The sequence below is a fragment of the Nesterenkonia ebinurensis genome (genome assembly GCF_008711175.1).
GTDB lineage: Bacteria > Actinomycetota > Actinomycetes > Actinomycetales > Micrococcaceae > Nesterenkonia > Nesterenkonia ebinurensis.
Genome location: NZ_VWNF01000048.1, coordinates 114,982 through 171,584 on the forward strand (window position 1 = coordinate 114,982; position 56,603 = coordinate 171,584).

The 56,603-nt window shown below is 64.5% G+C and carries 54 protein-coding genes and 2 pseudogenes (2 of these 56 only partly in view); 35 read left to right on the forward strand and 21 right to left on the reverse strand.

The window, feature by feature from the left end; genetic code table 11:
• Together F0311_RS15945 and F0311_RS15950 are read left to right on the forward strand one after the other, a co-directional pair.
• Positions 1–195 carry the 3' portion of a DUF6504 family protein gene (locus F0311_RS15945; protein WP_150462938.1) on the forward strand. 108 nt of this gene lie to the left of the window's left edge, so only the last 195 of its 303 coding nucleotides appear in the window; its start codon lies off the left edge, out of view; it ends in the stop codon at positions 193–195.
• Between the two features lie 11 nt (positions 196–206).
• Positions 207–3,572, forward strand: a complete 3,366-nt coding sequence (locus F0311_RS15950) for a DNA polymerase III subunit alpha (protein WP_150462939.1) — start codon at positions 207–209, stop codon at positions 3,570–3,572.
• A 2-nt stretch (positions 3,573–3,574) separates the two neighbouring features.
• On the opposite strand, the gene F0311_RS15955 is transcribed toward F0311_RS15950, so the two are convergent.
• Entirely contained in the window at positions 3,575–4,129 is a 555-nt protein-coding gene (locus tag F0311_RS15955) for a hypothetical protein (RefSeq protein WP_150462940.1), read from the reverse strand.
• 623 nt (positions 4,130–4,752) lie between these two features.
• On the opposite strand from F0311_RS15955, the gene F0311_RS15960 reads away from it, so the two are divergent.
• On the forward strand, positions 4,753–5,889 hold the full coding sequence (locus tag F0311_RS15960) for an SIR2 family protein (protein WP_191089982.1): 1,137 nt from the start codon (positions 4,753–4,755) through the stop codon (positions 5,887–5,889).
• Between the two features lie 293 nt (positions 5,890–6,182).
• Here the strand turns inward: F0311_RS15960 and F0311_RS15965 are convergent, their stop codons facing one another.
• A complete protein-coding gene (locus F0311_RS15965) occupies positions 6,183–7,040 on the reverse strand; it encodes a PD-(D/E)XK nuclease domain-containing protein (RefSeq protein WP_150462942.1) in 858 nt (285 codons plus the stop codon).
• A gap of 355 nt (positions 7,041–7,395) precedes the next feature.
• Here F0311_RS15965 and F0311_RS15970 point away from each other — a divergent pair, with 355 nt between their 5' ends.
• Positions 7,396–8,502 carry a hypothetical protein gene (locus F0311_RS15970; protein ID WP_150462943.1) on the forward strand — a complete coding sequence of 369 codons (1,107 nt, stop codon included), beginning with the start codon at positions 7,396–7,398 and terminating at the stop codon, positions 8,500–8,502.
• Positions 8,503–8,676: 174 nt separating this feature from the next.
• Here F0311_RS15970 and F0311_RS15975 read toward each other — a convergent pair whose 3' ends face one another.
• The 6 genes from F0311_RS15975 to F0311_RS16000 form a co-directional block, all read right to left on the reverse strand.
• Positions 8,677–9,060 carry a sulfate permease gene (locus F0311_RS15975; RefSeq protein ID WP_150462944.1) on the reverse strand — a complete coding sequence of 128 codons (384 nt, stop codon included), beginning with the start codon at positions 9,058–9,060 and terminating at the stop codon, positions 8,677–8,679.
• Between the two features lie 171 nt (positions 9,061–9,231).
• Positions 9,232–12,768 (reverse strand): MobF family relaxase, encoded by a 3,537-nt coding sequence (gene mobF / locus F0311_RS15980; RefSeq protein WP_150463014.1) that lies wholly within the window; start codon positions 12,766–12,768, stop codon positions 9,232–9,234.
• A gap of 221 nt (positions 12,769–12,989) precedes the next feature.
• Entirely contained in the window at positions 12,990–13,895 is a 906-nt protein-coding gene (locus F0311_RS15985; protein ID WP_150462945.1) for a helix-turn-helix transcriptional regulator, read from the reverse strand.
• A gap of 131 nt (positions 13,896–14,026) precedes the next feature.
• Entirely contained in the window at positions 14,027–14,779 is a 753-nt protein-coding gene (locus F0311_RS15990) for a hypothetical protein (protein WP_150462946.1), read from the reverse strand.
• Entirely contained in the window at positions 14,776–15,504 is a 729-nt protein-coding gene (locus tag F0311_RS15995) for an ABC transporter permease (protein ID WP_150462947.1), read from the reverse strand. The genes F0311_RS15990 and F0311_RS15995 overlap by 4 nt, the downstream gene beginning before the upstream one ends.
• Entirely contained in the window at positions 15,501–16,244 is a 744-nt protein-coding gene (locus F0311_RS16000; RefSeq protein ID WP_223881426.1) for an ABC transporter ATP-binding protein, read from the reverse strand. The genes F0311_RS15995 and F0311_RS16000 overlap by 4 nt, the downstream gene beginning before the upstream one ends.
• 121 nt (positions 16,245–16,365) lie before the next feature.
• On the opposite strand from F0311_RS16000, the gene F0311_RS16005 reads away from it, so the two are divergent.
• Together F0311_RS16005 and F0311_RS16010 are read left to right on the forward strand one after the other, a co-directional pair.
• Positions 16,366–17,220 (forward strand): sensor histidine kinase, encoded by an 855-nt coding sequence (locus tag F0311_RS16005; protein ID WP_150462948.1) that lies wholly within the window; start codon positions 16,366–16,368, stop codon positions 17,218–17,220.
• Positions 17,217–17,921, forward strand: coding sequence for a response regulator (locus F0311_RS16010; RefSeq protein WP_150462949.1), 705 nt, complete (start codon positions 17,217–17,219; stop codon positions 17,919–17,921). The genes F0311_RS16005 and F0311_RS16010 overlap by 4 nt, the downstream gene beginning before the upstream one ends.
• A gap of 23 nt (positions 17,922–17,944) precedes the next feature.
• Here F0311_RS16010 and F0311_RS16015 read toward each other — a convergent pair whose 3' ends face one another.
• Entirely contained in the window at positions 17,945–18,361 is a 417-nt protein-coding gene (locus F0311_RS16015) for a carboxymuconolactone decarboxylase family protein (protein WP_150462950.1), read from the reverse strand.
• The gene (locus tag F0311_RS16020) at positions 18,354–18,767 is read right to left on the reverse strand and encodes a MerR family transcriptional regulator (RefSeq protein ID WP_150462951.1); all 414 of its coding nucleotides are present in this window, start codon (positions 18,765–18,767) and stop codon (positions 18,354–18,356) included. The genes F0311_RS16015 and F0311_RS16020 overlap by 8 nt, the downstream gene beginning before the upstream one ends.
• Positions 18,768–19,042: 275 nt before the next feature.
• Here F0311_RS16020 and F0311_RS18600 point away from each other — a divergent pair.
• The 5 genes and pseudogenes from F0311_RS18600 to F0311_RS16035 form a co-directional block, all read left to right on the forward strand.
• Positions 19,043–19,426: pseudogene (locus tag F0311_RS18600) on the forward strand (DNA cytosine methyltransferase); the annotation flags it as partial.
• 43 nt (positions 19,427–19,469) lie between these two features.
• On the forward strand, positions 19,470–19,958 hold the full coding sequence (locus tag F0311_RS18605) for a hypothetical protein (RefSeq protein WP_223881433.1): 489 nt from the start codon (positions 19,470–19,472) through the stop codon (positions 19,956–19,958).
• Positions 19,955–20,149, forward strand: coding sequence for a hypothetical protein (locus tag F0311_RS18610; RefSeq protein ID WP_223881434.1), 195 nt, complete (start codon positions 19,955–19,957; stop codon positions 20,147–20,149). The genes F0311_RS18605 and F0311_RS18610 overlap by 4 nt, the downstream gene beginning before the upstream one ends.
• Positions 20,150–20,316: 167 nt before the next feature.
• Positions 20,317–20,817, forward strand: coding sequence for an HXXEE domain-containing protein (locus tag F0311_RS16030; protein ID WP_150462953.1), 501 nt, complete (start codon positions 20,317–20,319; stop codon positions 20,815–20,817).
• A 382-nt stretch (positions 20,818–21,199) separates the two neighbouring features.
• Positions 21,200–21,805 carry a LysE family translocator gene (locus F0311_RS16035; RefSeq protein WP_223881427.1) on the forward strand — a complete coding sequence of 202 codons (606 nt, stop codon included), beginning with the start codon at positions 21,200–21,202 and terminating at the stop codon, positions 21,803–21,805.
• A 25-nt stretch (positions 21,806–21,830) separates the two neighbouring features.
• Here F0311_RS16035 and pdxR read toward each other — a convergent pair whose 3' ends face one another.
• The gene (pdxR, locus tag F0311_RS16040) at positions 21,831–23,234 is read right to left on the reverse strand and encodes a MocR-like pyridoxine biosynthesis transcription factor PdxR (RefSeq protein ID WP_150462955.1); all 1,404 of its coding nucleotides are present in this window, start codon (positions 23,232–23,234) and stop codon (positions 21,831–21,833) included.
• Between the two features lie 101 nt (positions 23,235–23,335).
• On the opposite strand from pdxR, the gene F0311_RS16045 reads away from it, so the two are divergent.
• Positions 23,336–24,019 (forward strand): B3/B4 domain-containing protein, encoded by a 684-nt coding sequence (locus F0311_RS16045; RefSeq protein ID WP_150462956.1) that lies wholly within the window; start codon positions 23,336–23,338, stop codon positions 24,017–24,019.
• Between the two features lie 243 nt (positions 24,020–24,262).
• Here F0311_RS16045 and F0311_RS16050 read toward each other — a convergent pair.
• Positions 24,263–25,341: pseudogene (locus F0311_RS16050) on the reverse strand (IS110 family transposase).
• 407 nt (positions 25,342–25,748) lie between these two features.
• Positions 25,749–26,651, reverse strand: a complete 903-nt coding sequence (locus F0311_RS16055; protein ID WP_191089984.1) for a LysR family transcriptional regulator — start codon at positions 26,649–26,651, stop codon at positions 25,749–25,751.
• Between the two features lie 82 nt (positions 26,652–26,733).
• On the opposite strand from F0311_RS16055, the gene F0311_RS16060 reads away from it, so the two are divergent.
• A complete protein-coding gene (locus tag F0311_RS16060; protein WP_191089985.1) occupies positions 26,734–27,654 on the forward strand; it encodes a DMT family transporter in 921 nt (306 codons plus the stop codon).
• Between the two features lie 570 nt (positions 27,655–28,224).
• Here the strand turns inward: F0311_RS16060 and qcrC are convergent.
• Positions 28,225–29,055, reverse strand: a complete 831-nt coding sequence (qcrC, locus tag F0311_RS16065) for a cytochrome bc1 complex diheme cytochrome c subunit (protein WP_150462959.1) — start codon at positions 29,053–29,055, stop codon at positions 28,225–28,227.
• A 512-nt stretch (positions 29,056–29,567) separates the two neighbouring features.
• Between qcrC and F0311_RS16070 the strand changes: the two genes are divergently transcribed.
• A complete protein-coding gene (locus tag F0311_RS16070) occupies positions 29,568–31,781 on the forward strand; it encodes a transglycosylase domain-containing protein (RefSeq protein WP_150462960.1) in 2,214 nt (737 codons plus the stop codon).
• A gap of 139 nt (positions 31,782–31,920) precedes the next feature.
• Here F0311_RS16070 and F0311_RS16075 read toward each other — a convergent pair whose 3' ends face one another.
• The 4 genes from F0311_RS16075 to F0311_RS16090 form a co-directional block, all read right to left on the reverse strand.
• Complete coding sequence (locus tag F0311_RS16075) at positions 31,921–32,820, reverse strand: helix-turn-helix domain-containing protein (RefSeq protein ID WP_150462961.1); 900 nt, start codon at positions 32,818–32,820, stop codon at positions 31,921–31,923.
• A gap of 185 nt (positions 32,821–33,005) precedes the next feature.
• Positions 33,006–33,413, reverse strand: a complete 408-nt coding sequence (locus F0311_RS16080; RefSeq protein ID WP_150462962.1) for a carboxymuconolactone decarboxylase family protein — start codon at positions 33,411–33,413, stop codon at positions 33,006–33,008.
• Between the two features lie 109 nt (positions 33,414–33,522).
• Positions 33,523–34,362 (reverse strand): SDR family NAD(P)-dependent oxidoreductase, encoded by an 840-nt coding sequence (locus tag F0311_RS16085; RefSeq protein ID WP_150462963.1) that lies wholly within the window; start codon positions 34,360–34,362, stop codon positions 33,523–33,525.
• Positions 34,359–34,943, reverse strand: coding sequence for a TetR/AcrR family transcriptional regulator (locus tag F0311_RS16090; protein ID WP_150462964.1), 585 nt, complete (start codon positions 34,941–34,943; stop codon positions 34,359–34,361). Before F0311_RS16090 ends, F0311_RS16085 begins: the two co-directional genes overlap by 4 nt.
• A gap of 82 nt (positions 34,944–35,025) precedes the next feature.
• Here F0311_RS16090 and F0311_RS16095 point away from each other — a divergent pair, with 82 nt between their 5' ends.
• The 10 genes from F0311_RS16095 to F0311_RS16140 all read left to right on the forward strand — a co-directional run bounded on the left by F0311_RS16095 (position 35,026) and on the right by F0311_RS16140 (position 44,520).
• On the forward strand, positions 35,026–35,241 hold the full coding sequence (locus F0311_RS16095) for a hypothetical protein (RefSeq protein WP_150462965.1): 216 nt from the start codon (positions 35,026–35,028) through the stop codon (positions 35,239–35,241).
• A gap of 454 nt (positions 35,242–35,695) precedes the next feature.
• Positions 35,696–36,499: a helix-turn-helix transcriptional regulator gene (locus tag F0311_RS16100; protein ID WP_223881428.1), complete on the forward strand. Its 804-nt coding sequence runs from the start codon at positions 35,696–35,698 to the stop codon at positions 36,497–36,499.
• Positions 36,500–36,738: 239 nt separating this feature from the next.
• Entirely contained in the window at positions 36,739–37,851 is a 1,113-nt protein-coding gene (locus tag F0311_RS16105) for an ArdC-like ssDNA-binding domain-containing protein (protein ID WP_150462966.1), read from the forward strand.
• Positions 37,851–38,810, forward strand: coding sequence for a bifunctional DNA primase/polymerase (locus tag F0311_RS16110; RefSeq protein ID WP_150462967.1), 960 nt, complete (start codon positions 37,851–37,853; stop codon positions 38,808–38,810). The genes F0311_RS16105 and F0311_RS16110 overlap by 1 nt, the downstream gene beginning before the upstream one ends.
• On the forward strand, positions 38,807–39,625 hold the full coding sequence (locus tag F0311_RS16115; protein WP_150462968.1) for a DUF2637 domain-containing protein: 819 nt from the start codon (positions 38,807–38,809) through the stop codon (positions 39,623–39,625). The genes F0311_RS16110 and F0311_RS16115 overlap by 4 nt, the downstream gene beginning before the upstream one ends.
• On the forward strand, positions 39,622–40,056 hold the full coding sequence (locus tag F0311_RS16120) for a hypothetical protein (protein WP_150462969.1): 435 nt from the start codon (positions 39,622–39,624) through the stop codon (positions 40,054–40,056). Before F0311_RS16115 ends, F0311_RS16120 begins: the two co-directional genes overlap by 4 nt.
• A 93-nt stretch (positions 40,057–40,149) precedes the next feature.
• Complete coding sequence (locus F0311_RS16125; protein ID WP_150462970.1) at positions 40,150–41,079, forward strand: hypothetical protein; 930 nt, start codon at positions 40,150–40,152, stop codon at positions 41,077–41,079.
• Positions 41,076–42,092: a ParB N-terminal domain-containing protein gene (locus F0311_RS16130; protein ID WP_150462971.1), complete on the forward strand. Its 1,017-nt coding sequence runs from the start codon at positions 41,076–41,078 to the stop codon at positions 42,090–42,092. Before F0311_RS16125 ends, F0311_RS16130 begins: the two co-directional genes overlap by 4 nt.
• Positions 42,093–42,148: 56 nt before the next feature.
• Positions 42,149–42,850, forward strand: coding sequence for a hypothetical protein (locus F0311_RS16135; protein WP_150463017.1), 702 nt, complete (start codon positions 42,149–42,151; stop codon positions 42,848–42,850).
• Between the two features lie 62 nt (positions 42,851–42,912).
• Complete coding sequence (locus tag F0311_RS16140) at positions 42,913–44,520, forward strand: M23 family metallopeptidase (protein ID WP_150463018.1); 1,608 nt, start codon at positions 42,913–42,915, stop codon at positions 44,518–44,520.
• A gap of 47 nt (positions 44,521–44,567) precedes the next feature.
• Here the strand turns inward: F0311_RS16140 and F0311_RS16145 are convergent, their stop codons facing one another.
• Positions 44,568–45,020 carry a protein-tyrosine phosphatase family protein gene (locus F0311_RS16145; protein ID WP_150462972.1) on the reverse strand — a complete coding sequence of 151 codons (453 nt, stop codon included), beginning with the start codon at positions 45,018–45,020 and terminating at the stop codon, positions 44,568–44,570.
• A gap of 112 nt (positions 45,021–45,132) precedes the next feature.
• On the opposite strand from F0311_RS16145, the gene F0311_RS16150 reads away from it, so the two are divergent.
• Positions 45,133–45,399, forward strand: coding sequence for a DUF6112 family protein (locus F0311_RS16150; RefSeq protein WP_150463019.1), 267 nt, complete (start codon positions 45,133–45,135; stop codon positions 45,397–45,399).
• 4 nt (positions 45,400–45,403) lie between these two features.
• Here F0311_RS16150 and F0311_RS16155 read toward each other — a convergent pair whose 3' ends face one another.
• Complete coding sequence (locus F0311_RS16155) at positions 45,404–45,832, reverse strand: NUDIX domain-containing protein (protein ID WP_150462973.1); 429 nt, start codon at positions 45,830–45,832, stop codon at positions 45,404–45,406.
• Positions 45,833–45,979: 147 nt separating this feature from the next.
• Between F0311_RS16155 and F0311_RS16160 the strand changes: the two genes are divergently transcribed.
• The 10 genes from F0311_RS16160 (at position 45,980) to F0311_RS16205 (ending at position 55,483) form a co-directional block, all read left to right on the forward strand.
• The gene (locus tag F0311_RS16160; RefSeq protein WP_150463020.1) at positions 45,980–46,252 is read left to right on the forward strand and encodes a DUF6112 family protein; all 273 of its coding nucleotides are present in this window, start codon (positions 45,980–45,982) and stop codon (positions 46,250–46,252) included.
• A gap of 40 nt (positions 46,253–46,292) precedes the next feature.
• Positions 46,293–47,867, forward strand: a complete 1,575-nt coding sequence (locus tag F0311_RS16165) for a conjugal transfer protein TrbL (protein ID WP_150462974.1) — start codon at positions 46,293–46,295, stop codon at positions 47,865–47,867.
• Between the two features lie 6 nt (positions 47,868–47,873).
• Positions 47,874–49,346: an SCO6880 family protein gene (locus F0311_RS16170; protein WP_150462975.1), complete on the forward strand. Its 1,473-nt coding sequence runs from the start codon at positions 47,874–47,876 to the stop codon at positions 49,344–49,346.
• Between the two features lie 83 nt (positions 49,347–49,429).
• The gene (locus F0311_RS16175; protein ID WP_150462976.1) at positions 49,430–50,305 is read left to right on the forward strand and encodes a hypothetical protein; all 876 of its coding nucleotides are present in this window, start codon (positions 49,430–49,432) and stop codon (positions 50,303–50,305) included.
• Positions 50,302–51,795, forward strand: coding sequence for an ATP-binding protein (locus F0311_RS16180; RefSeq protein ID WP_150462977.1), 1,494 nt, complete (start codon positions 50,302–50,304; stop codon positions 51,793–51,795). The genes F0311_RS16175 and F0311_RS16180 overlap by 4 nt, the downstream gene beginning before the upstream one ends.
• Positions 51,795–52,361, forward strand: a complete 567-nt coding sequence (locus F0311_RS16185; RefSeq protein ID WP_150462978.1) for a hypothetical protein — start codon at positions 51,795–51,797, stop codon at positions 52,359–52,361. Before F0311_RS16180 ends, F0311_RS16185 begins: the two co-directional genes overlap by 1 nt.
• Positions 52,358–54,142: a type IV secretory system conjugative DNA transfer family protein gene (locus tag F0311_RS16190; RefSeq protein WP_150462979.1), complete on the forward strand. Its 1,785-nt coding sequence runs from the start codon at positions 52,358–52,360 to the stop codon at positions 54,140–54,142. Before F0311_RS16185 ends, F0311_RS16190 begins: the two co-directional genes overlap by 4 nt.
• Positions 54,143–54,231: 89 nt before the next feature.
• Positions 54,232–54,699 (forward strand): single-stranded DNA-binding protein, encoded by a 468-nt coding sequence (locus F0311_RS16195; protein WP_150462980.1) that lies wholly within the window; start codon positions 54,232–54,234, stop codon positions 54,697–54,699.
• A gap of 14 nt (positions 54,700–54,713) precedes the next feature.
• Positions 54,714–55,286, forward strand: coding sequence for a hypothetical protein (locus tag F0311_RS16200; protein ID WP_150462981.1), 573 nt, complete (start codon positions 54,714–54,716; stop codon positions 55,284–55,286).
• Positions 55,283–55,483: a hypothetical protein gene (locus tag F0311_RS16205; protein WP_150462982.1), complete on the forward strand. Its 201-nt coding sequence runs from the start codon at positions 55,283–55,285 to the stop codon at positions 55,481–55,483. The genes F0311_RS16200 and F0311_RS16205 overlap by 4 nt, the downstream gene beginning before the upstream one ends.
• Here F0311_RS16205 and F0311_RS16210 read toward each other — a convergent pair.
• Positions 55,467–56,603, reverse strand: the 3' portion of a protein-coding gene (locus tag F0311_RS16210) for a recombinase family protein (protein WP_150462983.1). 507 nt of this gene lie beyond the right edge of the window; 1,137 of the gene's 1,644 nt are visible here — the last part of the coding sequence; its start codon lies beyond the right edge, outside the window — the gene reads right to left on this strand; its stop codon occupies positions 55,467–55,469. The two genes, F0311_RS16205 and F0311_RS16210, sit on opposite strands and share 17 nt — an antisense overlap.

Genomic DNA, 56,603 nt, shown 5'->3' on the forward strand with positions numbered 1-56,603 from the left:
AAACCCATCCCGTGGGTCGATCGGACCGCCTGGTGGGAGTCGTCCCCTCGGGTGCCTGTCGGTGGGGCTTCTCAGCTGCTGGAACAGGCGATGTGGCAGGTCCAGGCCAAAGCTCTGGATACCGGGGAACTCCTGATCGTCGACCTGGCAGTTACCGAGGGGCAGCACTGGCCGATCACTGCGGTCTTCGACTGAAGCAGGGTGTGATGGCTCAGTTCACCCACCTCCACGTCGCCAGTGCTTTCTCCGCCCACTACGGCACCGCACGTCCCGAGACGTTGGTGGCAGCCGCTGATGCTGCTGGCGCTTCGGCGGCGGCGATCACTGACCGCGACGGCATCTACGGAGCAGTGCGGCATATCCGCGCCTGCATCGAAGCCGGCGTGGATCCCATCGTCGGGGCCGACCTGCAGGTCAGACATGAGGACGAGCTCTCCGAGGTCACGGTGCTGGCCCACGGCCACAACCACGGTGCGGGGTGGGCATCCTTGGTGCGGCTGGTCTCAACCGCGCACTCCCCGCGACGTCGTGGGCAGCGGAAGCTCAACGGCACTGCTCACCGGTCGGCTTGGGTAGAGAAGAAGCACCTAGAGGGGTTCCTGATGGGCGAGGAGTCGCCTACTGCCACTGTGCTGCTGGGTCCGCGCTCCGATGTGGGCCAGGCCGTGCTGTCCGGGGAGCGCATACGGGCACGTGGTCTGTTGGAGGAATGGAAGAAGCTCTTACCCGGTGGCGTGGCGGTGGAGATCGTCTGTCACCAGACCCGACCTGGCAGTGCGGGGAGTCTGAAGCACGCTGCCGACATGCTGCAGCTCGCCTCGGTCACTGAGACTCCGGCGGTGCTGACCAACGCCGTGCGGTACCTGAGCCCTGATGATGCCCTCACCGGGGACGTCCTCGATTCCGCAGCGACCCTGCTGCCCTTGGGGAAGTTCCAGCCCCAGCCCAACGGGCAGGCATGGCTGAAGCCCCCGGAGGTGATGCACCGGCTGGCCTACGAGGTCACCGAGTACGCCGGTCTGCGCCGGGACAGCGCGGTGGATCTGCTGAGCACCACCGAGCAGGTAGCGGAACGGTGCCTGTTGGACCCGGAGTCCGATGTGCAGTGGCGCAAGCCGAAGGTCCCGGAGCTTGAGGTCATCGGCGTGGAGGATGACCCGACCCGAGTCCTCTCACAGCGATGCGAGGTCGCCCTCGGTGAACGCTACCCCGACGTGAATGGGCAGGGTTTGGCTGCTCTGCGTGACCGTCTGCAGATGGAGCTGGGCACGATCACCTGCTTCGGGTTCCAGACCTACTTCCTGGCAGTGGCCGATGTGGTGTCCCTGATCCGAGGCATGGACGTGAGGGTCCAGGCCCGGGGCTCCGGGGCCGGGAGCCTGGTGAACTACCTGCTCAGGGTCTCCAATGTGGACCCGGTGGAGCACGACCTGCTCTTCGAACGGTTCCTGGGCAATAAACGCTCCACGCTGCCGGATATCGACATCGACACCGAGTCAGCCCGCCGACACGACGTCTACCGGAAGATCTTCGACCACTACGGCCACCACCGGGTGACCCTGCTGTCGATGCAGAACGCCTATCGGGCCCGCGGTGCCGCCCGCGACGCCGGCCTCGCCCTCGGGCTGGAAGAGTCCCAGATCGACCAGATCGCTGAGAACATCTGGCGGTTCAACGCTCGCGACTTCCGTGAAGTCCTCTCTGAGAAGCCCGAGCTGCGCGACCTGGCTGAGCTCGTGCACACCGAACCGCGGCTGGACACTCTGGTGGATCTCACCGAGCGCCTGGACCGACTCCCCCGGCATATCTCCATGCACCCCTGCGGGGTCATCCTCGGCGACAGCGACCTGCTCTCGATCACCCCGACCCAGCCGAGCGGGATCGGGCTGCCGATGAGCCAGTTCGACAAGGACGACATCGACGACATGGGCCTGCTCAAGCTCGACGTCCTCGGAGTGAGGATGCAGTCGACCATGGCCTACGCGGTGAACGAGATCATCCGCATCAACGGCCCCAGCGCCGCCGTCGAGGGCGGACTGCCGGTGGACGCTCCCTATGTCTCAGCGGAGGGGAAGATCGACCTCGATGAGATCCCCAAGAACGACGAGCCCACCTTCGCAGCGATCAGGACGACTCATACCTTGGGCATGTTCCAGATCGAATCCCCGGGCCAGCGGGAACTGCTGGGCAAGCTGCAGCCTGACCGGTACTCGGACCTCATCGCGGATATCTCGCTCTTCCGGCCCGGGCCGATGAAGGGCAACATGGTCACCCCGTTCGTGGAGCGCAAGCACGGGTATCAGCGCATGGACTACCTGCATCCCCGGTTCGCACCGTTCCTGCAGGACGCCTACGGGGTGGTGATCTATCACGAGCACGTGCTGCGCATCCTCCACGAGACCATGGGCGTCTCCCTGGCTGAGGCCGACGAGATCCGCCGGTCCATGGAACGCGACGTCGAATCCATCGAGGCGGGATTCCGGGCACGCACCGCTGCGCGCACCGACCACCAAGGCAGACGCCTGTTCAGCGATCGGCAGATCGAGAAGATCTGGCAGACGCTGAAGGGCTTCGGCAGCTTCGGGTTCTGCAAGGCGCACGGTGCGGCCTTCGCTCTGCCCACCTACCAGTCCTCCTGGCTCAAGACCCACTACCCGGTGGAGTTCCTGGCCGGGATCTTCGAGCACGACCCGGGCATGTACCCCCGGCGGCTGCTGATGGCCGAGGCCCGAAGGATGGGGATCACCCTGCTGCCCCTGGACGTCAACGCCTCCACGGACGTATACCACGTCGAGCGGCTTAATGGCGGAAAGAAAGGCATCCGGCTCTCGCTGCGCGACGTCAAGGGCATCACCGGAGCCGAGCTGCGGCGCATCGTCGAGGGCCGGCCGTTTGAGTCGATCACCGACTTCTACCACCGGGCACGGCCCTCCCGGCCGCTGATGCGCAACCTCGCCGCCCTCGGAGCGCTGGACAGCCTCACGACCGATGAAGAGAACTCGACCAAGCGCGGAGGCATCATCGCCCATGTCCGCCAGCTCACCGCAGCTTCCAGGCGAGATCCGGCCGAGGAGGTCCCAGGGCAGCTCTCGCTGTTCGACGACCGGGCTCTCATCGACCCAGCAGCACCCGAACCGACACCGCAGGAACGCGTTGGAGCCTCCCTGGATCTCCTCGCTGCCGAGACCGAGGGGCACGTGATGGATCTGTACCGGCTGATGCTCGATGACCTCGGAGTCACTGCCGCGGAGGACCTGCTCACCGTGCGCAACAACTCAGAGGTGCTGGTGGCCGGCATCCGCGTGGCCACTCAGACTCCACCCATGCGCTCGGGCAAGCGTGTCGTGTTCATCAGTCTCGACGACGGCACCGGCTGCTCTGATGCGACGTTCTTCACGGACGCTCAGGAGCAGGCCGGTCCTCTGCTGTTCGGCACCAAGCTCATGATCATCAAGGGCCGCACTCGGCGCACAGGTGATCGAGGTATCTCCATCCAGGCTGAGGATGCCTGGGACCTGAAGCAGATGTGGACTGAGTGGAGTTCTCAGCGGGCCTCTGGCGTGAGAGCTTGAGCTCAGGTAGTCCTCGTTTGTCTCCCATCGGCCTGCCAGTAGACCCTGCGGTCCTTGCCCTCTGTGAAGCCTAGACGCTTGTAGCCTGCCAGCAGCCGGTCGTTCTGCGCCGCGGCCACGACCACGGTGCCAGCAGGTGCTGAGTCCCGCAGACGCAGCGCCAGCGGCAAAGCGCTGAGCCGAGTCCCCGGCCGCTGGGCGAGCCCTGCGATCTGCCACCGGTCCCCCTCCGGTGTCTCAGACCCGGTGGGCATCACCATGGATCCACGTCCTATCCCCGCCAGACCGATACCCAGCAGGCCCATTCCTACCGCCCACAGAATCGATGCGTAGATCGGGCCGAATCTCACCATCACCCAGAAGTACAGAACCAGCGCAGGGAGGAAAAGTACCACGAGGATGGCCATGTCCCTGACGAGCCGGTAGGGACCGAAGATCACCATCCCGTTACCGTCGGCGCTCTCATACACCTGTCGGCGGATCGCGTAAGGAAGCAGAATCATCATAGCGACCGGCACCGAAAAGTAGGCCATGATCCGGTTGGGTGCGAATGCCAATGACAACAGCCATGACAGAGCCGGGAGACGCGCCGGGGAGGCTGGAGAAGGCCTGGAACTCATCGAGACCACCATAATTCGAGCTGCGCTCATTGCAGTGGTTTCGAGACGCTCAACCACCACGCATCAAAGTAAGACCAGGCCGGAGACTCGGTTTGACCTGGAGTTTTGACGGAAACGTTCGTTAGTGAGTGCTAGTGAGTATCTTCGCGGGGCGTCGGCGATAGTACGAAACTTCGCACTCACCCTGGGCACCGCCGAGATCGCAAACTCATCAACCGGCGATCTCATTGCGGTCATGGGTCGATGACGTCGCCGGGTGTAGTTGTCATCTCTCGCACCTCAGCCCCAAATGGAACGTACACCCCGAGCCGCTACGACCATCCTAGCTGCTCAATTCGCCGTGATCTTGATGGTCCTACCAATGGGAGACACGCATCTCGCCGTCCGCTGACTCACCGGATAAGAACCAGGACATTCGCGGTTAAAACACCCAACTACGACGGTGACCAATTGTCGGAGTCTGCATCTTGAGTGGCATTGGGTTGCTCTTCGCCCATAAGTCGTTGATACCTGGGTAGCGTCGCTACGATCAAAGCATGGGTGGGACTCACGAACCAGGCATGACCGATGATCCGAGCGCTTCCCCTGGACCGAAAGCGTCCAATAGACCGACAAATCGAATTTTCTTGCTCGGTGCCGGATTCTCCAAACCTGCGCGCCTTCCATTGGCGGACGAGTTGCTCGACCAGGTCCTAACCGTTGCGCGATCGCACTGGTCTATCAATGGATCCAGCCACCTGGAGCGCGATCTCGATCACTATGAACAGTATCTGGCCGACACTGAACCGGGCCGCCCATTCGATCTTGAAGAATTCAGCGCGTGGCTTGACTGGGAGCACATGCTTCCACTGCGCGGCTCGGACACTTTCTCTGACGAAGGTAACCAGTCAACACTGCAACTCCGGTGGGCCATCGGTCACGTCTTGCACCAGGCGACACCGAAGGTGCTCCCGGAGGTCTACCTTGAGTTCGCCCGCCGACTAACGACCACTGACATAGTGCTGACGTTGAACTACGACCTGGTGATGGAACGAGCGCTCACCGAAGTCGGCTTGCCTTACCGCCGATTCCCGAAGCGCTACTCCGAGGTGGGTAACCGAAGCGCGATCGTTGACTACCAGCATCCCCCGGAGCTTCTACTGTCCAAACTTCACGGGTCCCTGGACTGGGTGACGAAGCCACTGCACCCCAAAACGAACATTGCGGTTGACACCTTGGTGGAGGGCCCGAGATCAAGCAACGACCCGCTTCTTGCCCTCGGCGTCATTTCTGCCTTAGATCTCGACGCCCACTACGCCGATGACAACGGGTGGTGGCGAAGTCCACCTGTGCTGATGGCACCCTCAACCGCCAAGCCGCTAGCTCGGTCATCACTCGTGCCGCTCTGGGAGGGCATTCTTCCATGGGCATCCACGCGCGGTAGTTTCGCTGTAATCGGATGCTCCCTTCCGGTCGGAGACCCCTACGTCCGCCGAGTCGCCCACCACATCGCAACGGAGATAGGCGCAAGCATTGACCAGGGCAACGAGTTGCCGTGGCCGCAGACCACGATGAAAGTGGTCGATTACCAAACTGGCCGTCTAGGCATTCACCAGATTCGGGAGCGCTACCGCTTCATGCCGACTCACCACACAGATTTCATTTTGGACGGGTTCAGCTTGGACACATTGGACCAAGTCGTTCCGCCTCTGCACTAACCCAGGCACCGAGGCTTCTTGGTCCCCATCTCATCCCGAACGTGCTTTGCAACTTAGTGGCGTGGATATACAACTGTCTCTGCCGTGGCACCCCTCGGGCTAACGGCAGCAGACGATGGGCTAGGAGCTGCAGACTACTAATCAGTTCGAGCACGAATCCCATCGCCAAAACCCGTGAGACGAGATGTCACGGCCTGGTTCTGACAGCGACGAGCACTGTCTCAGCGAAGGAAAGCACGGTTAGTGACGGGTATGCCGAAACCGGCGGGTCACCCTGGCGTAAAGATGCTCCTTTATGAAACGACTACGCAGACGAAGGAGAGGCCGGACTCGGTCCGCGAAGTGAGGTCGCCTTCCAGGCCGCGCGGGTTTTCTATCCTCTGGTCAGGGTCGTAAACAAGCGCAACGATGGCACTGCACTCTGGATGCTTCGGATAGCGGCCGGCATCCACCAGAAGTTCCTCACCAAGCTTACTTGCCGTCAGATTGGCTCTGGTCATCTTAGTTTCGACCACCACACCGACCTCCGGCATAACGAAGTCGACCCTTGAGTTAGAGCCCGCGCGAGAGGGCACGTAGTCCTCTGGTCTCACATCGTCAAAGAGGGCTCGCAGTAATGCCTCGACCACAACTTGTAAATCATGCTCGTCCGCAATCGCCTCTCCTACCCGCCACTGCTCGCGACGTCGCTGGAGGACTTGCATGAAAGTCGGTAGTCGGCGCAGTACCTCCGCGAGCTCGTCCGCCACGGTTTCAGCCGATGATTTCGTAGGGGCGGCCTCCAGTAAAATACTTCGTTGCTTCTCCAAACGCCCGCGGACGCTCTTGAATGGGTACTGCCAGCGTCCCATTGGAAAACTACCATCGTAAGCCTTGAGTACGGACTCTTGTCGCGGATCATCAAGAAACTTGGAAACGCCTGGACTGAAAACATTGCCATCGCGTTGATCATCGAATCGATTCACTGCATCGCCCACAAGCAGGCGCCTGGCTCGAGCGTGCCAGTCACGGTAATCGCGTCGCACTTGACCCACCTCTTGCATGGTGGGAGCTGGTTCGTCCTGCAGCATCGACATCGCCTGTTCGAGAGCTTCGGACTCAACAACTAGACTCTCGAATTCACTGGGTCGCGGCGCGGGGATGCTACTCATAAAGACCATAATAGAGAGTGCCACCGACATGCAGTGAGCGGTGTCGAGCACCGAACTTGCAGGAGAGAAACACTCACTGGGATGAACCAAACTTGCTTCCTACCTTCAGCAAGCGTTCACCCAACCTGTCCTGCTTGATCGAGGTCAGTTCCAGATGGGAAAAGGTCGAGGTGAATGAGTCTTCCTTGACCTGTGGCGCAACTGATGGCCGCTGATCTAGCGCGAGGGTGACCAGTAACTCTGGATCGAGATGCGGTCGCGGAGGGATAATCAGGATGTGGGCGCTTTGTTGAATGCTAGGCAGCGGGCGGTTCTGGAGTGGATCGCTGCTGGATGTCGCGCGGGCGAGGAGCCCGTGGAGCGGCACCGGCAGACAGCGGCCTCTTTGGCGAACCGCGGGCTCATCCTGCTGGACCGCGGCTACGACCGGCCATGGCGGGCCAGGCTGACCCCTCTAGGGCGATATTGGCTGGAGCATCGCCACTATCCGCCACAGGGAACGGTGCTCGAACCTCTCATCGAGACCGAGCCCGAAGCGGACCCGGCAGACGGTGGGCTCTCTGATGGCGAGTTCATGAACCGGCGGCGCGTGCTGAAGTCGGACTGGGCTGCTCATGGGTTCGCATTGAGCTGGCTGGAGGTGACCGATCAGTGGACGCTTCACGCGGTGTACCAGCCGAGCAGGAACGAGCTATCCGACACCGAGGCACTCGATGACTACCGAACCTGGGAGCAGGAGGACCCGGACAAGGTCGCCGAGTCGGCACTCGTCTGGGTACGGTACGAGGCCGCCAGAGAGCACGCCCAGGAGGTTGCAGCGCAGGAGGCGGCTCGCCGCGAGCCCGGCATCAAGCCACCGCATCGCAAGCAAAAGGACCGGAATCTCTCTGCACGAGCGTTGGCCCGTCCCGAGCCCGATATCGGAAAGCTCGCCCATCTCGTGACTCAGATGGCTGCACAGATGGCACGAGAGAGCGCCGAGGACCCTGACGCCACAGCCGAGGAAAGGGAACGTGCCCGCGGCTCAGCCGCTCTCCTGGGCAGCCTTGAGTTCCACTCGGTGCCGGAGACTCTCCGCCCCCGCCGCAAGCGCAAACCCCGTCCCGTCATGCCCGACCCGCCGCGCAGCGTCCCCGCCGAGATCGATGCCAAGCTCAAGGAGGCCTGGTCCTGTCACCGAGCGGGAACGCATCTGGCCGCCGTGCTCGTCACTCGATCGACTGTGACCGATATCCTCACCGACGCCGGTGAGTCCGCAAGGTCCGATGACCTGATTACGCCGCTGATACGACTCGCCGAGCAAAAGCGGCTGGGCGGTGGGGTCGCCGAGTCGGCCGCCGCTCTGCGATGCTTGGCGATCGTGCCCGCACATCCCCCGGTCACCGAAGACGAGTCCGCGGTGCTGTTGAACACCGTGGTGCGGATCGTTGCTGACCTATATCCGGGAGGACCACCAGGCTGAGCATCACGAACCATGTTCCGCATGACGCTAGTCGCCTTTGAGGACTCATGTGATCCCGACCTCCGGCAGTCAAGGAACCGCTGCAGCAATCGTTCCGAGAATCGAAGCGAGTCCGGGTTCACCTGCTACTCATTCGCGTCAAAAGAGCAGAGCCCGCGGAGTTCGCCACCACGATCAGTGGACCAATGCACCATCGACAGAGATCCGAGCTCCATCATTGACCTCGCCGCGCTGCTGGTCGCGACGTTGACGTTGCTCCCACTCTCGTAGCCGGACTCGGGCGAGTAGGACCAGACTGACGGGTCCCATGATGGTGAACTTCATCGCGTTGTAGATGAACAGCAGCACCAGCAGGTTCAACGACCCTGGTCCACCATCTTCGATGAGGCCACGGCACATAGTCGCGGCGAACAGATATGGGATCGCCAGCAGCATTGCTGGGATACCCCATTTGAGTCCTCGGCGCGTGCGGATGAGGTCGAGGAGGATGTTGGTCGGCATATAGCGACGTAGGAAGTAGCGGGTGTGGACGCTCGCGGCCCAGATCAGTCGGATCATCGTGGACAGTCCTCTCCTGTAGGGGTTCGGTAGCGAACGAACTTCCCTGAGAGGGCCTGCTGCCGGAGCGTGGGCCATGCCGTCGAACCGATCGACGGCGCGTAACTACTGCGCTACCTGCTATTGAGTTTACGACGAACCTCCGACAGGTGGAAGGGACGCGGCTCATTCCTACAGCGTCGGCGACTCTCGTTCCGTGCTACGCCGTGGTGCCTCGTGTGATGTGTCGATGCCTGTGATTCGGTCGGTCTGGTCGAGTGCACGCCGGGCGCGGGCGGCGTCGATCTTCTGCACGGTGGTTTCCGGTGCAGGGCCGAGTGGTGTGTCGTCGGTGATGCCGTACCGGTCTCGGTAAGCGGCGACCGTGCGGGCGTGCCGTCGCCAAGCAGCGGCCTGTCGCTGGTTACGGGGCGGCGTCCCGAGTGGCTTCGTCCAAGCGGCGTTCTCTTGTCGTGCGGTGTCGAGTACCGCATCTGTGCGATCCTCGATGAGCTTGCGGCGCTCTTCCAGCCCTTGGCGCATGTCAGCGCTCATCGGTCCATCCGCATACGGGACGAGTCCGGCGATCAGACGGGGTGTCCTGCGTGTGCGACCGGAACCGGCGGGGCGTGCGGTGGCGCGGGCGACCCGGTGGTGCAGGACCGAGGCGATGTCGTCAGCATCGGCGAATCCGCGGGCGGCGACCAGTCGCGGGAACAAGGTGTCGAGGTCGTGGTGGTTGGCCTCGGCGCGGCGGAGTTCCGCGGTGAGTGCACCGAACGCCTCAGACTCGATAGTGGAGTCGGCTTGTTTGGCGGTGAGGCCGGAATTGCGGATGAGGGTGGCCCAGCGGTCGTGTTGCGCGGCGGCGGCGATGGTCTCGTACTCGGCGGCAAGTTGGGCGATCGAGCCCCAGTGTTCGTGCTCGGCGGTGATGGTCTCGTGTGCCGATAGCTCGGCGCCAGTGTGCTGGAGGACCCCGTAGAGCACGGACCTCTCGGTGGCGTCGGGGTTGTCACCGGGATGCGGGAGGGTGCGGTCATCGGGGCGGTCGAGGATCACATAGGCGCGGTTGGCCTCTCGGCCGCGGGTCATGGCGACATAGAAATTCTCCCTGGTGGTCGTCGGCTCGACCAAGACATGCGCGGTATCGACAGTGACGCCTTGCGCCCTATGCGCGGTGACCGCGTAGCCGAGGTCGAGGTGCTCGCTTACGTAGGCGGCGGGCAGCACGATCCCGCCACCGAAGCGGCGGCCGTGTCGGCGGATGGTGACCGATCCATCCTCACGCACGTCAGTAACCGTCCAGCGTTGGCCGTTGCGGACCCAGTCCTTGCCGTAGCGTAGCCGGCGGTCATTGCGCCGGGTGATCACAGTGTCTCCCACACCGGCCGCGGTGCCGTTGTTCAGGCCAACTTCGCGGCCCGGTGTGATGGTGCCATCGAGGATCAGATCAGCCCTGGCCCGGTCATTTAAATGCGTGACGTCCTCGCGGGTCTCGGCGATCAGTAGCGAAGACAGCCCGCGGTCGCCGTCGGCCCGCCACGCCGCATAGGCCGTATCGATCATGGATTCGGCCTCACCACCGGTGATCCGGCCGTGGTCCAGATAAGTGTCGATCACCTCAGTACGCCCGTGCCGCAGGCCCAGGGATGCGGTCTTTTCCCACTCGTTGACGAACCGGTGCACGTCCTCCAGTTCGGGGGCGTCGTCGCGGTCGTGGACCAGTAGCCCGAAGCCACCGCCGGCGTCCACGGACTGGAGTTGTCCGTAGTCCCCGACCAGTAGCACCTTCGCTCCGGCGTTCTCGGCCAGGTGGGTGATCCGGTCCAGCGACAGTGTGCCGGCCAGGGAGGCTTCGTCGATGATCACCAGCTGCCCGGCTTGGAACGTGGTGCCGCGGGTGAGGTGGTTCTGCCACCACTTCGCCGTGTTCTCCGTGGCGATACCCAAGTCATCGGCAAGGACCTGGGCGGCCACCGCAGATGGAGCGAGACCGACGACGCTGCCGTGGCCGTGTTCGGCCTCCCAGGCCCGCCGCAACGCGGCCATCGCGGTGGTCTTCCCCGCCCCAGCAGGACCAACCAGCACATCGAGCATCCGCCCGGAGACCGCGATCTTCATCAGCGCCTCGGCCTGATCCGCACCGAGCAGCCGGCCCTGACGGTCTGGATTCCGGGTGATCTTCTCCACCGTGGACAGCGGCACGGCCGGTGCGGTGGTGACGTTGGCTCGGGCCAACAGCCGGTCTTCGGCAGCCAGGAGCTGCTCAGAGGAGTAGACGGTGGCGTGGCGGGGCCGGAACACCGAGGACCCGTTCGGGCGCTGGAACACCACCGGACTGGAAGCCAGTTCAGGCGGAGTCAGACGCAAAGACGCCTGTTCGGCGGCATCGGCAATCATCCCCACGATCGCCTCCCGGTCCCGTGCGGTGGCGAAGCGCCAGCCCATGGTCTGGCGGGAGGCTTCGGCGTGCAGGTTCCAGTGCCGCCAGGTCGCCCGCTTCTCACTGACCTCCTCCACCACCGCCTGCCCAAGCTCGGACACCACGTCCAGGGGAATGTCATCAGCCCGCAGCAACATCGCCGCCGGATTCTCCGTCACGGCACGTGCCCATCCGGTCGCCTCCTGACCCAGCACCTGTCCGGCACGGTTGTGCCATTCGGCGCTCAAGTCGGCCAGCGAGTGGACCTGCTTCTCGGGCCGGGTCGCAAGCGTGGCCTGGGCGCGCAGCTTCACGATGGTCTTCGCCGAAGGCCGCCGTCCATGCTCGGCCACGTAGCCGTCGATGAGCCGGTCGGTCTCGGCCTCGATGTCCTGCGACCGGGTCGAGAACGCGCCTATCAGGTCCTCACTGACGCCGGTGATCTCCCAGGCGGGGTTGCGGTCACGGCCCCGGTCGCGGGTCTCCCACTCGATCCCGAACGTCTGAGTGAGCCGGTCGGCCAGCACCGCGTTGTAATGCTCCGAGAGCGCCACAACCGCGGCGTGCATCGGCCGCCCGTCCAAGGACCGCCATTTACCATCCAACACGGTCTGGACCTTGTTCGACACGACCACATGGGTGTGGAGCTGCGGGTCAGAGCCTCGGCTGTCGTAGTGATCAAAGGCCGTGGCGATCAGACCGGCCACATCGACCTGAGCCACCGCCCCGTTACCGGCGGTGGTGCCGGTGCGGGTCGCGGCGACCTCCCGCTCCATCAGATCAATCACCTCGGCAATCGCCTCATGATGAGCCTGGGCGATCAACGCCTGCGTACCGGCGTCAGCTACACCCCAGATTACGGAGACCGACTTGGGCACCGAGAACGTGTAATCGAACCCCGCCACCGGCTTACGGGGGCCGCGACTGGCCTCCTCGGCCTCGATCTGGGCGACCGCGGCATCCCGCGCTTCGTGGTCCAGCTCTGCTGGCAGGGCATCCATGCGCTCCTGCACACGCTCGGCGGCTGACTTGTACACAGGGAAGGCCCGCCCGAGTGCTTGTCCGGTGACAGGGTCACGGCCCATCCCGACCAGCAACTGCAACTGCGCCTCCGACACCTGATCACCAACCACGAGTTGCCCGCCGCCAAGTCCGGTGAGGCCTGATCCCAGCCAGTGGCCCGGAGGTGTTCCCTCCTCCGCGTAGTACCTCGTCAACGGTGTGGACAGGCTGCGGTCACCATCGCCAGCGGCGACCGTGCGCATCAGATACCGCACGCCATCGCCGGCACTGAGCACCCGCATCGAAACCGTCACACACGGTAGGTGAGCCAGCACGCCGCCACGAGTACGCCACTATCAACCATCATCGCGGAGGCGTGTTTGCGTCCGTGTAGTGACCTTCAGGGTGCGGAGATAGTTAGGCAAGGGGCGTCCTCCGGCTGTATTAGGTAGAGCACGCCATAAAGGTGCTGACAGTGCCATCGATAGTTACGAGGTTGCGGAGTGCGAGGTGCGTTATGTTGCTATGTTGGGCGTCCGTACGCGTTACGGTACTGACTCGGGCTCAGCCCGGTGTATTCCTTGAAGGCGTCATGGGCGCGGGAGCGACTCGACCAACCAGCCAACCGGCCGGCCTCGCTGATCGGGGCGTCGGTATCGCGCAGCAGTCGTGCCATCTCGGCCGTGCGCAGGCGAATCTGATAGGTCCGAGGTGTCACTCCAAAGGCGTCGGAGAATACCCTACTGAGCTGCTTGGGTGAAAGGTGAACCTTCGCGGCAAGTTCCATCAGCGGCCACGAGCGGATCGGATCTTCGCGCAGCACTGCCTGTATCTGTAGTGCTTCGGGCCGGACCGGAGCAAGCCGGTGACGCCTCAGCCGCTTTTGCTGCGCGTACACCGGTCGGGTAGCAGCCTTCACACGGGGCGTCACGACGTCGAGGACGGCAAACAGGAGAGATTGCATCCGGTGGAAGCGTTCAGGTACCGGTCCTCGGAGGCTGAGCGCGACCAGTTCATCGAGCCATGGCATAAGCATTCCTGAACGGTGTTCACCCAGATGTAGTATCTGGGAAGGCTCAGCACAAAGTTCCTCGGCGAAGTCGGCCGCTTCCCAGCGATCGGTGAGCAGTTGGCGGTGTTGCCAGAAGACCTGGTCGATCACATAGTCGCGGTCAAGATAGATGGTGGTCAATGTGACAGAGCCTTCGGGTTGGCTTCCGCAAAGCGTGTTCGCTCCGAGCAGGATCACATCGCCGACCCTGACCGGCTGCTCACCGAAGTCGCTGAGGATGATCGCCGAGCCGTGCCGGACAATAACTAGCCTCACACAGTCAAAAGCAACAGGCGGCACGGGGCGGTGGATGCTCTGACTGCAGGCGGTAATCGGAAGGCTGCTCCCCCGGTGCGGTACACGGACGTCGATGGCCATGGTCACTGTCTTTTTGATGACAGGCAGGCTGGTCGGACGGTGCGGCACCGTCCGACCAGCCTTCGCGGTGCGCCCTCCACACGCCGCGAGTCATGGGCTGCTTCCTAGCAAGGCGGTGTGTCTGTGGGGAGTCATGTGTCCCGCGAGCTGGCTGAGATCATCGAGGGCAACAGGAACGTGAGGGTCCATCCAAGGAGGACTAGCCAGGCGAGGGCGGCGGGCGGGGCGGTCTCGGGTGTGGCGGCGAACCAGAGGGTGTACGAGGCGATATCGGGCAGGAAATACCAGTCTTGTCCTTGCAGCAGAGGACTGATGATCAGCAGGTAGACCAGCAGGATCGCCGCGGCGGGAATGGCTTTGCGGATCAGGAATCCCAGTGCGGAACTGAGGATGGCCATGAGGGTGAGGTACCCAGCGGCACTGAGCGTGATCCGCACTGCCAATGTCAGATCGATATTGTCCAGCGATGTCCCGGCGATGAGAAGTATCGTGGCGATGCTGGTGAGAACTGTGACGATAGCGCCGGTGAAGGCCAGCGGGATTAGTGCGGTGGTAGCTGCCAGGCGTTGGACAGTGCGGTCGGGGATGGCGACCAGCGTGGTGCGGATCTGTCCGCCAATGTACTCAGAGGTCGCGGCGATGACACCCAGGAGAAAGAACCCTACCTGGGTCCAGGTCACGGCAGTCACGCCATAGTCCAGGATGTTGACGCCTGAGTCGGGATCAATGTTCGCGTTGGTGCCGAAGGCGATCGACAACACGATGGTCAGGACGAGGGTTCCGGCCAGCACGAGCCAGATCGCCGGTAGTGAGCATAGTTTCGAGATCTCGGCTCGGACGGCGTGTACGAACGCTGCGGCGTGTGTGTGCATTGCGTTGGTCATGCGTCCCTCCGGGAGAACACCGCGCCGGCGACGATGAGCAGTGCGGTGACCCAGGCGGTCATGATGAGCCCGCCGGTCAGCGGTGCGATCTCTACCCCGGTGCGCAGGGTGGTGAACATGCGCATCCCCGCCAGATCGGGCAGGTAGTTCGCCGCGGCGATGCTCTGGGCGAGCAGGTAGGTCACGGTCACTGCCGAGGAGTTCGCGACCAGGATCGCCATTGGGATGATCCCGTTGCGGGTCACCACGGTCAGGCCGAACCCCAGCAGTGCCATGAGCACCCAGTAAGCCACCGCACCTCCCAAGCGCGTAAACGCGTGGGCGTCCAGTACGGGTGCCTGGTCCCCAAGGAGAAGCTGAACGGTGGCGAAGACCATCCCGATGGCCAGGACGGCCAGCAGCACCGTGGCAAGGATGACCGCTGCCGTCTTCGCCAACAGCACCTTCGTCCGAGAGGGGATGACAGTCAGGGTGGTGGTGATCTGCCTCCCGCCGGCCGATTCTTCTCCCTCGGTGGTGTACTCGCTGCCGATCGCAGCCACCCCGAGGATGATGGCCCCTAGTACACCGACGGCCAGTTCGGAGAAGCCGGTGTCCGGGCCAGACTCGGAGGTTAGACTGGTGATCACCGCGATCACGGTGGGCACGAGGAGCCCGGCAGCGAAGGCGAGCCAGACGAATGGCAGCGTGGCGAGTTTGGACACCTCTGCGAGTACGGCTCTCATCGTGTGCTCTTCTCAGCGGTGAGGGAGAAAAACGCGTCTTCGAGATTCCTGTGTGTCCCGGTGACCTCGTCCAGAGTGCCGTTGGCGACGATGCGGCCCTCGCGGATGATCACCACGTCATCGACGGTCTCGGCGAGTTCTCCCAGCAGGTGCGAGGACAGCAGCACCGTGCGCCCGGCCTCGGCTTGGTCGCGCAGAAACTGTCTGATCCAGCGGATGCCTTCGGGATCCAGTCCGTTGACCGGCTCATCGAGCACCAGTGCCGCGGGGTCGGCCAGTAGTGCGGCGGCCAGGCCTAGTCGGCGTCCCATGCCCAGCGAGTAGGTGGACACACGCTTGTTTCCCGCCTCAGCGATTCCAACTAGTTCCAACATCTCTTCGACGCGGTCGTTGCTGAGACCGGCCGAACGCGCCACCCAACGAAGGTGAGCCCGGCCGGTGCGGGAGCGGTGCGCTCCGGACCCATCCAGCACCGCGCCGATACTGCGCAGAGGCTCGCGCAGGGTCGCAAATCGCTTCCCGTCCACTAGGGCGGAACCTGAGGTGGGTCGGTCCAGGCCGAGCAGGATACGCAGCGTCGAGGACTTCCCCGCCCCGTTAGGTCCGAGGAAACCGGTAACTCTCCCAGGCCGAGCCTCGAAGGTGATGTCGGTGAGGATCTGGTGGTCACCTCGGGTCTTGGTCAACTGTTCGAAGGTCAGCATGATGTCAATGGCACCAGCTCTATCAACCACATTCATCGCAGCCAAGGGTGGTCTTGGTCCGCTCGTCTCACCCCGGGGTGTGTCACCGTCAGTAACGAGCACTCCTCACCCTGTGGTGTGAGGACACGACCAGGCATGCTTTCTACGATGGATGAGTATGGAGCACCGAGGACGCCCTTCACGGGACTCACGCGCATGGCTGATCGCCACCGGCGTGCTCGTGGTGCTCCTGCTCGCCTTACTCGCCCTGGGGCAGGATTCGCCCTACCTGATCGTGGCTCTTTCACTCATCGTGGCTGCCGCGGTACTGATTACGACCTGGGCGTTCGTGCGCAGCCGTGCCCAACGCCGCATTTACGAAGACCAACTCACCGCCTGGGCATCGGAGAGAGCAGTTCAAACCGAGCGACTGCGAATCGCCCGGGACCTGCACGATCTGGCCTCCCACGGACTGGGGCTGATGACCGTACGAGCGGCCACCGCGACCCTGACCGGCGAAGAGGACGACGCCGAACGCCGCCGGGCCCTGACCGACATTGAACGCCTCGGACGAGAGACCACCACCGAACTGCGTCGCATGCTCGCCCTGCTACGTAGCAACGACGAGACCCCAGCACCACTGCAACCTGTCGATTCGCTGGCCGAGCTGCCACGCATCATCGACCACGCCCGACGAGCCGGGCTGACCATCACCGTCCACCAGGACGATCTCGGCGACCTCGCTCCCGGAGTTCAGTTGACCCTCTGCGCGATCATCCGCGAGGCACTGGCGAACACCCTCCAGCACGCCGGCCCCACCACCGTAGACCTCACTATCCAGCGCACCGGGGAGGCGGTCAGTGTCGATGTGCGCGATGCCGGACCGGTGCCAGATTGGCGGCCACATCCTGGGACGGGCAACGGCCTACGTGGCCTGCACGAACGGCTCACCATCCACCACGGCACCCTGACCACCGGGCAGGTCGATGACGGCTTCCGACTGCTGGCCCAGCTTCCCGAAAAGAGCACATGACAGCACAAGAGTCCATCCAATCCGACGAGACGGTGCGGCTGCTGCTGGTCGATGACCAGACGCTGCTACGTCACAGCCTGCGTATCGCCATTGACCGTGAACCTGACCTGGCTGTCGTCGGTGAAGCAGGAACCGGCAACGAAGCCATCACTCGGGCTCGCGACCTGCGGCCCGACCTGGTGCTCATGGACATCCGCATGCCCGACGGTGACGGCATCCACGCCACCGAGCAGATCACCAACACATTAGATCTCGCCCACACCCGAGTGCTGGTGCTATCCATGTTCGAGATCGATGACTACGTCTACGGTGCCTTACGCGCGGGAGCCAGCGGATTTCTCCTCAAAGACGCCCGCCCTGACCAACTCATCGACGCCATCCACCGGGTCCATCACGGCGAATCCCTGTTCGCCCCCAACGTCCTGACCACCCTCATTGAACACTTTCTCGACCACCGCGCCCCGAGAAAGCCGATGCAGGTAGAACGACTCACCGCCAGGGAAACCGAGGTCCTGACACTGGTGGGACGAGGACTGTCCAACATCGAAATCTCCCGGGAGCTCACCGTCTCCCACAACACCGTCAAGACCCACATCAGCAGCCTGCTCGCCAAGCTCGACGCCCGCGACCGCGCTCAGCTCGTCATCGCTGCCTACGAGCACAGGCTGATCACCCCCACAGCCCAGAACCCGACCACCTGAGCGTCACCGGAGAGATAACACTGCTACAGCGGGTCGGGCTCGGGTATGAGGTCCCGTTCGGTGAAGACCGTGCGGGCGACTGCGACGGCGTTGAGTGCCTTGGGGAAGCCGCAGTAGACCGAGGTGTGCAGGAAGGTCTCGGTGATCTCTTGCGGGCTGAGCCCGACGTTGAGGGCTGCGCCGATGTGGACTTCCAGTTGCGCCTCGCAACCCCCAAGAGCAGTCAGCGCCCCTAGGGTGACGAGCTGGCGTTGCGCCGGTTGCAGGTCCGGACGGGCGTAGATGTCACCGAATCCCCAGGCAACGATCTGATGCCCGAGCTCGGGTGCAATGTCGGCCAGGGAGTCGATGACCTTCCGACCTGCCTCACCGTCAATCGCATCCAGCACCTGCTTGCCCGCGGTGAAGCGGGCCGCACGGATCTGGTCGGTATCAGTCATCGGCGGTCTCCTCGTTCTCGGTGTCGGCGACCATCTGCCGATAGGTGGCGATCTTCGAGCGCAGGGCACGCTCATGGGCTTGAAGCGTCTTGATCTGCCGTCGCAACGCCTCGTGGTGGTCGGTCAGCATATCCAGCCGAGGCCTCAGCGAATCGTCGTCCTTGGTCCGGAGGACGGCGTAATTGCGCATCTGAGCGATCGGCATCCCTGTCTCACGTAGTCGCAACAGGAACCTCACCCACTCGACATCCGTGGCCCGGTAGCGGCGCTGGTTCCCGCTCGTGCGCGGGATAGTGCTGATGAGTCCAGCGCGTTCGTAGTAGCGCAGCGTGTACCCGGTCACTCCGGTGGTCTCAGCCATCTGAGCGACCGAGAGTCCTTCCGGCTCGTCGTCGTGGTCTACCATGAGACCAGTCTAGAACTTAGAGCACGCTCTAAGTCCATCCTCGATCTGCAAGAGGTGTGACCGCTCTAGGTCTAGGCGGCGACGAGGAGCCAGGTGGGTCCGGCGGCCTCGACATCAGGCTCGCTGGTGAGCCGCGGTGGACCGACTTCGTGGGCTTCGACCGGCCCGGTTCCGGTATTAGATGGCTGAGGGTTGTGCACCTGGCAGGTGTTCTACCTGGTGTGGGCTCCGTTCGGGGTCTGGTGCCAGGTTTTCACTGACCTGCCGGAGCCCTCATGCACGACTTTGTCTCCCCATCGGATCGCCGTCCTCGGATTGGTTCGCTGTTCTCTGGATACGGCGGCCTCGATCTGGCCGTGGAATACGTCACCGGCGGCGAGACGATCTGGTTCTCCGAACTCAATAGCCCCGTCGCCCGTGTCTTCGCCCACCACTGGCCCGCCGCTCAGAACCTCGGCGATATCACCACCATCGACTGGAACGCCGCTCCGCCGGTGGACATCCTCTGCGGGGGCTTTCCTTGTCAAGACATCTCGACCGTCGGTCGTCAGGCCGGCCTCACGCCTGGCACCCGCTCGGGTCTCTGGTCGTTTATGGCTGAGGCGATCGAGGCGCTGCAACCCCGGTACGTGGTGATCGAGAACGTGCGCGGGCTGCTCTCTGCCCGCGCGTCACGTCCCCAGATGCAAGGAGCAACCCCCGATGACCGCAACCCCCATCTCGCAACCACAACCCTTCGCAACCTGGAACCCGACCGATGGGGTCTGGGAGACCAGCCAACTCGACCTCTTCGGGCACTGGGCGCCGTACTCGGCGATCTGGCCGACCTCGGGCTCCATGCACGATGGATCGGCCTACCTGCATCACTGGCCGGCGCACCACATCACCGGTTCCGGATCTTCATCCTCGCCCACCGCAGGGACGTTGTTCCGGACGCCGCTGGCCTCGGATTCCTCCCGCGGCGGGGAGAACCTGGACCAGGTGAAGGCCCGCCGGGGCACGATCGCCCTGTCGCATCAGATCATCGACCTCACCCTGCACGGGCCACCTGGCTCGCAGATCAGCAACGACGAGTCGGAGACACTGTTCACCCTGATCGAGAACATCTTCGACACTGGGGACGATACGCACACGCCATCACTCGCTGGGAACACATCACCGCACGGAGAGCACCAGCCCCAGCGCTCGTGACAGAAAACGAGGTGCCGCGTCCAGCGCCGGAGTTCGTGGAATGGTTCATGGGCCTGCCGCCAGGCTGGATCACCAACCCTGAACACGGACTGACACAGAACCAACAGATCACCGCCCTCGGCAACGGTGTTCTCCCACTCCAAGCACTACTGGCCATCAAAGAAACCGAGACGCGCCCGCAGACACCGTGAGGGCAGGGTTCTGGACTCCATGTAGCACAGTCCCGGTCATCGACGTCACGGCTGACGTGTGCTCTTGAGAGGCGTAGCGATGAAACTGACCCTCGTGGCTCGTCGAAGTGCCGCTGCTAGGCCTCCCCCGCTTCAAAGCTGACTGAAAGCTCTGGGAGACTACTTAGGTGACGAGACCAGAGCAGCCATATCCGCGAAAGCGTCGAGGGCCGATACTGCTCTTTCTTTCATGGGTGCTACACGATGTTGAAGAGGCTGCAACCTTCCCTGCAACATGCGACTATCTGGCCGACCGCACCGGCTTCGAATCCTTGCGCATGAACTCTCGGCAATCATGGGCAGCGGTGGGACTGATGGGCACCCTGGTTGGCTTCGCCTGCGTCCGCGGTGCCCGCACCGAGGGCAGATCACAGCTGTATCGAGCAGTGACCGCAGGACTCGAAGGACATGTCTTCACGCATCTGGCCGCTTCAGCGGTGACCAGGAGATACACCGCTGGTGTAGTCAGCGCCCTGCCTGTGATGCTCCCCGGGACAAGAGCAGCCAGCCAAGAACTCTCCCGCGACAATCGGCCTCTGACGACGAAAGATCGCGCGCTAGGTAGCGCAGTGCTCATTCCTGCGGCACTCGCCTGCCACCTGATCGTTCGCACGATTATGAAACGCTAGCGAACAGTAACTACTAGCCATTCTGGATAAAGTCACTTTTACAGCTCGACGGGGTGATCTAGGCCCGTAGCAGCCCTCGTATTTAGGGCTGCCAGATACGCCATGTGGTATTCGCCACAATTCCATCTATATTTTCTCTCCCCGATTTGGCCTCTGACCTGGGACTTCGTAGGAAGACGAACTTCACTTACCCCCTAGGATCTTGCGTGCCCGAGACATCCAACTACCCGCCCTGGGGCGTTCCATGCTCGTCATAGTTGCCTGGTTTGGTCGTAGCGCTGCTCTGCCCATACGGAATTTGGACTACTCGATCTAGATGTGCTTGGCGCTTTCAGGTATGCCAAATTGTTCGAATACTGGAGGGGTGTCGTGGGAGTTCTGGGTGACCTCGATCGTGGTGACGGCCACGCCCGGTACAGGCGCACTGTTCACTGTCGCTGCCGGCCTGACGCGCGGTGCCCATAGCGGCTTGGTGGCTGCAGTGGGGTGCACGCTGGGGATCGTGCCGCATATGGTGCTCGCACTCTCGGGAGCCGCTGCGGTGATGGCCGCGAATCCGGTGGCGTTCGGGATCGTGAAGTGGCTTGGGGTCGCGTATCTGCTCTACATGGGGTGGGGTATCTGGCGCCAGAGTGGCGTGTTCGCCCTACCCTCTAACGAGGAGAACGAGGACACTAAACCCACGGTGCTGAGGACGATCGGCAGTGCCGTATTGGTGAACCTGCTGAACCCAAAGCTGACCGTGTTCTTCTTCGTGTTCCTGCCGATGTTCATCGACCCGAACGAGCCAGGCGCGTTTGCTGGCATGGCTGGCCTCGGGGCGGTGTTCATGGCGATCACCGTGGCGATCTTCGCCGTCTACGGACTGTGTGCAGCATGGGTGCGACAGTACGTCATCGGCAAACCGGTCGTGATGCACTGGATCAGCCGGGCCTTCGCAGTCTCATTCGTGGTCCTTGCCGGGATGCTTGCGCTCACCAGCCAGTAGCCGCTGCTCACCGAGTCCTATCAGTTCAGCGCTGCCGTAGCAGCGGGCGAATGGCCTCCCCGATGCTCTTGATGGCTTGTTGTAGCCGTGGGATCGGGTGTGGCCCGTATCCGATGACCAGCCCAGGCGGACCTGGATTGAAGCGGTGTTGTGAGAGCGGTTGGACCTGGATACCCGCTTGACGAACACGTGCCGTGATCTCGGCGTCGTCTAGGTGCTCGGGAAGACGAACGACGAGATGCAGACCGGCCGCGATGCCCTCAATCGCGCAGCCGGGCAGGGAGCGTTCGATGGCATCGACTGCTGCGTCGCGGCGCTCACGGTGGCGGAGTCGCAGAGACCTTAGGTGGCGTTCCAGCGTCCCGGACTCGATCAGCTGGGCCAGAGCCAGTTGCGGCAATGCGGGTGAGCCGAGATCGGTTGCCCACCGCTTGCGCACCAGCTCATCGTGGAGGGCTTGGGGGGCGATGAGCCAGCCCAGTCGCAGAGCCGGAGCGAGGACCTTGGAGAGGCTGGAGATATGGGCGACGCGTTCGGGTGCCCCCGCGTGCACCGCCCGGACCGGGGTCCGGTCGTAGCGGTACTCGGAATCGTAGTCATCCTCGATCACCAGCCCGTCGACCTCTTGGGCCCATGTCAGCAGCTCACGTCGTCGCTGGGGCGAGAGCACTACCCCGGTCGGGAACTGGTGGGCTGGGGTGATCAGGACGGCTCGTTCCCCGGTTCCAGCGAGACCGGTGACGTCCAGACCGTGCTCGTCCACCGGCACCGGTGTGATGTCATCCATCCAGTAGTCGAGGATGCGCCGGTTCCCATCAGCCCCGGGGTCTTCGATCGCGCAGGTGGCAACGCCCCGGTCGCGAAGCACCTGTGCAAGCAAGCTCAGCGCCCCGGTCACCCCTGCGGTGATGATCACCCGGTCAGCAGCCACTGAGACACCCCGGCTGCGCGCCAACCAGCCTGCAAGCGCAACTCTGAGGCGGTGCGCACCTTGCGGGTCCGCGTAGCCGAGCTCTTCGCTGCCTGCGGTGGCGAGCACCTGCCGTTCGGCTCTCAGCCACGCCGCACGCGGGAACGAGGTGAGATCGGGCATCCCGGAGGAGACCTCCAGGAGGGGCTGCTCGGGCGAAGCCTCTCTTAGGTGAGGCAGAGGCGGGGTCGCAGCACTAACCGGAAGGTCCGCGACCGTGGTGCCGCCTCCCTGGTTGGTGACCAGCAGGCCCTCCTCGGTGAGCCGTTTGTAGGCTTCAGCGACCGTGCCGCGTGCCATCGAGAGATCTGCCGCCAGAACACGGGTTGCCGGAAGTCTCGCGCCAACTCCGAGGGTGCCGTCGGTAATCGCAGCACGCAGTCGCTCGGCCAGCCACGCCGTTCGTCCATTGCGGGGAGTCTGGCTGGGGTCAAGTTGGAGGAAATCGGAACCGGTCATTTGGCACACCATTCTACTGCGAGCTTGGCACTCACTGGTATGCCAAGTAGCAGAAGAATAGATGAAGGTACCTGCGACACCGCCGAGGAGGGACTGCCTGCATGCAGTTGAGTTACGCGTCCGAGATCACCACCAGGCATCCGAGTCTGGTGACCGCGGTGATCCATGCCGACCGGATCACCGCGACCGCCGACGTCAGTCACCACCTGCCCCGACTATTGGCCACCGCACGACAGCGGCTTGAAGCTGAGCGGCTCAGCGAGTTCCCCGAGATCCAGGCATGGCGTCACGCATTCTCGGAGATGGGGTTGAAGCCGACACAGTATCGGTGCGCCGCCGAGTCGCTGCTGCGTCGCCTGAACAAGACCGGAGACCTGCCACGTATCCATCCGCTGGTTGATCTGTGCAATCACGTCTCTATCAGCCACGCGGTGCCGATCGCGGTGTTCGACCTCGCCCATGTCAGTGGGGACCTGACGGTGCGGTCCGCCGTGGGTTCGGAGCGGTATGCGGCGTTCAACGGCGACATCGAACACCCTGCGCGAGGTGAGGTGATCTTCGCCGACGACGCCGGGCAGGCCCACGCACGCCGCTGGACACACCGGCAGAGCGCGACCTCCGCGGTCCGTGAGACCAGCAGCGAGGTCCTGATCGTCGCCGAAGCCCTCCACGACGACGCCCACGACACGATCTCATCCGTCCTCACCACGTTGACCGCGTCGATCACCGAGACCTGGGGCTCGACCATCCACCGGAGGCTGATCGCTGCCGCCGATCAGCCGTAGCAGTAGACGCATCTTCCGCTGGCCCGGAGTGACGTCTTCATCCACAGACGCTCCGGCTGCACAAGCGGCGCATACTGGTCGACCTCGACTGTGTCGGGCACAGCGGTAGGGATCAGTACGATGCTGGGCAGTGCCCGACCTTCGCGCGTCTGCTTCACGATAGGTCATAGGCGCATAATCACAACAAAGTGGGCGTCGCTACTTTGCTCCCCAACGGGGTGCCGTGTGACCCTTCTATAGATGTCAAGCAGTGCTCGGGAGCGGGGTCGCTGCGTTGAGTGTCCGGTAGACGCGGCGGGCGAGGTATCGCTTGACGCATCGGCGGATCTCTTTTTGACAGTTCGTCCTTCCCTGGCTCGTTTCTCGACGTAGGCCCGGGTTTTGGCGTCGTGGGCCATCCGGTTGATCGAGACCATGTGCAGGGCCTTGTTCAAGCGTCGGTCGCCGCCGCGGTTGAGGCGGTGCCGGATCGTGTTCCCCGACTATGCCGGGATCGGGTTGACCCCAGCTAGAGACGCGAACGCGGCCTCTGAACTCACCCTGCCGGGATGCGACCACGTGGTGAGGCAGATCGCTGCGGTGACCGGCCCGAACCCCTTCTCTGCCAGCAGTGGGGCGGCTTCGCTGACCTCGACGAGCTCTCGGATCTGAGCGAGATTCTTCGTGAGGGTGTCATCGAGTTCGATGATGTGCTGGGCTAGCCGGATTGCCTCAGAACGGGCGATAGACAGGGCAAGGTCTTCATCGCGGCAACGCCACCGGGACACCTCCGCGATCCGAGTGCCGGTCAGTGACCTGCGTGCGTCTCTCCCGAGGTCGTTGGCGCCCAACAGCGCGGTCAGGGTGTTCACCATCCGGGTGCGCTCATCGGTCATCGTCTCCCGAGCTGAGACGAGCACGCGTAAGGTCTGCCGGACTCCTTCGTTCAGGCGGGGGCGGCGCAACTGCTCCTCAGTGAACGGGAGGACAGCGGCAGCAATCCGGTGGGCGTCCAACGCATCGGACTTGCCGATACCGCGGCGGGTTCGAGCACTCATTTGGGTGGCCTCGGCGACCTCGTACCCTGCGGCGCTGACAGTCCCGGCGAGCACGGCCCCATACGTGGCGGCCCCCTCGATTACCCACAGTGTCTCAGCATCACCACCGGTGCGACGACCCGCCCAAGCGATCGCCCGGTTGATGCCTGCGTTGGTGGTCGGGAACTGGCGGGTATCGAGCAGTTCACCGGCCGTGGTGATGATGGCATAGACGTGGTGGCGGGCGTGTGTATCGACGCCGACGACAAACGAGCGTGAATGCGCGACGATAGATGCAGCGGGCATGGCTTCGTTCCTCTCTGTAGCGGATGTGGTTTGGCCGCTGTCGGCCGGTACCAGTCCGGGGAGAGGTCACTTCGGAACAGCACTGTGACGAGTCACGCCGTCAGTCGGCGGACAACCTTCTGGTCAAGTCACCGGAGTGGGCCGGGCAGGTGCCGGCCGACCACCCCGGTGGTCGGGCAAGTCCCACGAAGGGCATCCATCGGAGCCAGGTCGCAAATGAGCCACGATCACGGGGCGGAACGGCCGGTACCCACCCTGCCAGCCAGTCCCAGACCAGCCACTTTCAATCCTCACAGCCTGCAAAAGTCGCTGCAACTGTGGCTGCGGCTGTTCTGCTGACTGGGACGCCCTTAAGCTCAGCCGCCCTCGCCCAGGCCCGCAGACAGTGACGAGCTATTGAGAGTTTTCTAGGTCGGTAACTCGTCGATCTTTTCCTCTAAGAGATTCAGCAGGTGCTTGATGACTGGTTGTCCGGCCAGGTTCTTTTTGTACCGGACGGCGAGAGTTCTCGTGGGTGCAGGATCGACCACGGGGACTGCAGCTACTCTCTGGTCATCGGCGCGGACACTGTCGAAGCTCAGGCGGGGAAGCACAGTGATTCCGCTCCCGGTCTCTACGAAGGCCACCGCAGAGGCATAGTCTTGAGTCTCAAGGCGGAACGCTGGGGTAAAACCGCGGGAAGCGCACGCATCCAGCAGAACCTGTCGGCAGATTCCCTTGGTCACATCGTTGTCGACCCAGGTTTCTTCCCTAAGGTCTTGAAGTGCTACTTCGTCACGTTCCGCTGCCCAGTGGTGTGCGGGAACTACTGCAACATATGGCTCGTTCAATAGCTGAATGGAATGGTAGTCCGGCAGCTCGCGGACTCCTGCATAGTCAACGTATATTTCGACATCAGCTTCGGCGCCGGAGGCCCGTAACGTTTCCCACAGTCGGAGATTGAGGCTGAGCTGAGGGTACTGTTCAGCAAGGTTCGCAGCGATAGTGGGGATCCAGGTCGGCCCTATGGAGGCGATATGCGCCACGGTGAGTGTCCCTGTCCTGCCACGCTTGAGATCCGCGACGAAGTCCTCGACTTCTGCAGCGTGCGCAAGGAGCTCCTCGGCTTTCTGCGCGAACAGTTCCCCTGCTGCGGTGAGCGCGACCCGGCGTCCCTTGCGTTCCAGCAGAATGACACCAGTCTCGCGCTGGAGGGTCTGGAGCTGCTGGCTGATCGCTGATGATGTGTATCGCAGGTTTGCTGCTGCCCCGTTGACAGTCCCTTCAGTGAGAACTGCCCGGAAGATCCGTAGTCGATGAAGATCAAGCACAATCACATTGTACAGATTTACTAAGTGAATAGGCACAAATATTCGCTTGTTCTGCATCCATGTGTCTCGCAGGATGGGTGCTATGACCCAACAAGCGAAGAACCAAGCACCTACCCAGATATTGGCCGTGGGTGCCATCATCGGCACTGTCATCATGTGGGCCTCAGCCTTCGTCCTGGCCCGTGGAGTGGCTCCAGAGCTCTCACCGATTCCGTTGGCATTATTACGACTGGTGGCGGGGGTGGTCGTTCTCACCGTCTTACTTGCCGTCTTCCGCCGGGCTTCCCTGCATCTGCCTAACCGCAAAGCACTTATTTTCGCGGCCGTCTATGGAATTCTGTGGTTCGCTCTCTACACGGTGGTGTTCAACTGGGCACACCATTTCACTGATGCCGGGACGGTGTCCCTGCTTGTCAATGTGAACCCATTGCTGGTGGCGATAGGAGCGGCGCTGGTTTTTAACGAGCGCTTTTCTGGACGCCTTCTGGTAGGCATGATCATCTCTCTGATGGGTATAGGACTCATCACAGCAGCCGGCAGCACTGGAGAGTTGGCCGTTGCGGGGATTCTGCTGGCTTTACTGGCTGCGTTCCTCTTTGCAGGAGGTACTCTGGTGCAGAAGCTCGCACTGCGAGAAACGAACCCGTTGACTGCTACCTGGCTTGGGTGCACCGCAGGTGCTGTGTCACTGCTTCCCTTCCTCGGGCAGACCATTACCGAGGTCTCAGTCGCTTCACCCAGCACACTTATCGCTGCTCTTTACTTGGGCATAGGTCCTACCGCGCTGGCCTTCTGGTTCTGGGGCTATGCCATGACACGTTTCCCTGCAGGGCGAGTGGCAGCATGCGCACTCACTGTGCCCGCGATCGTTGTTGCCATGTCAGCGCTTTTTCTCCGCGAACTACCGCCCACACTTGCCATCATCGGAGGCGCCATTTCTCTGCTGGGTGTGGGATTTGCCCAATGGAAGCCAAGGCGACGCCCAAGAACAAGTCGAGAGTAGGGGTAGCCACGCGGAGGAAGGGGTCCTACCTTCGGCGTAGCGTCGAGGCAATCACTCCTTCTCGATCACTTGCCATATGGTTTGTAGGTGCTAGGTGGCCAGGTCACCACGGCCGCACCAGGAGAAGGGTCAGAGAAGAGCATGGAGAACAAGCCCGCTGCCGCTAGGGTCAAGGGGAACAAGAGCGACCAGGGAAACTCAAAACCCGCAAAAATGCCCTACGGGACCTAGGGCGTATCTGAGAATTATGTGAGGAGTGGGACGGGGAACGTGGAGGACATGTCTCGGGAGGTGAAAGTCACTTCGAAGATATCGGTCAAAGACCGTGTGTCGTGGGCGGGTAATCATGCGTGTGTTCAGCAAGTTCCTGAGTCCTTCAAGGTGCCCAAGTGCGGGCTTGCGGGCATGCTCGCGTAGTTGATTCTGGTCACCGGTCGCCGCACACGTTCAGTTCTTGGCTTGATCGGCCTGACAAGACAGAGCCCCCACCTAAGCCTCAGAAGACTGCTGACCGCGCCCGGCAGCAGCGGTATCAGGGTTCTCAGTCAACACGCACCTCCTCCCGTCGATTCACGAGGATCGAGAGGTCAGCCAGACCATAGCGGCAATGATCAAGGCCAGCCCGAGCGTCCAAATCAGCAACCCCTCGGAGACCGGGCCCAAGGAACCCAGTGAGAATCCTCCCGGACTTCCCTGCTCGTCCAGAGTCTCTAGGTAAGTGATGATGTCGCGGGTATCCGAGGGCGGAATATTGGCCTCATTGAACACCGGCATCCGCTGAGGCCCAGTCCGCATCGCCTCATAGATATACCTGCCCTCAACACCCTGCAGACTGGGTGCATAGGCACCTCCAGTCAGCGCACCGCCTGCTCCGGCGGCGTTGTGGCACATCGCGCAGTTGATCCGGAAAAGCTCACCGCCCCTTGCAGGGTCACCCTGATCAGTGTCCAGCCATTCCTCATCCGGCACAGCAGGCCCTGCACCCAGGGAGGCGACGTAAGCGGCGAGCTGGGCAATCTGCTCATCATTGAACACCGGGTCAGTGGCCCGTGCCTGAGGCCCACTCATCTGCATGGGCATACGCCCTGTCCCGACCTGGAAATCAACAGAGGCCGCCCCCACACCCACCAGGGACGGTGGTCCCTCCGGGGTGCCTTCGGCGTTCATGCCGTGACAGGTTGCGCAGTTGGCCACAAACAGACGTTCGCCCTCTTCAACCTGCTCAGCCGAATAACCATCAGCGACGTTTGACCCCTGGACTTGGTTGACCGTTGTCGCGGCGGCATAGAGCCCGCCGGTGAGCAGCAATCCCACCAGCAGAAGTCCCATGAACGCGAAGGGGTGTCGACGCTTCTGAGAGAGGGCATCAACGATGGACCGGTGCCTTTCCGACTGAGCCATGCTCATGACGCTATGCACCTGCACAGGAAAGAGGCAGGCCCTGTCAGTACCGGGATCACCAGCCTCTGTTTCTCAGGAGCTCCTCGACTCATTGATGAACCTGGCCGCACCGCTCGACACTGCCTGATCGAAGACGTTCACACTGAAGAGGGCCCCCTATGAAGCTTCTATAACCGAGCCGGAACCTGAAGATGTATCCCCACCAAAACCGGGTACATCGACCAGGAGACATGGGTGTGGCTTATGACCCCCACCAGTGGGCCTACCAGCATCCATGCCAGTCCCAGGGTCAGAAACCACCGGCCCGGTAGGCGGAAGAGCATCAGGGCAGTCCCCGAAAAGCGGCGCGTAGACCGGCCAGGACCACATTCGATGTGGGAGGCCCTGCCAATACCTGGATAACGAGGCTCTTCTTCCCTGACTGCCCTTCCAGATTCACTACAACCACATCTGAAGCTATTTCGGCTCACAGATGATGTCCCTCATGCCGTTTCCGGAAAGACCCCTAACCGATGAGCACCCCTCCCTCCGCGCCCCGCTATACGGCCACCACCATGGGAAAGATCCTCAGCTTCCTCGGCGTCAGCGCACTCTGCGGCGCTCTGACTGCCGGACTGCTGTTGCCGGTGGCGGCCACCGGCGGGGCAACTGCTTCTCTAGGTTCTGACATCTTGGACGAATTCCCCCCGGAGATGCGCGAGAAGCCCATCAGCGTGCCCTCGACGATCTATGCCCGTGATGGTGAAACCGAAATTGCCACTTTCTATGCGGAGAACCGCGACCCGGTGGAGCTGGAGCAGGTCGCCCCGGTCATGCAGGACGCGATCATCGCCATAGAAGATGAGCGGTTCTATGAGCACAACGGCACCGATGTGCGTGCTCTGGCCAGAGCTGCGGCGAACAATCTGACCAACGACACCCGTCAGGGTGCCTCCACCATCACTCACCAGTATGTGAGTCAGACTCTGCTCAACGCCGACTACCTGCGGGGCGCTGAGCGGCTGGTGATCTCAGGTGACACCACGACGTTTGCTGACCGGGTCCATGAGGCCAGACTTGCCATCGAAGTCGAACAAGAGATGACGAAAGAGGAGATCCTGGAAGGCTATCTGAACATCGTGTTCTTCGGAGGCAACAACTACGGGGTCGAGGCCACTGCCCAATACCTCTGGGGTGTGAGCGCCTCAGAGCTGAATCTCTCCCAAGCCGCCACCCTCGCTGGACTGGTGCAGAACCCCAACGGTTACAACCCAGCGACGAACCCCGAGGCGGCGCAGTGGCGCCGGGACGTAGTGCTCTCAGCGATGCTGCGCAACGAGATGATCACCCAGGACGAGCACGACCAGGCGGTGACCTCCGCATTAGATTTGAACATCCAGGGAGCAGACCAGGGGTGCATCTCTGCCGATTTCGCCCACTACTTCTGTGACTATGTCCAGCGCATGATCCTCACCGACGAAACCTTCGGAGACACCCCGGAAGAGCGGGAGGAGCTGCTGTTGCGCGGGGGCCTAGAAATCACCACCACTCTGGACCCCGATGCCCAGCTGGAGGCCGAGACCTCGGTCCAGGAGACGGTGCCTGCGGCAGATTCTTCCGGAGCGGTGGCCACGATAACTTCGGTCGAACCAGGCACCGGCAATGTGCTGACCATGGCGCAGTCGACCGAGTATGACCCCGATGAGGAAAACCCCGAACGCGGCAATACCACCATCAACCTCAACGTCGATTCCAGGCAGGGTGGCTCTGGAGGCTTCCCCGTAGGCTCCACACTCAAGCCATTCATCGCCGTGGCATGGCTTGAGGACGGCGGGTCAATGGATGATGTGATCGATGCCGGGATGACCGAATACGAGGATGGGGATATGTGGCAGGCCAGCTGCGTGGACGGCGGGCAGGTGCCCCTGCGGGTGGCTCAGGACGGCGCGGAGGCCACGTGGCCGATCGTCAACGTCATTGATGACCTGGAACAAGAGATGACCATCGACTTCGGCCTCTACTACTCGGTGAACACCGCCACGGTGAACACCGCTTACAACATGGACTTATGCGCCATCAACGATGTCACCGAGCGACTGGGCATCACTACTGCCACCAATGGTGAACCCATCAACTTCGTCCAGACCCCCTCAGCGGTACTGGGGGCCACTGAGCTTTCCCCGATGACCCTGGCTGAGGCCTATGCCACCTTCGCCAACGAAGGAGAACGCTGCGAACCCCGCGCAATCCTAGGCATCACGGACACCTGGGGCGACGATTACCAAGTGCCGGAGATTGAATGTGAGCAGGTGCTCGACCCCGATATCGTTGCCGAGGTCAATGACACGCTGATCAACATCGCCGAAGAGTCCATCGCCGGAGGCACTGCTCCCTTCCCGATGGCAGGGAAGACCGGCACCAGCCAGAGTGGGTCCAATACCTGGTTCGTCGGCTCCACCGAAGGGGTGACCACCACCGCGCAGATCGGCCGGTTCACTGATTCGACCAATTCATTATTCGGCTCCACCATCAACGACCAGTACTACGAAGAGTTCTACGGCTCCACTCTGGCCGCGCCGATGTGGCTGGACTACATGAACACCATCGCCGGGGAATACCCCACAGGAGATTTCCCGGAATCACCGGACTCCCCTTTCGATGACCGACGCGAATATCGGTACGCCTTCTCCCAAACCACCGGAAACAACGAGGACTCCGACGGCAACGGCAACGAGGATAACAACTGAGCGGAACTTCCCCGATGGGCTGTCCTGGGCGGCCAAGACAGCAGTCAGGTCTCGGCGGCGGAATCCTGGGCCTCTGTGCCCAAGGTCGACCCCTTGAATCTCTGGCTAGGGCCGGTGCCTATGGTAAAGCTCGACATGCTCAGTCTCTTCCGGGGGTAGACGCTTCTGAGGCAGTCTCAGCAGGCTCACTGGTCGCGACCCAGGAGGCCAAGAGGCTCAACCCATCAGCGCTCGGAGACCCTGCGGGGGCAGTGAACACGTTCAACTGCAGGCCTGGTTCCGAGGGCAGCTCCATGGATTCGAAATTCAAATCCAGACGCCCGGCCACCGGATGCCGGTAGCGTTTGAGCCCGCTGCGATGGAATCGCACATCGTGGGAGGCCCATCTTTGCCGGAATGAATCGCTGCGTGTGGAGAGTTCACCGACCAGCTGGATCAGGGCTTTGTCATAAGGGTTGCGCCCCGCTTCAAGCCGTAGCTTCGCCGCAGTATCACTGGCTACCTGTTCCCAATCAACAAAGAAATCACCCGCGGCCCGATCAAGATACACGAACCGGATGGCGTTGACTGGACGTCGTGGGTCTTCGAACAATGGCGAGTAGAGGGCGCGACCAAGCGTGTTGGCGGCGATGATGTCATACCGTCTGTTGCGGACCCATGCCGGGGTATCCGTTATCGCATCCAGTACCTGTTGAATCCCCGGTCGTACCGTGGTCTGCTCCTTGAGCCTCGAATACTGCCGTGATGGACCGGCGGCTCGTGCCAGGCTGAACAGATGATCCCGCTCAGCCTCGTCTAACTGCAATGCCTCGGCCAGGGCCAGCAGCACGTTTTCGGAGGCTCCGGAGAGATTGCCTCGCTCCAGCCTCACGTAGTAGTCCACTGAGACCCCGGCCAGCATAGCCACCTCTTCCCGGCGCAGTCCTTGGACCCGGCGGTTGCTCCCATAAGCGGGCAGACCGGCACGCTCCGGAGTGATGCGTGCACGCCGAGAGCTGAGAAATTCCTGAACCTGAGTGCGGTGATCGATATGACCCATCGCGGAGACCTCCTTCCATTCTCCATCGTAGGCAGGTCTGGCCCCTATGGGAGGCTCTGCCATGACCTGGAAGACCGATGCCCCCTACCTCAGTAGTAGGTGCCGGTCACGATTGCTCCTGCAGCACTGTGGGCTACAGTTGCTCTGGTCACGATCGGTGAAGATGACCGGCGCCGGTCCCACCATCAGGTCAGGGGTAACAGTTCCCGTTCGGTGAAGATTTTGCGCGCAACGGCTACCGCGTTGAGCGCCTTGGGAAACCCGCAATAGGGCGCGGCGTGCAGGAAAGCCTCAATGATCTGCTGAGGAGTCAGACCAACATTCAAGGACGCGCCGATATGGACTTCCAGTTGTGGTTCACAACCACCCAAGGCGGTGAGCATTCCCAGTGTGACGAGCTGTCGTTGCTGGGGTTGCAGAGCCGGCCGCGAATAAATCTCGCCGAACCCCCAGGCGACGATCTGATGGCCCAACTCGGGTGCGATGTCGGCCAACGAGTCAATGACCTTGGCCCCGGCTTCGCCGTCGATGGCATCGAGAACTTGTTTGCCTCGGGTGAACCGCTGGGCGCGTTGGTCCTCAGTATCTGTCATGGCTTCCTCCTCGATCCGGTGTATGTCAGTCGTTCTATGTCTGTCTGTCGATTGCGGTTTCCGGTGTCGCCTCGTGGTAGTTCCGTTGATCGGAGTCTGGACGGCGCTGTCAGCTCCTTGGGAGGTCCCTATCCGGCAATGCGGTGAGTTCTTCACTGATCTGCCAAAGCCTCTGCTGGTTCTCGGCGAGGTAAGCCTCTGGTCGAGCCTGGGCCTCGGTGGTGCGTTCGTAGTAGCGACCGGTGACACCGGTCAGGAATGGGTCTCCGATGAGGCGCAGGACAGCGGCGACGCCGGTGTCGAGGCTGTCGATGCTGTGGCCGACGGCGTCGAGGACCATCTTGGTGGGCATGTAGGTGCCAGGGTGGACGCTGTTGACGGTGACTTGTTGGGGGTCGAGTCGTTTCGCCAGTGCTAGGCCGTAGGTGATCAGGGCGAGCTTGGATCGCCGGTAGGCCAGTTGTCCGGTGTAGTGATGTTCCAGGGTGAGGTCATCGAAGTCCAGGGGTGCTTGCCCGATGGAGGCGATGTGGACGATGCGTGCTGGTGCTCCGGCCTTCAGGAGCGGCACCAGCCGCTGGGTGAGGGCGAAGGGTGCGAGGTAGTTGACCGCGAAACGCAGTTCGTTGCCGTCACCGGTCAGACGACGGGTGGTGCCATCGGGTTCGCCGAAGCCGACTCCGGCGTTGTTGACCAGCACGGTGAGCTTGCCTGTGTGGGCAGCGATGTCGTCTGCCAGTTGGTGGACCTGGGCAAGTTCGGACAGATCCGCACGCACGGTGTCAACCTGCGCCGGGTTCGCGCTCAGCTCTGTCCGCAGCGCTTCCAGGCGCTGGGTGCTGCGGCCGTGGAGGATGAGCCGGGTCTCGGGGTCAGCTGCCAGGGCGGTGGCTACTACTTTGCCCAGGCCATCGGTGGCCCCGGTGATGGCGATGATGCGTTCACTCATGATGCACCAGGTTGCACGATGGCAGCGGCCGCGGCCCCGGCCCATTCAGCAGCCTGGCTGCTGGGGTCGGGACCGTGGTCTGCGAGGATGAGCGCGGTCAGTTGGGGGACAGCGTTGGGCCAGGCTGCCAGGCCGATGGCTCCGAGCAGCAGCTGCGCAGCGTCTGGGTGCGGGAGCTGGAAGCGCATGGCGAAGCCGTCAACCTTCTCGCGGTACTTACCCACTCGATCAGCAGAGGCGCCTGCTGATTCTGGTGCTTCCAGTGCCTCCCAGAGCAGCAGTCGCAGGAACTCGGGATTCTCGCGGTGGTAGCGACCCACGGTCTCGACGTAGTCGGCGATCATCTGCTCCGGTGGGCCCACCTCGGGGAAGGGCACTACCTCCAGTAAGTCGTTGAGGGCTTCGGCCAGCACGGCGGAGAACAGCCCGTTCTTGCTGCCATAATAGGCATAGATGCGTTGCTTGTTCACCCCCGCCTCGGCAGCGATCCGATCGATCCGCCCTCCGGCCAGACCGGAGCGGGCGAACTCGGCCCTCCCGGCGGTCAGTAGGGCTCTCTTCGTCGCATCAGAATCGGCCATAACGGTAGTGTAGGTATCAATCCCGAGTTAAACAACCAACTCGTTGGTTGCGTAACCAACGAGTTGGTTTTATCGTGGTGTCATGTCCATTTCCGCTTCGCCTCGGGCCGCACCGTTTGCCCCCGCCGTACTGGTGGTCGACCTCTCAGCGATCGTGATGCTGTCTCCGCTCTTTGGGTCGATCCCGCTATTCGCCCCGGTGGGTGCGGGGTTCGACCTCGGTCCCGGGGCGAACGGGCTGCTGCAGAGTTCCGTCGGTGGGGCCTATGCCCAGGGGTTTGGGGCCCGAAGATGGTGATCATCGGCAGAGTCAGAGCCTCACATCGTCCTGATGGTTCCCGCTTATGGCAAGACCCAGCCTTCCCGCACCAGAGTTCGCAGCGAGGGCGCGCGCGCACGGCGCTACCTGACTACCTCGAATCCGGTGACGGCGGAATCGCGGGGGCGTATCTGATCCCGCCCCCGACCTACGACCCCGACGGACCCAGGACAGCGCGATGGCGGTCATGGGCACCGTCAGCCGATGAAAGCGCCTTCACCACCCGAGCGATCAGTTGCGCCGACTTCAGAGCCGCGGTCACCGAGACCGCCACCGGTGAGAGCATCGGAACGCGACTTATCGCCTGGCCATAACACGTCGCAGATGAGTCCATCGCAACGTGCCTGGGGGTTTTGAGCCACTGGTTGTGCGCAACTGCTCGCTGCACTGCCCTGCCGGTCCGACCACGTATGACTGCATCAAAATCATCGTGGTGCGGGACGGCTCAGCGATCATCTATTCGGAGTTCGGACAGCGCCCGGTCAGTCTCGGCGATGTCGTCTTGCTGGGCGCACATGTGCTGGCCGGGACGGAGCCAGAGGGGCAGGTCACGGTCACCACGATCTATCTCGATACCGACTATGTACTCGACCTTTTGTTCTGGCAGTACGCCGATGTCCTCCATGATCGGCTCGATGCCGTGGGGTTCGCCAAGACGGTCTACTCAGAACCGGCTCAGATTCTGAGTCTTGGTGTGGATCGTGTGGGTCTGTTGATGCCGTGGCTGGACGAGCTGGTGCGGCTGAGCGTTGACGGGGCATACACGGCGCGGTTCAACAGGATGCAGGCGCTGTGGTTCTCGATTGCTGATGTGATCGCCCCGTATGTGAAGGTCTCGCCGATGCGGCTCTCCCCGACGCAGCGAGCGCGGGCACGGCTGACTGTTCCGAGGCATCGTCGGTTCGTGCCGATGCGTGAGGAGGCCACGCGGGTACGCGATCTGCTGCGCGATGATCCGCCCCGCTCTTGGTCACTGGACGAACTCGCCGCGATGGTCCATCTGTCTCCGAAGCAATTGAGCCGAGTGTTCTCGGACGCCTTCGGACTAACTCCGCGGGCGTATCAGACTCGCCTACGAGTGGCGGAGATGGCGAGGCTGCTACGGGAGACCGACGCTCCGATCAGCGAAGCCGGGCGCGCTGCGGGGTGGCGTAGTCGCTCGCGCGCCCATGATGCGTTCAAGGAGTGCACCGGCTTGAGTCCGCGCGAGTACCGGAGTCTGAGCGAGACCCGGTGAGACGTCCGGCGATCGGACATTGACGTCCGGTCAGAACCCGGACTTTCGACGGAACGGACTTCTGGCCGGCGTCTGGTTGGTATGCCAGATAGTTCACGTCAGGCGCATCGGGGTGTTCCTGGCGGCGACGTGACCGACTGGTTTGTTCGCTGACCGTTTCTCCACACGCCTGGTTCTCCTGACGCACCTGGCAACTGTAGCGGCCCTACTGATGGGGCCGGGTTGCCAGAGGGAGGCGGATGATGGCGAGGCGATCAACGCACGAGACGCAGGCCGCACGGGAGGCCAAGCTCGATGAGCTGCACCAGCGGCTGACCGGCGCGGTTGAGCAGCTTGTGTCCGGGGATGACTGGGCGGCGGCGATGACGTTCGCCGCTCAGTTCCGCTCGCGCAGCTTCAACAACACTGTGCTGATCTTCGCAGCCCACGCCGAGGCCTTTGAACAGGGCAGGGTGCCCGAGCCGTTGCCCTCGCATGTGGCCGGCTACCGGCAGTGGCAACAGCTCGGCCGCCAGGTTGAGAAAGGCCAGCCGGGCTATCAGATTCTCGCCCCGGTGACCGGCCGGTTCGCCACCGCCACACCACAGGACGCGGACTCGTGGCGGCGCCTGGGCAAGGGTGAGAAGCCACGGGCCGGTGAGGTGGTGCGCACGCGGATGGTGGGGGTGCGCCCGGCGTATGTGTGGGACGTGACCCAGACTCAGGGTGATCCGATCCCTGAGCCTACGGCGCCGAAGCTGCTGGAGGGTGAGGCCCCGGCCGGGCTGTGGAACGGGCTCACCGAGCAGGTCCAGGCCGCGGGGTTCGAGCTGGTGTCGGTGCCGCATGAGGGCATGATCCACGGCGCCAACGGACTCACCGACTACACCGCCAAGACAGTCGCGGTCCGGCAGAACATGGACCCCGCCGCCCAGACGAAAACTCTCAGCCACGAACTGGCTCACGTCCTCATGCACGGGCCCGATGCTGAGGATGCCCGCCAGCATCGCGGGATCGGTGAGGTCGAGGCCGAGTCGGTGGCACTGATGATCGGCGCTGCACACGGAATGGACACCACCAGCTACACGATCCCGTACGTCTCGACCTGGGCGAGCCAGGTCGATGGCAAGGAACCGGCGGAGGTAGTACAGGCCACCGGGGAACGGGTGCGTAAGACCGCCTCGGAGATTCTGGACCAACTTGATACCGCTCAGGTGTCCGATGGCACCCCGCCAGGCCTGACCCGTGAGACCACGACGCGTCAAGCACCTGACCGCTCGGCTCCTTCGACTGGGCATGCGAGGCCACCCACGACACAGGTGCCCGCACGCGGGCCCGCCAGGGTGACGCAGAGCGCAGGGCGGGGGCTGTGATGGCCGAACACGGTGCGTTCACGGCCGCCGCGGAGCGGATCAGCGAGGCCTGGCCGCCGGGTGCGGCGGCTGCTGCCTATGCCCGCAATGGGGTGCCGGTGTTCCCGTGCGCCCCGGGCGGAAAGCATCCGATCACCACCCGTGGCTTCCACGACGCCACCACCAACCCCAAGCAGGTCACGGCGTGGTGGCAGCAGCATCCTCGTGCGAACATCGGCATCCCCACCGGGCAGGCGTCCGGGGTCGTGGTGGTCGATGTGGACGTCCACGGCCCCGCCGATGGCCCTCAGGCGTTCGCTCGTGCCCAGCGGGCCGGACTGGTCTCAGGGTGGGAGCTGCTGGCCCACTCTCCCTCGGGCGGGCTGCACGCCTACTTCCCGGCAGACCCGGACACTGAGCAGCGGTCGTGGCAGGCGGCGCGGGCGGGGATCGACTTCCGTGGCGAGGGCGGCTACATCATCGCCCCACCCTCACGCCGGACCGTCAACGGCACCGAGGCCTTCTACCGGATCCGGAGCATCAACACCGGCCCGGCCGGTGTGGTCGACTCGGGCCGGTTGCGTGACTTCCTCGACCCCCGCCCAACGATGCCGCGCCGACCAACGCGTGTACCGGGTCAGAGTCCAGAGGCGGACGTTGAGCGGTTGGCGGCGTGGGTGGCCCAGCGGGCTGAGGGTGAGCGGAACCGGGGCGTGTTCTGGGCCGCGTGCCGCCTAGCCGAAAACGGTCTGGCACCCTCGGAGGCGCTCGATGTGCTGGCCGCCGCCGGCGGGCAGGCCGGGCTGAGCGAGCGCGAGGTCACCCGCACCGTGCGCAGCGCCTACCGCACCGTCCACACCCCCACCACCAACACCACACCCACCGGTGACGTACAGCGCGAGGGTCCCGGTCCGGAGTACGTGCCACACCGCTCGCCCTCGAAGACTGGGCAGGTGCCGGTCTACCGGGGGCTGTCATGAACGCACCGGTAAGACGCGCCACGACCGGGCACCGGTGGGCGGTCTCCACCGCGGTGGCCGGCACTGTGGTGATCGCGCTCGGGGCGTTCTGGCTGAGCTTCACCGCGTTGGCTGATCTGGCCCAGCGCTCGGGAATCGGGGCCGGACAGGCCTGGGCCTGGCCGCTGATCGTGGACGGCATCATCGTTGTCGCCACCGTCGCGGTGGTCGCTTTGGCCGGGCAGCGGGCGGCCTGGTATCCGTGGGCGCTGCTGATCGGCGGGGCGGCGATCTCGGTGACCGCCAACGCCATCCACGCGATCGTCGCCGCCGACAGCGACGTCCCCGCCGTACTGGCCGCCGCGGTGGCCTCGGTGCCACCGGTGGTGCTGCTATCGATCACACACCTGACCGTGGTGCTGATCCAACACACCACCCCCACGACCGGCACGCGGGCACCCTCACCAGTCGCGGGGTCATCGCAGCCTCCCACCGAGCCGGTGCTTCCCGAGCCGTCTGCACCAGAGCACGCGTCGCTGCCCACAACAGAGGCCGCGCCGGAGCCGACTCAAAGCGCTGAGCCGGTCACCTCCATCGCAGGTGGCGGGGACCCGGAATCGCCACCAGCGGATAGCAGAGACGCCAATGGCGTGGTGGATCGGCGGACGCAGGCTGCCCGGTTGCGCGATGAGGGCTGGTCGAACAAGCAGATCGCCCGCGAGCTGGCGGTGCATCCCAGCACGGTCGGCCGGTGGTTCACCGCAACCGACCCACCCGAGGCATCAGACCCCGAGAAACAGAACGAGCAAACGAGCGAGAAGGAGAAGTTGTCATGAACCCACAGCCCCAACACCAGCAGCGGTCCCATCCGCACGACCCCCATGGTCCGCGCGGCCTGAACGCCCGCCGGCAACCAGTACCGGGGTCGCAGAACGGCAAGGCCAGGTCGCCGGAAGCCGCCGGTACCCCGGAGGCGGTGCAGGCTGCCCGCATCCAACGCGACCAGGCGAAGCATGCCGCCCATGAGCGGCGTGCCGGTGGTGGTGTGGCGTGGGTGCGTCCCAGTGATCTGATCGCCCGGGGTTCGGCGAGCCTGGCCGGTCGCGGGATCGACTTCGAGACTGAACTCGCCCGCAAAGCCCGCGCCCCGATGGTCGCCGGGGCCACACACCTGGGCGAACGGGCCAAGCATTTGCCGCCGCTGCAGGCTTTCGGTCGCGGTCACGCCGGCCAGTCTCCGACCCGTTCTGCGGTCGGGAGGGCATGAGGCCGGTGATGACCCATGCGACCCCAGAGCAACGACCACGAGCTCCCAGTCGTGGCAGCCGCGCGCACCTGTCTGCCAGGAGGTGCCCCAACCATGAGCACAACAAGCAACACCGCCCGAGACATCCCTGACGGTGAGGGTGGTGAGGACTTCAGCACCAGCGAGGGCCTGCGGTCTCTGCTGCATCGTCTCCACGCCGCCGGACCTGGAGCATGGACCCACGATCCGGGCGCCGCGGAGCTGATGGGCTATGCGGCGCAGAAATACGAGCCGCTGGCCAGGAAACACGGTCTGGACCCGTGGGAGGCCGCGACTGCGGCCTTCGATGTGATGCGGACCCGCGCGACTCGTGAGGCACGTGATCCGTGGGCGGTGATCACCCATGCGGTGCGGATCACGTGCATCTTCGAGGCGCGCGCCCAAGGACTGCTGTGCTCAGTCCACCAAGCCAGGCGTCCCCATGTTGCGGCGTTCCACGACCCTGAACGGTTCTCCGACCGAGAGAACCCCCTGACCGACTACCACCCGGCCTTCCACGTCACTGACGACACCCCGGCCACACGCGATGAGGACACCGATTCCCTGGCCTCGTCTCGGGCATGCACTTCGGCATCCTCGGCGATGGAGGACGCGATCGCGCTGTTCAGTCTGCTGGACTGGCCCCCGGCCACCGCACGGGCCGGGATCGAGCACGCGTGCGCGGTGTTGACCAAGACCGGGGCCCGCCAGGCCGCCTACGAAACCCTGCGCCGCGATAAGCACGCTCGGGCGTTACTGGATATCCCCGGCCGCTCGTGGTCGGCACTGTTGAAGGCGCTGCTGGGCAACCCGCACCCGGCCTATGCCGCCACCACCGCGGGGCGGGGTGTGCTGCTTCGCCTGGTGATCGGTGAGTCCCTGCCGGCGCTGCTGCGCGATGACGACCTCATCCTGACCATCTCCCTCGCCGCACCCACCACCGGGAACTACCGCCATGGGAGTCACCGCCGCGAGCCCCAGCGCGGTGGGGGTGATTCCCCATGAACGCACCGGCAGGCTACATCGAGCTGGAACGCACCATCGAAGCGATCCATGTCGGGACCAGGCACCGCACCGAGCTGGGCGACATCAACGAACTCGCCGCCTCCATCGACCGCGAAGGACTCTTGCAGCCGATCACCATCACCCCCGAAGGAGCGCTGGTGTGCGGGGCCAGGAGGTTGGCAGCGATCAAGACCCTGGGCTGGCGCAAAGTCAACGTCTGGGTCCGCTCGGGCATCTCCGACCGGCTGGGGCACCTGCTGGCCGAACAAGACGACAACGTCCTGCACAAGCCGCTCACCCAGACCGAGGCCGCCGCCCTCTACCGCGAGCTGAGGGTGTTGATGGCCGAGGACGCCGACCGCAGGAAAGCAGCAACCCAGTTCAGCTCGGAGAATCAGCCCGACGATGACGGTCCCGCAAATTTTGCGGGACCGTCACAAGCTCTCGGCGAGGCACGGCAACAGGCGGCGGCCATGATCCCTGGCGGAGCCTCGCACACCACGTTGGAGAAGATCGGCTACCTCCAGAAGATCGCCGAAGACCCAGCACAACCAGCCGAGCTACGCGAAAAGGTCACCGCCGAACTGGAGCGCATCGACGCCGGCGCCCCGGTGCATCCGGTCTACGAAGTCATCCGCACTGCGGCTGAGGCCGCCCAGGAACACCGGGAAGCGGACCTGCATCAACTCGCCGCCGAGGCCCTAACCCGGGCCAAGAACGCCAAGGCCACCAAGCGCACACCCCGCCCCGCGCGGGTGACCAATGACGACGGCGAGCCGACACGCTATCCGGTCCGGGCATTCCTCCTCACCTGGGGCGAACTGGCCCACTGGTGGACCCACTACGACGCTGACCACCTGGCGACCGAGTTAACCGAAGAGCAGATCGAGTCCTTCCTAACCACCGCTGAGGGCACCAGCAGGTTCGCCGATCAGCTCCGCACCGCCCACCACCGCAACACTCCAGACCAGGGCCAGCCCGCCCCAGTCCGGGCGCACCTACACGCCCTCTAACCATCGCCTGCACTGACCGGGCTGCCGCAGGGGTGGCGGTGGTGCACCTGGTGGGTATGAAGACTCCCGATCTTTCCCAGCCCCGTATCCGTCGGCGACTCATCGCCGCGCTGGCCGCAGGAATCATCCTGCTGCTGGTAACCGGGGTCGGTCTCTACGGGCTGATCACCGGCCCACCGGCACCCACCCCCGGCACCCACAACGACGACAGCGGCGATGTCTCGCCTGGGCCGGTGGTCACCGCACCGGATGATCCGGAGCCGAGCACGCCACCGTCTTTGTCGAGCGTGCCTGCTTCCACTGATGCTGAGACCTTCGCCCGCAACGTCGCGGAGACGCTGTTCGCTTGGGATACCGCCTCGGGGTTCATGCCCCTGGACTACACCAGCGTGATCCTCGCTGTGGGTGATCCCACCGGTGCCGAACAGGCCGGTCTGGCCTCGGACATTGCCACCTACCTCCCCGCCCAGGAGTCATGGGTCGAGTTGCGCCAATACTCCACCACCCAACACCTGAGCATCGAGAACGCATTCGTGCCCGAGGCGTGGGCTGAGGCGGTCGAGCAGACCCAGGCCGGGCAGCTACCCCCAGGTGCGATCGCCTACACGATCGAGGGCACCCGCCACCGAGACGGCATCTGGAACAACGAACCTGTTGCCTCGGAGCATGCGGTGGCGTTCACCGTGTTTATCGCCTGCCCACCGGGTGAGAGCTGCTATCTGCTGCGGCTCTCCCAGCTCGACAACCCCCTGCGCTGAGGGAACCCGGAGGTGATCTGACTGTGAAGAAGGCGCTGATCGTCCTGGTGGCCGCGGTGTTCATGCTCGGACCATCCGTCGTGCTCCTGGGAGTGGGGGTGCTGCTGAACCCCGGTGCCCGTGCCGATGCCTCCGTGTGTATCCCCGGCGAGACGGACCTGACCGTCCAGGAGATCCCCGACTCCCTGACCGCGACCACCGACAACGACGAGACCATCACCCTGACCCGACCACAGTTGAAGCACGCCGCCACCATCATCACCACCGGCGATCAGACCGAAGGCATCAACGAGCAGGGCGTGCTGGTCGCGCTGATGGCCGCCCTGACTGAATCGGATTTGCGGATGCTGTCCAACACCAGCGCCTACCCGGAGTCAGCGGAGCACCCCAATGACGGGGACGGCTCCGACCACGACTCGCTTGGCCTGTTCCAGATGCGCCCCGCCACAGGCTGGGGCACCGTCGCCGAACTCATGGACCCCGACTATCAGACCCGGGCGTTCTACGGCGGACCCGAAGGCCCCAACCACCCCGACCCACCGGGTCTGTTGGACATCGACGGCTGGGAAGACATGGACCCCGGCGAAGCCGCCCAAGCAGTGGAACGCTCCGCCTACCCGGAGAGGTATCAGAACTATCAGCCAGTCGCCGAGACCATCCTGACCACCCTCACCCGACCCACCGGCACCGGTAGCGGGGATAGCGGCACCACCTCGGCGCCTGAGACCAGCCGGGTCGTCTTCCCGCTGCCGGAGGGCACCTGGGTCAAGACCAGCGACTACGGATGGCGCACCGACCCCTTCACCGGCGAGCAGACGCTTCATGCTGGCACCGACTGGGCCGCCCCCGACGGCACACCCCTGTTCGCTGTAGCCGATGGCCGAGTCTTGTCCGCTTCCTACACCGAGGCCCGCGGCGGGGTGATCGTGCTGGAACACACCGTGGGCGCACAGACAGTCACCAGCACGTATGTGCACATGTGGGAACACGGCATCCACGTCAGCGACGGCGAGACCGTGAGCGCTGGGCAGCACATCGGCGACGTCGGCTCCTCCGGCCGCTCCACCGGACCCCACCTGCATCTGGAGATCCGCCCCGGCGGACAGGACGCCGAAACCACCGACCCCGAACAATGGCTGCTGAACCAGGATGCCGAGGGCATCACCGGCGGCGACCAGGCACCTGTCACCGAGACTGAGCCCGGCTGCGAACCCGATGCCAGCGAAGCCGGCGAACCAGAACCCTTCACCGGCGGCGACCCCGATCAGTTCGTGGATGATCCGACCACTGATGGGCAGATCACCGCCCGCACCGCCCACATCCTCCACAAAGTCCAAACAGCATTCCCCGACGCGGACTGGGTCTGCTACTCACCCCGGCCCGGTCAGGACTCCGACCACCCCCTCGGACGCGCCTGCGATGGGACCTTCGGCAACGCCATCGGCGAACCAGCTGCCGGTGATGCCCTTGAACTGGGCTGGGCAGTGACGAACTGGCTCCAAGAACACGCCGAAACACTGGGTGTGAACTATCTGATCTGGCAGGGACAAATCTGGGTCGCCCCCCGCGCCGATGAAGGATGGCGCGACTACGACGGCGGCGGCATGCACGACGCCGAATCCATCACAGGAGGCCATTACGACCATGTGCACCTCTCAGCCGCCGAGTAATCTCGGAAGTTACATCAGGTGTACGAATCCTGCATTAGATGTCAGGCTCAACGATCGGGGTCGCGCGGTGGCAATGACGCCGCTGTTGCCTCGACCCAGCGTCGTTGGCCGCGGGTCTCCACCGCACGGCGATGGTAATGGGCGCGTACCCACGCCACCGCCTCAGTTGGGGCAACACCGCTCATGGCGGCCAGCAACGCCAGCGCGGTTCCGGTGCGGCCCACCCCGGAACCACAGGCGATCTCGACCCTGTGCTCACCGGCACGGTGGTACGCCTCGGCCAGGGTCTCCACCGCCTCACCTGTGGAGGCAGGCAGACCGAAGTCACGCCATCGCACCCACTGGTAGGGCCACTGCTTCTGCTGGGGTTCACGGGCGAGCAGGTAGACCGCGAAGTCCGGTGCGGGGACCTCACCGCCGCGCCGGCGCGCTGAGGCGCCGCGGATGCGCCGGCCATCGGGCAGCTCGACCACACCCTGCTCCTCAGTCCATGCCTGCATGCTTCGACGCTAGTCACTCCCAGCCCGACTACGCGACCCCGCCCGCTCACCTCACAGACATGAATTTCGCACGCTTCAAATACTCGCCTCCGCCGGTCGGTCCGTGATGACCATGAATGTGTTCCCTGATTTCGAGGGCTTGGAAGGCATCGGTGAGCTGCGCGAGGTCATCGGCGCTCTGCTGATGTTCGTGCTGATCGTCGCGGTGCTGATGCTGATTGTCTGCGCCATCGTGTGGGCACTTGCCTCATCCAATGGTCACCACGGCGCGGCGACCAAAGCCAGGATCGGCGCCTGGGCCGCCCTGGGAGCCGCAGTCCTGGCCGGCGGTGGAGTGGCGTGGCTGAACTGGCTCATCGACCTCGGCTCCACCCTCTAGCCCGTTACCCGCCCGCGGCGCTCGTACTTGCAGGCGGGATGATGCCGGCCCGGCGCAGATACCCGGCCAGATCGTCGGTCACCGCCAGGGTGTCGATCTCCTCGGGGCTCACCCATCGGGCGTCCTCGGCGTCATCGCCAGGGACCAGAGTGCCGCCGGTGACGGTGGCGGCGAAGTCATGGATCTCATAAACCCGCCCATCCCCGACAGGCACCCGCAGCCTCCACAGCTCCCGGCCGACCTCCACAATCAGTCCAGTCTCCTCCAGCGCCTCGCGCGCTGCCGCTTCTTCCAAGGTCTCGCCGGGATCAAGGCTCCCGCCGGGCACAGACCACAAGCCACGCCCCGGCTCGCTGCCGCGCCTGATCAGCAGCACCCGCCCGGCGGCGTCAGTGATCACCGCACTGGCCGCCAACACCACCTGCCTGCTCATGTCTCCCACGCTATCCCGGACAGCGCAGTGCACCTGATGGGCGAGAACCCTCCCTATCTCGTCTCGTCTGTGAAGGAGTACCCCGCTGTGAACACTTTGACTCTCGCCCTGGAAGCCGCCACCGCCCTGAACGCGCTGGTGGTGCCGATGCAGATCGACATCAGCCCCAATGAGTCCGGCCTGCCGGGCATCTCCCAGTTGCGGACCATCGTCGGGGCGGTGATGACCATCGGGCTGATCCTCTCGGTGCTGGCGCTGATCATCTCCGCGATCGTGTGGGGCTTCGGCGCCAACAGCAGCAACCCTCACCTGGCGGGCCGGGGCAAGATCGGAGTGCTGGTCTCTTGTGGTGCGGCGATCATCTGTGGTGCCGCGGTGACGCTGATCAACTTCTTCTGGGACGTCGGCCAGCAGGTCTAACCCCACCCACCAACTCAGAATCTCTAGGGAGTGATTTGCGGTGGGTGTGTGCGATGTTCCCATCATCTCCTCGGTCTGCGATGTGGCCGGTGAAGCCGCCGCGACCCTGGTCTCGGCCCCCTTCGACTGGCTCGCATCTGCGATGGGTGCCGCCGCCGGTTGGCTCTTCGAAGCGGTCTGGTCGGTGTTCGACACCACCACCAGGGTCAACGTCACCAGTGATGAGTACATCGGGGTCTATAACGTGCTCTTCGGCGTCGCGGTGTTCATCATGCTGATCTTCTTCTGCCTGCAACTGATCACCGGGCTGATCCGCCGCGACCCCACCGCCTTATCCCGTGCAGCCCTCGGGCTCGCCAAGAGCGTGCTTGGCTCGTTTGTGGTGATCGCGATCGTTGCCCTGTTGTTGGAGATCACTGACCAACTCACCCTCGGCATCGTCCAGGCCACCGGCAACACCATGGAAGACATGGGTGAGAGGATCGCCCTGCTCGCCACCGGGTTGACCGCGGTCAATATCGCCGCTCCCGGGGTGGGGGCGATCATCACCATCTTTCTGGCCGGGCTGGCCATCAGCGCGGCGGCGATCGTGTGGTTCTCCCTGCTGATGCGCAGCGCACTGTTGCTGGTGGCGATCGTCTTCGCCCCCATCGCCCTGGCCGGCAGTAGCTGGGATGCGACCAAGGGGTGGTTCTCCAAATGGGCGGCCTTCGTCCTGGCGCTGATCTTCTCCAAGCTGGTGCTGGTGGTGATCTTCCTCGTTGCGATCACCCAGGTCTCGGCGCCCATCGAGGCGGACCTGGCCTCGATCAGCGATCCGATTGCCGGGATCGTGCTGATGTTCATCGCCGCCTTCGCCCCGTATATGACCTATAAGTTCATCAGCTTTGTCGGCTTCGACATGTACCACGCCATGAGTTCCGAGCAGGAAGCCAAGGGCGCGATGAACCGCCCTGTACCTGCCCCCAACAAGCCGGCCGGGGAGGGGCCGAAGAAGGTCCTCGACAACGACGGCGGCGGCAAACCCAGCGGCAGCCAGCCCGGCGGCGGCAGCGGTGGCAGTGGTGACGGAGGAAGCGGGGGCGACGGTGGTGGTGGTGGCGTTGGTGGGAAGAAGCCGCCGGCGCAGAAAACCGCCGCATCCCAGGCATCCAGTGGCACTGCTGGCTCGGCTGGGGCTGGTGGGGGTCAGGCCGCCGCGGGCGGCTCCGCAGGAACGAGTGCTGGCGGCGGAGCAGCAGCCAGTACAGGAGCCAGTGCAGGAGCTGGTTCCAGCGCTGGGGCCGGCGCGGGTGCCGGTGCTGCGGCTGGTCCGGGTGCGGCGGCCGTGGTCGGGGCGAAGGTCGCCAAAGACACAGCGACCGCCGGCCCCAAGGCGGGAAAGGCCGTGGGTGGCCAGGCCGAGTCGACCGCGGATTCGGCCGGTCAGACCGGCAACGCCCCAGTCCCGTCACAAGCACCTCCGCCGTCGACTCCGGCACCCAAGACGCCCTCGGCTAAACCCACCGCACCGCCGGCTGAGTCCAAGACCCCGCCGGCGGGTCCCTCACCACCGCAGCCGCGTCCACCCAAGCAACCCCCGCCACCGGCGCCGAAGCCGACCGGGAAGGAGTGACCCGCCGTGCCCACACAGCAGAACGAACACACCACGGTGTCGTCTGAGTTGGTGCCGGTGAAGTTCTCCCGCCTCACCCGCCGCGGCATCCTCCTGGGGCTCTCGCTGTCCCAGCTCATCACCCTCGCCACCGGCATCCTCTCGGTCGTGGGGGCGCTCTACACCGGTGGTGGCATCCTGCTGGCCTACACCGCCCCGGTCTGGGTGGTGGCCGCGGCCTTGACGTGGATACCCATCGCGGGGCGACCCGCGGTGGAGTGGGTGCCAGTGGCGTTCTGGTGGCTCTGGCGCACCACCGGCGGACAGCTGCTGTACCGGCACCGGGTCGTCACCCCGCGCCCGGTCGGGACCCTGGCGCTGCCGGGTGACATGGCCAGGTTGCGCGAGTACACCGACCCCGAAACGAACGCAGGCATGGTCCACGACCCCCACGCCCAGACCCTCACCGTGGTCTGCGACGTCAGCCACCCTGCGTTCGTGCTGTTGGACCCGGGTGAGCAGGAACGCCGGGTCACCTCCTGGGGACGCGTCCTGGCCACCGTCTGCCGCTCCGGACGGATCGCCACCCTCCAAGTCTTGGAGCGCACCCTGCCGGACTCAGGCACCGGCCTGGCCGAATGGTGGGCCTCCCACGGGAGCGCCGATGACACCTGGGCGGCGACCACCTACGCCGAACTGATCGCCCGGGCCGGACCCGCCGGGGAACGCCACGCCACCACGCTGAGCCTGTCGTTGGATATGAAGACGGCCGCCCGGCAGATCAAGACCGCCGGTGGCGGTATCCGTGGTGCGGCCGCCGTTCTGCGCCAAGAGATGTCGACACTGGTGGCCGCACTCCGGTCAGCCGATCTCACCCCCTCGGGATGGTTATCGCCGGGCGAGATCGCGGTGATCCTGCGCAGCGCGTATGACCCGGCGATCGCCGCGACCTTGGAACGTCACGGCGAACTCGGCCAGAACCTCGCCACCGCCGGACCGGTCGCGGTCAACGAGTCCTGGACCCGACTGCGCACCGACTCAGCCCACCACGCCGTGCTCTGGATCAGCGAGTGGCCACGCTCCATGGTCTACCCCGGATTCCTCTCACCCGTGCTGCTCTCCACCGGCATCCAACGGTCGTTCTCGCTGCTCTGCACCCCGATGCGCTCAGACCAGGCCGTCAGGGATATCCGCAAGAAGAAGGTCGAACACATCAGCGACGCCGCGCAGCGGGCGAAGATCGGCCAGATCGAAGACGCCGCCCACACCGCCGAATACCAAGACGTCCTCCAACAAGAAGCCGACCTCACCGCCGGCCACGGCGTGCTGCGCTACACCGGTCTGATCTCCGTCTCCGCACCCACGGTTGAGGAGCTGGAGGCCGGGGTCGCGGCGATCGAACAGGCCGCCATCCAAGCCTCCTGCGAAACCCGTCTCCTGGTCGGCCAGCAGGCCGCCGCGTTCACCGCCGCCGCCTTGCCGCTGTGCCGCCGCGTCTGACCGGACCCGGGTGCCGGTCGTGATGTGGCGCGTGCACCTGACCCGTGACCCCAAACCCGCTCGCGTTCACGGGAGGCCCCACGATGCCCACGTTCCACGACCCACTGGCCGATGCCGCAGAAGCCTCCGAGGCCCTGCGCGGCCTGGCCCACGCCAGCCGGGTCTTCGATGACCCGGCCGACACCTACCAAGTATTCGGTGAACTCGCCGCTGGTGTCCGTTCGCTGCGCCAGGTACTGGACCAACTCGCAGGCGCCCACCTGACCCACCGGGACCGCGCATTCGACGACGACGGCAACCACACCGCCGGTGCAGCCGATGCGCTGGCAGCAGCCGACGAACTGCATCTGGCTGGGACGTTGTTGGATCAGGCCGAGGACCGGCTCAGCGCCGCCCACAGTGCGTCGGGGCGGATCGCCTGGCACCGCGAACCAGCCATCGAATCGCCCGTCGAACCTGACGCGCAGCGGCGGTGGCTCAATGTGGTGTTCCTCCAAGGCGAGCAGGCCGACCAGGTGCTCGATGTGATCGACCGTCAGGGCACCGAGGCGGCGATCGAGCACCTGCGTGGCTTCGACGTCGGGGAGGAGACCACTGATGCGGCGTTGGAGAACGGCTACGCCTACGACACCCCACCTGCCGGGGCGCAGGATCGCACCATCACCGAGGGCGACTACGCCCTGACCTACAACCACGACCTGGGCCATGTCAGCCTGCTGCGCGCCTACACCCCGCCACCCGACCCAGAACTCACTCGCACCGTCCCTGAACCGGTTTCGGCAGGTCCGGTCTCGGCGCGGGAGGCCATCGGTGGCCGCGGGTCAGCCGCCCCGCACCCACGCCCCTCGATAAAGCGCCCCCAATCGGTGGGCAGGAGGCCTATGAACGACCCGGAGCATGACTGGTTCGCCGCCCCCACCCGTTCCTCGGGTGCCTCGGGGCGGGGCCTGTCGCTATGAGCAGCCGCGAACACGATCACGACCGGTTGCACACCTCGGTGCTGGTCGCCCCAGCCAAGGAACGGCGCCGACTGCGTAAACAGCGCCGCCAGGCCGCCGCAAAGCTCCAAGCCGAACAACGCGCCACCGAGAAGCACGCCGCGAAGGCGAAGGCCGAGGCCGAGCGCGCCGAACGCCGCGCCACCCAGTACCTGCCCGCAGCCGGTGAACCCGGCCCCGCCGCGCTGCGAACCCCGGGGCGGTTTCGGCTCCCGCGCCACCAAGACACCTCCGCGACGTTGGCGGGGGCGTATCCGTTCGTCGCCGAAGGCGGCCTCGGCTCCGACGGCGTGTTCGTCGGCCAGGACCTCTACTCCGGCGGCAGCTTCGTCTACGACCCCTGGGTCTTGTATGCCCGCGGGATCATCACCGCCCCCAACGTGGTTCTGGCCGGGATCGTCGGCTCCGGCAAATCCTCCCTCGCCAAGTCCCTCTACACACGATCGCTGCCGTTCGGGCGCCGCGTCTATGTACCCGGTGATCCCAAGGGTGAGCACACCGCCGTTGCCGAAGCAGTCGGCGGACGCGCCATCGTCCTCGGGCACGGGCTCAACACTCGCCTGAACCCGCTCGACGAAGGCCACCGACCCGGCGGGCTCTCCGATGAGCAGTGGGCCACCACGGTCGCCTCCCGTCGCCGGGACCTCATCGGCGCGCTGGCCGAGACCGTGCTGGCGCGGGGGCTGACGCCATTGGAGCACACCGCTATCGACCTGGCGCTGACGCAGACGGTGCGGGAGAACACGGTGCCGATCCTTCCAATGGTCGTCGACCACATCCTCACCCCGAACAACGACACCGATGGGCGTCTCGCGGAGGATGGCCGGATCGTCGGCCACGCCCTACGACGGCTGGTGGCCGGCGACCTCCAAGGACTCTTCGACGGACCGAGCACCGTCCGGTTCGACCCATCGCTGCCGATGATCAGCCTCGACCTCTCCCGCGTCACCGAGAACAGCACCCTCATCTCGGTGTTGATGACCTGTTCCTCGGCGTGGATGGAGTCCGCCCTGCTGGACCCGGCCGGTGGACAGCGGTGGGTGATATACGACGAAGCCTGGCGCCTCATGTCCCACCCCGCACTGTTGAAGCGCATGGACGCGCACTGGCGGCTCGCTCGTCATTACGGGATCGCGAACATGCTGATCTTCCACAAACTCTCCGACCTGGACAACGTGGGCGATGCCGGCTCGGCCATGCGCTCCCTCGCCAACAGCCTGCTGGCCAACGCCGAGACCAGGATCGTCTACCGCCAAGAGTCCGACCAGCTCGGACCCACCGCGAAAGCCCTCGGACTGACCGGCACAGAGCAGAAACTCCTCCCCAGCCTTGGGGTTGGGCAGGGGTTGTGGCGGATCAAGGACAGAGCCTTCATCACCCAGCACCAGCTCCACCCGGCTGAGTTGGACCTGTTCGATACCAGTTCTCGGCTCACCCAAGGAGTGAAGTGATGCCTTCGAAGAAGCCACGCCACTCGTCCCGGCGAGAACGCTCAGGGACCCCGGTGGTGTTGCCGCATGTGGTCATCACTGCCGCCGAAACCGGTGTCCTGGATGTCACTGTTGACGGTACTGCGTTCCCGCCACCAGCGGAAGGCATTGAGTGGACGCGGAGAACTTTCGGGGCCCTGTTGGATGCGATCACTGAGGACCGGAGGGTCGCGGTGCGCATCGAGGTCCACGAAACAGACGGGTCCGTGTTCACCGACCTCATCCACGCCCGCCGACCCAAACCAGCAGAACCCGAAGAAAGTAAGTCAGAGACCCCGAGCAGTAGGCAGGCCAAGAGCAGGCGCAAGAAGCGAGCGGAGCTGGTGGAGGTCACTGGCGAGGGGTTCGTGCCCGGCGAGGATGTCGCGGTAGCGGTCGTCGTCTCCCAGACCGACGCGACCGGCATCGGTCATGCCCGCGCTCTCCTCGACACCACACAGCTCGCGGACCTCTTGCGCGACGGCACCGGTGAGGCGGTGCTGTTCGGTCGGGTCTCGGGCACCACCGTCCGCAGGCGGCTGTCATGAGCGCCCCCGGACAGCGGCAGACCGGGAGCATGGGCGATGAGCTGACCAACGCCGCCCTCATCGGCCTGATGGGAATGTTCGGGTTCGCACTGATCCTGCGCGCCGCCGGCAGTGTGGCGGCATTCCTCACCGGCACACCCCAACCGGACACCGGTCCGGCGTCCGGGCTCTGGGTACTGTTCAACCCCGCCGACCCAGCGACAGCGTTGAAGGCCGAAGGGATGAACCCGGTCCCATACTGGACCATCACCGGGCTGATGCTGACTGGCCTCGCCCTGGCCGGGACGTGGGTGTGGATACGGGTCCGACGCCGTTCCAGGAAGGCCGAGACCGACCCACGCCGCCTCACCGGAACCGCCACCGGCCCCGAGGTCACCCAGACCGCCTCATCCAAAGCACTACTAAAGCGCGCCGGGACACTGCGCCCCTCACTGGACGACCCGGCTCCATCCGATCTGGGGTATCTGCTCGGCCGCTCACGAGGCAAGCAGGTGTGGGCATCGGTGGAGGACTCGATCCTACTCATCGGCCCACCACGATCCGGCAAAGGCCTGCACGTGGTCATCAACTCCATCCTCGACGCCCCCGGTGCCGTGGTCACCACCTCCACGCGCCCAGACAACCTCACCGCCACCCTCAAAGCTCAGCAGCGCGAGGGTCGGCCGGTGGCGGTCTTCGACCCCCAGCACCTGGCCGAGGGCATCCCCGCCGGGATGCGCTGGTCACCCATCCGCGGCTGTCACGACCCATTGACGGCGATGATCCGCGCCACCGGACTCGCCTCCGCCACCGGCCTCTCGGCCGGCGGGGTCGAATCCGGCGGATTCTGGGAAGGCAAAACCCGCACCGCGCTCCAAGCTCTCCTGCACGCCGCAGCACTGGACCACCGGCCACCGGCCGAGCTGTTCCGCTGGACCCTGGACCCCACCGCAGCCGCCGAAGCCGTCGCCATCCTCACCAACACCACACAGGCCGCCACCGGGTGGGCCGACTCCCTCGGGGCGATGATCGACTCCGACCCCAAAACGAGGGACTCGATCTGGCAAGGCGTCGCCCTCGCTCTCGGCGCGCTGGCTGACCCACGGGTGCTCGATGCCGTCTCACCCAGGGCTGGCGAGGCCTTCGACCCCGAAACCTTCCTCCAAGAGCGCGGCACCCTCTACCTGCTCGCCACCGGCGCCGGAGCCGGCGCATCGGCTGCGCTGGTGGCGGCGTTCGTGGAAGACCTCATCGAGACCGCACGCCGGATCGCCGCCCGCTCACCGGGTGCCCGGCTCGACCCGCCGCTGCTGCTGGCTCTGGATGAGATCGGCAACCTCGCCCCACTACCCAGCCTCCCCACGCTGATGGCAGAAGGCGGCGGCACCGGCATCACGACCCTGCCGGTGCTTCAGTCGTTGGCGCAGGCGCGGGAGAAGTGGTCCGACAACGCCGCCGGAGCGATCTGGGACGCCTCCATCGTCAAGGTCATCCTCGGCGGCGCCTCCAACAGCCGCGACCTCCAAGACCTCTCCACGTTGATCGGGGAACGCGACGAGTACACCGACAGCGTGACCCTCGGCGACCACGGCACCCGCTCCAACCAGCGCTCGGTACGGCGGGTGCCAATCCTGCCGCCCGACCGGATAAGGACCCTCCCGTTCGGCACCGGTGTCACCCTCCTGCGCTCCGCACCACCCATCGTGACCGATCTGCGCGCCTGGCCCTCACGCAGCGACGCCGCTCAGCTCAAGACCGACCGGACCGAGGTCGAAGCTCTGCTCCGCCGACCCGGTTCCTGACTGGGCGTTCGGCCTGGGCGGGGGTGTGCACCTGCCTGACACAGCCGCGTATCGACTGAGCGCGACGCCAGAGACGGTAGGAGCAGAAGATGTCGATTCACACTCGACCCTCGATCAGGGGATTCATCGCCTCAGAACCACAGGTCTCCCAAACCCAGAACGGTGATCCGCGGGTACGGGTCAGGTTCGGCCAGGAGCATTCCCGCAGAGAACCAGACGGCTCGTTCACCAAGCTGGATACGACCTTCAACACGCTGGTGGCCTACGACGAGAATGCTCGGCGGATCGCGGAGAACTTCGTCAAAGGCGACCGGTTCCTCGCCCAGGGCTACACCCGCACCTACACCAACGAGAACACCGGGATGGATGGTGAAGTGTTCGTCGCCACCGGAGTCGGCCCCGATAGCGCCTACACCCGCTATGAGGTCGACCGCTCCGCCCGACGCAGCGGCGTCGAACGCTCGGCCCCAGAACAAGCCGCCTCCCAAAAGGCAGCAGCATTCGATCCCCCTGAGCGTCAGCGGCCGGCCAACACCGCCCCGGCGATCGATCTGTGAAGCAGGGCCGAACGATGAGCGAGTACAACCCTGAACCCGACGAAGTAGACGATGAGGATCTCGTGCCCGATGACGTCCTTGTCTCCGACGATGTGCCAGAGACCCCCGAGCCGCCGCATCCAGTCAACTGGAACCTGCTGACCGCCGATGAGCTGGAGGACGAGTGGCTCGCCCTGGACCGATGGGTGAAGTGGTTGCGCACCACATACGGGCTGCCCGCCTCGGTGATCCCACCGTTCTGGCACCACCACCCAGAGTTAGTGTGGGAGCTCTCGGCGCTGCATCTGCACTGGCTGGGCGCCTACGACCCCGAGCAGAACGCCAGCGCCCCGGTCGGCTGGCACCGTGACTTCGCCGACGCCCGAGCCCGGCTGCGCGACTGGGTGGCCTCCTCTGGCACCCGACTGGACCGTGACCGCCCGACCCGGCAGACCGTCTGGCCAGGTGAGGACCCAGCCGAACCAATCGAAGACACCGTGATCACCGACCGAGCCTCGGAGTTCACCGAGTTCGTCCAGGCCGAAGTCGCACAACGCCGGCAGGCCGAGGAGGACTTCTACGCCGCGATCGCCGGAGACGAACCATGAGCAGCGGCCCGGCCTGCCCGCCCGCGGCTGAGGTCCGTGAGGTGGTCGCAGAGCCCGCCTATGGCGCGTTCGCGGCAGGGTGGTGCGCCGGCACGATCCGGCGCACCACCCGACCCATCTCCCAGGAGGTGATCGAGCAGATCGCAACAATGCTCGATGCCGCCAGCGTGGCCGACACCCTCACTCGACCGGAATGATCCTCAGCCGCTCCTCGGTCGGCGCCTTCCCCGGCGATGCGTCGATCCGGTGAATCATCCGCCGCAGATAGCCGCGCTTCTCCGTGATCGTCCTCTCCTTCCACGACGCGATCAGTGCCGAGCCGTCCTGGATCGGGAACTCCTCTAACTCCATCGCGCCAAGACGACGCTGGAGGGCGTCCACTCGCCGCTGGGCCTCCTCGATCAGCGACAGCAGCACCGTGACCATCGCGCCCCGATACTCCCCAGTGCCCTGCTTGGACAACAGCGCGTCACGTTCGGCTCTGGCCTCGTCAAGCTGGGCAAGCACATCATTGATGCTCGCATCCGAGCGGGCCGCGCGACGGCGAGCACGTGCGGCCGCAAGCGCGTCATCGCTGATCTGGGAGAAGAACCAGCCCAGAACGAAGGCCTCACCCTTGACCGCATCGATCGTGCATCCACCCGAGCAGTTCCCCGGCCCACGCACCTTGTTGGCCTGGCACCGGTAGGCAAACGCCTGCACCCGCTCACCCGAGGCCCGTTTGCGGTACTTCTGGTGCCCATACAGCCTCGCCCCGCACTGGCAGAACAACAACCCGGTCAGCAGCCACTCATGCGAACCCCACGGCCGCCTGGTCCGTGAGGTTTTCGCTTCCTCCAACAGTCGCCGCACCCGCAACCACGTCCCGCGATCGCACACCGGCTCCTGGGCCATCACCGGCTCACCCGAGGCGCCGCGGGCGATGTAGTCCAACAGGTCCAGCTTGACCCCACGCTGATGCTCAGGCACCTGCCGCATCCGATACCCGATCATCCGAGGCGAGATCAACGCCCGATACAACGTCGCCTCATACACCGGGCCACCAGTCGCGGTCGTGATCCCGTAGTGCTCACTCCAATACCGCCCGATCTGGGCAAGACTCTTTCCCGCCAGCACCATGTCGACCGCGTCCTTCAACGCCGGATGCTCCACCGGGTGCGGCACCAGCCGCACCCCTGAACGCCCGAACTCATCGACCACCCGCGGCCCGGCCATCCACCCCAACGGCGGCGTGCCGCCATGATGAAACCCAGACTCGGCCAGGTGACGCTTCGAGGCAAGCTGCCGCTCACTCATCGAATCCGTCTCAACCTCGGC

Bases quoted from the DNA above. Each gene is read 5' to 3' on its own strand.
- F0311_RS16090 (WP_150462964.1), bottom strand. From the start codon at position 34,943: ATGGCCGATTCTGATGCGACGAAGAGAGCCCTACTGACCGCCGGGAGG.
- F0311_RS16155 (WP_150462973.1), bottom strand. From the start codon at position 45,832: ATGAGCAGGCAGGTGGTGTTGGCGGCCAGTGCGGTGATCACTGACGCC.
- F0311_RS16160 (WP_150463020.1), top strand. From the start codon at position 45,980: ATGCAGATCGACATCAGCCCCAATGAGTCCGGCCTGCCGGGCATCTCC.
- F0311_RS16145 (WP_150462972.1), bottom strand. From the start codon at position 45,020: ATGCAGGCATGGACTGAGGAGCAGGGTGTGGTCGAGCTGCCCGATGGC.
- F0311_RS16110 (WP_150462967.1), top strand. From the start codon at position 37,851: ATGGCCGAACACGGTGCGTTCACGGCCGCCGCGGAGCGGATCAGCGAG.
- F0311_RS16140 (WP_150463018.1), top strand. From the start codon at position 42,913: ATGCTCGGACCATCCGTCGTGCTCCTGGGAGTGGGGGTGCTGCTGAAC.
- F0311_RS18605 (WP_223881433.1), top strand. From the start codon at position 19,470: ATGACCGCAACCCCCATCTCGCAACCACAACCCTTCGCAACCTGGAAC.
- F0311_RS16060 (WP_191089985.1), top strand. From the start codon at position 26,734: ATGACCCAACAAGCGAAGAACCAAGCACCTACCCAGATATTGGCCGTG.
- F0311_RS16185 (WP_150462978.1), top strand. From the start codon at position 51,795: ATGCCTTCGAAGAAGCCACGCCACTCGTCCCGGCGAGAACGCTCAGGG.
- F0311_RS16105 (WP_150462966.1), top strand. From the start codon at position 36,739: ATGATGGCGAGGCGATCAACGCACGAGACGCAGGCCGCACGGGAGGCC.
- F0311_RS16150 (WP_150463019.1), top strand. From the start codon at position 45,133: ATGAATGTGTTCCCTGATTTCGAGGGCTTGGAAGGCATCGGTGAGCTG.
- F0311_RS16070 (WP_150462960.1), top strand. From the start codon at position 29,568: ATGAGCACCCCTCCCTCCGCGCCCCGCTATACGGCCACCACCATGGGA.
- F0311_RS16135 (WP_150463017.1), top strand. From the start codon at position 42,149: ATGAAGACTCCCGATCTTTCCCAGCCCCGTATCCGTCGGCGACTCATC.
- F0311_RS16120 (WP_150462969.1), top strand. From the start codon at position 39,622: ATGAACCCACAGCCCCAACACCAGCAGCGGTCCCATCCGCACGACCCC.
- F0311_RS15985 (WP_150462945.1), bottom strand. From the start codon at position 13,895: ATGGCCATCGACGTCCGTGTACCGCACCGGGGGAGCAGCCTTCCGATT.
- F0311_RS16045 (WP_150462956.1), top strand. From the start codon at position 23,336: ATGCAGTTGAGTTACGCGTCCGAGATCACCACCAGGCATCCGAGTCTG.
- F0311_RS16010 (WP_150462949.1), top strand. From the start codon at position 17,217: ATGACAGCACAAGAGTCCATCCAATCCGACGAGACGGTGCGGCTGCTG.
- F0311_RS16190 (WP_150462979.1), top strand. From the start codon at position 52,358: ATGAGCGCCCCCGGACAGCGGCAGACCGGGAGCATGGGCGATGAGCTG.
- F0311_RS16195 (WP_150462980.1), top strand. From the start codon at position 54,232: ATGTCGATTCACACTCGACCCTCGATCAGGGGATTCATCGCCTCAGAA.
- F0311_RS16115 (WP_150462968.1), top strand. From the start codon at position 38,807: ATGAACGCACCGGTAAGACGCGCCACGACCGGGCACCGGTGGGCGGTC.
- F0311_RS16205 (WP_150462982.1), top strand. From the start codon at position 55,283: ATGAGCAGCGGCCCGGCCTGCCCGCCCGCGGCTGAGGTCCGTGAGGTG.
- mobF (WP_150463014.1), bottom strand. From the start codon at position 12,768: ATGCGGGTGCTCAGTGCCGGCGATGGCGTGCGGTATCTGATGCGCACG.
- F0311_RS16080 (WP_150462962.1), bottom strand. From the start codon at position 33,413: ATGACAGATACTGAGGACCAACGCGCCCAGCGGTTCACCCGAGGCAAA.
- F0311_RS16020 (WP_150462951.1), bottom strand. From the start codon at position 18,767: ATGGTAGACCACGACGACGAGCCGGAAGGACTCTCGGTCGCTCAGATG.
- F0311_RS16175 (WP_150462976.1), top strand. From the start codon at position 49,430: ATGCCCACGTTCCACGACCCACTGGCCGATGCCGCAGAAGCCTCCGAG.
- F0311_RS16200 (WP_150462981.1), top strand. From the start codon at position 54,714: ATGAGCGAGTACAACCCTGAACCCGACGAAGTAGACGATGAGGATCTC.
- qcrC (WP_150462959.1), bottom strand. From the start codon at position 29,055: ATGGCTCAGTCGGAAAGGCACCGGTCCATCGTTGATGCCCTCTCTCAG.
- F0311_RS15995 (WP_150462947.1), bottom strand. From the start codon at position 15,504: ATGAGAGCCGTACTCGCAGAGGTGTCCAAACTCGCCACGCTGCCATTC.
- F0311_RS16000 (WP_223881426.1), bottom strand. From the start codon at position 16,244: ATGAATGTGGTTGATAGAGCTGGTGCCATTGACATCATGCTGACCTTC.
- F0311_RS16005 (WP_150462948.1), top strand. From the start codon at position 16,366: ATGGAGCACCGAGGACGCCCTTCACGGGACTCACGCGCATGGCTGATC.
- F0311_RS15965 (WP_150462942.1), bottom strand. From the start codon at position 7,040: ATGAGTAGCATCCCCGCGCCGCGACCCAGTGAATTCGAGAGTCTAGTT.
- F0311_RS16015 (WP_150462950.1), bottom strand. From the start codon at position 18,361: ATGACTGATACCGACCAGATCCGTGCGGCCCGCTTCACCGCGGGCAAG.
- pdxR (WP_150462955.1), bottom strand. From the start codon at position 23,234: ATGACCGGTTCCGATTTCCTCCAACTTGACCCCAGCCAGACTCCCCGC.
- F0311_RS15975 (WP_150462944.1), bottom strand. From the start codon at position 9,060: ATGATCCGACTGATCTGGGCCGCGAGCGTCCACACCCGCTACTTCCTA.
- F0311_RS16075 (WP_150462961.1), bottom strand. From the start codon at position 32,820: ATGGGTCATATCGATCACCGCACTCAGGTTCAGGAATTTCTCAGCTCT.
- F0311_RS16095 (WP_150462965.1), top strand. From the start codon at position 35,026: ATGTCCATTTCCGCTTCGCCTCGGGCCGCACCGTTTGCCCCCGCCGTA.
- F0311_RS15990 (WP_150462946.1), bottom strand. From the start codon at position 14,779: ATGACCAACGCAATGCACACACACGCCGCAGCGTTCGTACACGCCGTC.
- F0311_RS15950 (WP_150462939.1), top strand. From the start codon at position 207: ATGGCTCAGTTCACCCACCTCCACGTCGCCAGTGCTTTCTCCGCCCAC.
- F0311_RS16130 (WP_150462971.1), top strand. From the start codon at position 41,076: ATGAACGCACCGGCAGGCTACATCGAGCTGGAACGCACCATCGAAGCG.
- F0311_RS16180 (WP_150462977.1), top strand. From the start codon at position 50,302: ATGAGCAGCCGCGAACACGATCACGACCGGTTGCACACCTCGGTGCTG.
- F0311_RS16085 (WP_150462963.1), bottom strand. From the start codon at position 34,362: ATGAGTGAACGCATCATCGCCATCACCGGGGCCACCGATGGCCTGGGC.
- F0311_RS16125 (WP_150462970.1), top strand. From the start codon at position 40,150: ATGAGCACAACAAGCAACACCGCCCGAGACATCCCTGACGGTGAGGGT.
- F0311_RS15960 (WP_191089982.1), top strand. From the start codon at position 4,753: ATGACCGATGATCCGAGCGCTTCCCCTGGACCGAAAGCGTCCAATAGA.